A 57,671-nucleotide genomic window follows, 5' to 3' on the forward strand; every position below is an offset into this window, starting at 1 on the left:
AAGAGAAACTATTGACGGCAAAGAATTTCGCGAGTTGTTAGCTAAGTTTTCTCCCGTATATGGCTCTGGTCAGAAAGCGGATCAGATGCGCAGCCTTTTGAGTAAAAGCTAATACTAAATCCTGTTGGTATACAACATTTAAAAGTTAAGTAGAGGTAATGGGTAATAGGTAATGGGAAATAGAGTTTCAGCGGAATTAAACTGCTTACCATAACGTTATTTTTGAGAATCGGATTTAGTATAATACGAAAAAAAGCCTTAAAGGACGAGCGATCGTTTGTCCTTTAAAGCTTGATAATTAATACTTAATCTTTGATTGAAGATTAAAAACCAGTACCATTAGCATCAACACCAATCAACTGATCGAGTTGAGACTCAGAAAGAGGATCGCCACCAAGATTCTCATACTGCTGAATTGCCGCGCCAGCAAACGGCGCATTGTAGCTAGTACCCACCTCATTAGTGACCCAATCATCACGACGGTCATTGTGGGAAAAATCATCCGCAGCACCAGGCCCACCGACCACAGCACCATAGAGCAGATGATCGTTAGGGCGATCGCTACCATCTAAAGGCGCAGTATCCGCCGAACCCCTGTGGTGAGTCCGTTGAGCATAATTATCGCCAAATCCCACCACGTAGCTAAACTTAGCTGGATTATCCCCCAGAACATAGTCCACCTGGTTATTAGCAAAATCACTGTACTTAGAATTAGCTTCCACATTGTCGTTATACCATTCAGCAGCGAAGGCAGCAGACATATTCAGTGGCACAGAAGCCCAGTTAGCACGGTGAGCAAAACCACCACTGGTATACTTAACGCTACCTCGTCCTTCAACCCAAGTATCGAGCCAATTTTTGGTCTGTTCCTTAAAGAAGGGGTCACTACTTTCTTGAGCGAGTAATGTTGCTGCACCATAGGAATGGTCATCGGTGGCGTAAGACCAGTCTCCTAAGCCACCCACTTCATTTTTAAAGTAGTTCTCCGCTTTACTTAAATATTTACTGTCACCCGTAGCACGATATAGCCATGCACCACCTAGGGCTAGTTCATCACCATCGCCACTCCAACTAGTATAGAAAGGCGAAGCTTGAGGCACGGAATCGGAATACTTGCCTCGATGGGTTTCCGCAAACTCATAGAGAGCTACGGCATTTTTGACCAACTCATCAGCATAGGCATCATCTGTGCCACGGAACAAGACGGCAGCCGAAGCGAGGGCTGAAGCAGTTCCCGCCGCTGCATCTGAACCAGGACGGTCATTATCAATGGAAAAGGAAGGACGAGCTGCTTTACTTTCAATCTCTTCAGGGGATACCCAGTGATCGTGATCGGCTTTATCACCTACCTGAACCCACAGACGCTCAGTTTTGCCCGAACTATCCATTTCGTGTGCTTTTAAGAACCAGTCGGTTCCCCACTTAACAGCTTCCATTAGCTCATCAAGTTGTCCTGATTGGGCGTAGGCTTCTTTGTAGTCTGCTCCACCCCATGCCAGCATGGTGTTGCTAAATGCCATTGGTTGGATGAATTTGATATGATCTCCAGCGTCGAAGTAGCCCCCTGCTAAATCTCGTCCGACATCTTTACCGTCGTTAGTCGTGGAGTCAAAGCGCCATTCTAAACGATTGTCCGCAGGTAAAGCGCCTGAACGGTTTGCTTCGAGAAACAGGAAGTTTTTCTGTAAGACTTCGCCATAGTTAAATTGTCCTTTTTGGCCGACTGATTCTCCAGAATCGCTGGGAATGTTTACAGGAGAGCTTGGAGGAGTAACAGGAGAACTAACAGGAGAACTAATGGGTTCAAGTTCAAGTTCAGCTTCAGGTTCAGGTTTAGGTGTGACGACATCTACTGAATCGCTAAATTCTGGTTTTAAAGCTTGCTGTCCGCCGTCTTCAATAATAAAAATGGGCTTGATTGATTGTCCTGATGTCAGATTGACCTGATCGTTTTGTCCTGTGATGCTGTAGTTGCCGTTGCCATTGTCGATCAGGTCTACACCGTATGTTGCTTGAATGCTATAGGGTAAATTAAAGTCTAGTTGCCAGTTGTCAGCTTGGGATTCGGCAGAGAGGTCTAGTTCTAGTTTGTATCCTCCTTGCCAATCTTCAGTAATAGTAGAGTTAGTGTTAAAAATATTGTTTGAATTAGCCATAGTAAGTAACTTGTTAAATGTAATTGTGAGCGCAATCAGCCAATGACTGAGTTTTTACTTGCGTTTCATGTAACTTGATTACATTTATAAAAGCTTTACAATAGCTTTACAGTGACTTCATACTGTTTGAGCGTGAGATCGCGATCACCAAAAGTTGCGATCGGGGAATAACCTAGTTCTTACCTAGTTGCCAATTATTGATAATAGACCTCTTGCATGAATAGCAGACTAATCTATTTTCCCTTCTTACGAAGTTTGCTCAACGGGGGGAACCCCCGCAACGCAACTTCGCGCTTTTCCACCAAACTATGCGGTGCGACACGAAGTTAGTGCTAAAGCATACCGCTACGCATATCCTTTAGGGCAAGCCCTTACCCTTTTCCCTCTTGGTAAACTATTAAGCAATAGGCTTGATAATACTTCGTCGAGCGATCGCCCTAGTTGCTAAGCGATGATATTGTTCTGCTTGCGTCATCTTGAACTGAAGTAATTCTGTTTGAACCAAACTAAACTGCTGTTGGGGTTTAATTGGCACTAGTTCTAAAGCTTTAATTATCTCTTGCGCGATCGCCTGAGCTAATAGGGGAGGGACAGAATTACCGATCTGCCGAAAGCCATGCCATTTAGTAGCATGAAACATAAACCAGTCAGGATAGGAATGAAGTCTTGCTGCCTCTCTGACGGTAATACAGCGAGGAGTTATGGGATGAATTGGACGAGGAGAAGTAAAAGCGCCACGATTGCTGGCTGTCCCCGCTCTCAGGGTGGTACAGATACCCGTAAGATCCAGGCGGTGAAAATGACTAATGCGATCGCTTTTTCCTGGAATTGTCTGGGCAAATCTCGTAATAGTTTGCGATGTATGATTGGTACGTCGGCTACAGGTTAGAAGTTCTGATGGGTATTCCCGCTGATAAGCATAATTATCTGTGACCAGAATAGGAGTACGCAGTTTGCTAGCATAGGCGCTGGGTTGTCCATAACTAGCAGCTACCCAGTCTCGTAACTTTAATTCAGGATAGTGGTTGACCTCTGGGAGATCGCCAATCGCTTCACCAACCGTCGGTGTATTGGGTAAAGAGCGACGCTGAATACTAGCTGGGTAATTGCTTTTTAGCTTAGTCTGATGATTTTGGTCAAAACAGGTTTTGGCATCAGGATACTGAGGTAAAGTCAAACCCTGACGGCAGCCTAAGAGAAATAATCGCTGGCGATTTTGGGGGACTCCATAATTGGCAGCATTTAAAATTTGCGGATTCTGCCTAACTTGATAGCCATGCTGCGTAAACTCTGTCATGATTGTTTCCAAAACTTGTCTTTGCTTGCCAATAGTAATGCCTCGTACATTTTCCAGGACAAAATATTTAGGTTGTAAATCTAAAACCAGACGCAAAAAATCAAAGACCAAAGAATTGCGTTCATCACTTAAATCCCGTTTTCCCATGAGGGAGAAACCTTGACAGGGAGGCCCACCAAAGACAACATCAATATCGCGATCGCCAATTGCCGATTGTTCTCTAATTTCTTGAGCGCTCGTTTGACTGACGCTGCGACAAATAGTTGTCCAGAAAGGAAAATTATATTCATGGACGCTAGCGTGAATCGGATCTAGCTCCACCGCTGCTAAAACATCAAATCCTGCTTGCTCAAAACCAAGAGTCATTCCTCCTGCACCAGCAAAAAGATCGACGGCGATCGGTCTGCGGTGCTTAACCTGGTCATTTTTTAAGCAGATCGCAGCCTCACTATTTAGGTAACTAGTCGCCATCACTAACCTCAACTGGAATTCTACAAAATTTTCTGACGGTCGGCTTTTGGGTAAAAATGAACCATTTTATTTGCATTCAATGTAAGATTCTAATCTGATTGGTTAACAATTGCCTAACTCAGAGTAAAGAAGTTATTGAGAAATTGCTAATAAATAGAGCAAGGAGTAAAATAACCTCCCGATCCTGTTGACAATTACGACTGGTATTAAACATTAGAAATTAGATCAGCTCAAAAATCTCGATCACAATTGTCTAAGCTCTTTATGCTGGTTCATAATCTATGAGATGATTAAGAGTTATTAATAGATTATGAATTTAAATTAGGAGTTAAAGAAGATGGCAGAAATTCAATTTGCTAGAGGTTTAGTGGAAGACACAATTCCTGATGTAAAAGTTACTCGCTCTAAGACAGGTAACAGCGGGACAGCTACTTTTTATTTTGCCGATCCTCAAATTTTAAGCAAAGAAAGCAGTGAGGAAATCACGGGGATGTATTTAATAGACGATGAAGGTGAAATTGTAAGTCGGGAAGTAAAGGGCAAGTTTATTAACGGTGAGGCTAGAGCGATTGAAGCGGTTTTAATAATGAAATCGGTTGAGGAATTTGATCGTTTTGTCCGCTTTATGAATAAATATGCTGACGAACACGGCTTAGGTAAATCCTAATAAATTAAAAATATTTCGCCAAAAAGCCAAAAGAATTAATAAAATCAGGGAAATCTTAGACTTGGTAGCTGTATGCCTTCAGATTTCCCGCTCATTATGGATTTTATCTCATGATTCCTCATCCAGACAGCCAAGATTTTGCGGTAAATTGCGCTGTGATTACCGTAAGTGACACTCGTACACCAGAAAGCGATCGCAGTGGTCAAATAATTCAGCAGTTACTGCAAAATGCAGGACATCAAATATCAATCTACACTATTGTCAAAGATGAACCTGTGGCGATTCAAGAATTGTTGGAGTATCTAGAGCATCAGTTTGAATTAGAAGCAATTATTTTTACTGGTGGCACAGGGATTGCGCCGAGAGATACTACCTACGACATAGTTAGTGATTGGCTAACCAAAACTATCCCTGGTTTTGGCGAAATATTTCGCTATTTGAGCTATCAAGAAATTGGCTCTAGAGCGATCGCTTCCCGCGCTGTAGCAGGAGTTAAAAATCAAAAGCTAGTTTTTTCTCTACCTGGCTCTAGCAATGCCGTAGAATTGGCGATTAGCAAACTTATTTTGCCAGAATTAAATCACTTAATTAAGCAAGTTCAGGGCAGAAAATGAACAATGAACAATGAGCAATGAGTCCTAAAGGATTCCCTAAAGGGCGACACGGAGTTAGTACCGTTGCGGTATACACCTTCGGACGATGCGAAGCGAGTCCTAAAGGATAAGCTTCGCAAATGCTTTAGTATAAGCTCGCAAGCTCGCGTCACAATGAGCAATGAGCATTGTAAGATTAAGCAACCGTAAATGGCAGCACAATTAATTAACTGGATACAAATATCTAGCGATTTATTTAATCAAAGTACGCCTCGGATTATTTGGAACTTATTTTTAGCTTTTATTCCTCTATTACTTAGCTTTTATTTATTTCGTCCTCCAGCGATGCGGAATATATTGTGGTGGACATTATTACTCATTTTTATTGCTTTTTTGCCCAACGCACCTTATATCTTGACTGACTCAATTCATATTATTGAACTAAGCCAAGAAAACTATCCCAACTGGGCAATTATTTTAATTTTAATTCCGCAATATATCCTCTTTATTTGCTTAGGATTTGAAGCGTATGTCATCTCGCTGGTCAAATTAGAACTATATTTAACAAATTTTATCGCTCAAAAATATTTAATTCTAGTAAATGCGATCGCCCATAGTCTGTGTATAGTTGGTGTTTATATTGGTCGGTTTGAAAGATTCAATAGCTGGGATTTTGTGACTAAACCAGGAATAGTACTTGTAACTACGTTCCAAGATCTGTTTGACGGTTGGAAAATATTAAGTATGGCGATCGCTTTTTTAACTATTTGGCTGCTTTCAGAGTTGATTAAGCTGGTTAACCAAAAAGCTGGATTGACTTAGGTAATAAACGTTAGACATCTCCAGAAGCTGAAAAATCATTTGATTGGATCATACTTAAGGTATTTTTAACTATCTGCCTCAAAACTTCGAGCAAAGCTTAATTTTTAGTTAAAACTTGAGATTTAATCCCCCCCCCCAGGATGTTTTTGACCGTAAAACTACTTAAGATTGTTGAGATGACAATAATTAAAAATTAAAAGTATTGTCAAAATTTATGCAAGGAAAAGCTCAATTATTGTGATATTTGTGATATCTATTATGTCTTCTAGCAATTGGTTATTCTGGAATACACAGCCATCGTTGGCAATGCACATTCCAGATGGGTTTTTAAGCCTACCCATTAGTTTAATTACTTGGGTAATTGCGATCGCTCTAATTATAGTAGCTTTAAATCAAGTACAAGCTAAATATCAAGAGCGGACAGTACCGATTATGGGAGTTTGTGCTGCTTTTATCTTTGCTGCCCAAATGATTAATTTTCCCATACCTGGTGGAACTTCTGGTCACTTGCTAGGAGGTACGTTAGCGGGAATTTTACTCGGCCCTTGGGCTGGTGCTTTAGTAGTCAGTGTTGTGTTTATCGTGCAAGCCGTGATCTTTCAGGATGGTGGCATTACTGTTTTGGGCGCAAATATTGCCAATATGGGGCTGATCGGCACTTTTGGCGGTTATTACCTTTATCGGGCAATTCGCTCGGCAATCGGTCGTGATAGCTGGCGGGGAATGGCGATCGCTACAGCTATTAGTGCTTGGTCAAGTGTATTTATTGCTTCGATTTTAGTTGCCATACAATTAGCTTTATCAGGAACTGTACCTTTGAATGTCGGTATCTCAGCCATGGCATTTTGGCATGTGCTAATTGGCATTGGTGAAGCATTAATTACTTTGGCGGTGGTGAGTTTTGTTTGGCGGACTCGACCAGACTTGCTTTACAACCCTTCTCAAAACAGTAAAATATCTAATTCTCGCCCTTTAGTACACCGTTAACTAGTTAGAGCATAATTAAACAGATTTTAGGTTTTATGAGTAATAAAGTTCCAAGTCGTAATCTCACTTTTGTCCTCTCAGGCTTAGGTGTTGCCTTGTTAATTGCCATTTTTGTTTCTCCTTTCGCTAGTTCAGATCCCGATGGTCTCGATCGCGTTTCCCAAGATTTAAAATTTGAACAGAAGGCTAGTGAAGATGCACCAGCCAACAAATTACCTTTTGCTCGTATATTTGATGAATATGCCCTTAAAGGAGTCCCCGAAGCCGTAGCAACACCAATGGCAGGCTTAGTTGGCACATTGGCTACGTTTGGATTGGCGTGGGGAATTGGCAAACTCGTGGTTAAAAATTCTTCTGCCGTCGATAACAATACTGCTTCTCAGTCAGAAGAATAACAATCGAGTAAGTAAATATCAATTAATTAGGAAGTAAGTAGGTAGGTGCTATTGCTACATTTAGGGGCGTTTCATTTAGACATCGATAGCAAACAAGCTACTTTTTGGCATTCTCTTGCTCCCCGTACTCGTTTATTATGTGCATTACTGATGGTATTTGCGATCGCTCTTACCCCGAACGGACGCTGGTGGTCTTGGGCGATTTATGGTTTAGGAGTATTAGGAGTAGTTTTTTTTAGTCGCGTTACTAAAAAAGTACTATTTACAAGGATTGCTGTTGAGTTTGCATTCATTGGTGCTGTATTACTAGGAACTTTATTTCGAGATGGTGGTGAAGTTTTATGGTCTTGGGGAATCTTACGCATCACCACAGAAGGTTTGACTGTTTTGGGTAGTGTCACGATCAAGGCTTTGCTATCGCTGCTAACGCTTAATATACTCACCTTGACAACTTCAGTTCCAGCCCTGCTCAATGCTTTAACCGCTTTACGAGTTCCTCCTTTATTAGTTGCTATCTTAGCCTCAATGTATCGCTATATAAGCGTTTTAATTAGAGAGTTTCAGGCAATGCGTCGAGCTGCTACTTCGCGCAATCTTCCTAAAAACGGTGTTTGGCAACGCTTTGTGATTGGTAATATGATCGGGACTTTATTTATTCGCACCTTTGAGAGAGGAGAACGAGTGTATCAAGCAATGCTAGCCCGTGGTTATCAGGGAGTGCCTGTAGTTGAAAAAGTACCCGCTGGTGGACGACGTGATGTTCTAGTCCTCACCTTAACTCTGGTTTTGGCGCTGTTGGGACAATCTATTTATTTACCCCAGTGGTAGTAGGTAATAGGTAATAGGTAATAGGTAGGGGCGAACGCCCTAAAGGATTAGCTCCGCGTCGCCGTTCGCCCGTACAGGTAGTAGGTAGTATGAGCCATAATTTGGAGTACATTAAATTGTTGCTTATTCAACTTTTACCGATCTAATAAATTTAATTTTGCGATCGCGATACACAATATTTCCTTTAGGCGATCGTTCATACCACAAGGCTACAATGTCCTTTAAAGCTTTTTTTCTGGTTTAAAATTTATCGATAATCTTAATGCATCATAATCCAATCATAATTGAAAACCTTACTTATGCTTACCCCGATGGCACTAAAGCTTTAAACAACATTAATTTAGCGATCGAGGCAGGGGAACGAGTAGCCTTAATTGGTGCTAACGGTTCGGGTAAGTCAACTCTACAATTACACCTCAATGGCATTATTTTGCCTCAATCAGGCAGGATTAAAGTAGGAAAATGGTGGATGGATGCCGATAATTTGCGCGATATTCGTAACTTTGTCGGTTTAGTCTTTCAAAATCCTGATAATCAGCTATTTATGCCAACAGTTTGGGATGATGTTGCTTTTGGCCCTAAAAATTGTGGCTGTCAAGATGAAGAATTAGTCCAGCGAGTCAAACAAGCCATGATGATGGTTGATATCGATCCAGAACGTTATGGAGCCAGAAATACCGAGAATTTATCGGGAGGCGAAAAAAAACGAATTGCGATCGCTGGAGTGTTGGCGATGAAACCCCAGGTATTAGTTTTAGATGAACCTTCGGCACAGTTAGATCCCCGTTCTCGTCGTCAATTGATCGAGCTATTAACAAACCTGCCTCTGACTCAACTAGTGGCTACTCACGATCTAGACATGGCTTTAGAACTTTGCGATCGCACTGTCGTTTTAAGCCAAGGTCAAATTGTTTATGATGGAGTGACCGAGAAGATCATGAGCAATCCCGATTTTTTATTACAACACTCGCTAGAATCCCCTCTATCCTACAGTCGCCCTTATTGTTTAGTAAAAGACTTACCTGTCGGTTATTGCTAGGAAAAGTAAGCTGAAAGATTTAAATCATCTTGCTACTCCACCCCATCGAGAATGTGAGGGGCATAATAGTAAAAATTAGCGATCGCCTTTTCCTTGCCATATTCATGACTCGTATCCCAAGGTTAGCAAAACTACTTCTTCTAATTGAGCAATTATTTCGGGACTTAGTTGTCCTAGTGTACGAATCAAACGAGTTTTATCCAGCACTCTCATCTGAAAACATAGAGCAACAGAATCTTGGTTAAGTCCACCATTACCTTGTTCAATCAGTAAGCATATAGGTAAGGCAGCGCGACGTTGGTTGGTGGTGAGGGGAATGGCAATAATCGTAGTTGAAAACTGGGAAACAACATCATTTTGAAAAATAATAACGGGGCGAATACCTGCTTGCTCAGAACCTTGAGTTGGATTGAGGTCAGCTAGGCAAACTTCACCCCGTTTCAAGGGATTGGTCATGGTTGGTCTTCCTGATGGAGCATGACTGCATAGTCGTCCATGCCCGCTTCGGCAAAGGCGCGATCTTCATCAGCAAACTCCGTAAACATGCTAGCCAATTGTATTGGATCGAGGACAACCCGATGACGACGTCGATCGCGAAACTTTAAAAAGGCAATAAAATCAGCTACTTGCTGGAGTTGATTGTGATTCAGTCGATCTAAGTCTTGCTTAATAATTTCGGTGCTTACTGGCATAGGTAGAAAACAGTCAGAGGTTTCTTCTATTATATGAACTCAGTCACACCCTTCCCATCGATAATGTGAAGGGCATAATAGTAAAAATTAGCGATCGCTTTAGCAAACTATCTCATGTCAAATATTGAATGTCTGAGCGATCGCCCGAAAATAACTTGCCTTCATAAATATCTTATAATCTTTCTTGTAAGGCGTTAAGTTACGCTTTGCTCTACCCAACCTAGGAGATCAGCGATCGCGCTGTACAATAGCGCTCAGATCGGCTGCTCGTCGCCAATGTTGACCTAGTGGGAGTCAAAAATGTCACCATCAGGAAGCTGTCAGACCCCAGTTTTAGTACAATATTTTGTTCGCCTAAGCTTCTAAATTACATCTCAGATTTCCAATTCGATCAGCATACCTCAAATCCATTGCAGTTCTCAATCGCTTCGATGAATTGTATCAAAACCGCTTTGTTGATGCTATAGTTTTTGATCCTATCTTCATCGCTTTTGTAGAAAGTACCATCGTCAGATGTTTTCGTTTTCGTCCCATCTAGCAACAATCGCTCATCATCCTCAAGACATGGCAAAACTTGAGATCGCAATTCGGTAGTAACCAAGCTAATCTCATCTTTCGTCAAGCCAGCTCCAGTAAAAGGTTCCTGCAATCGATCAACGCGTTCGTCAGAAAGCAAACGCAATGATCGGATGACCTCGACAATCGTTCGATAATTCCAGAAGTTCACATTAAAGAAGAACTCGTTGGTTTCTGTATCCATCAATTCGACTGACAATCTAACCTCCATGGACGAACTATTTAATACAAGGAAATTTTCCGTATATTAACCCTATCCATTTGGTATCTTTATTTTTGCTGGAGATAAAAATTATAGCGATCGCACGATTGGAAATACTCTTCGTAATATCTAAACTTAGGTTGCTTTAATTAAAGAACAGGAGAAAACAGAGAATTGGTATTACAAATTATTGTGAAAAAGTTCTAATACCTGTTGCCAAGCATGAGGTGCAGCTTCAGGATTGTAGCTGGGATGCTCTTTTAAAAAAGGATACTTGTCTGCAAAAAATCCCCCAAAAAACCCGTGTCCTGCATCATAGCGAAATATACGATAATCGATCTGCTGTTTGTGTAATTCCGCTTCAATTTGTTGGGTTTCTGCTTGAGACACTAAATGATCTTTTGTGCCGAAAAACAGATAAATAGTACCCTGAATTTGGGCAGTGCGATCGAGAGTGGGAATATCTTCACCATAGCTAGAAGTGGTAATGCCTCCACCGTAAAAAGAAGCTGTAGCTTTAAGATCGGGTAAGGTAGCAGCCATATAGCTAATATGACCGCCAAAACAGAAACCAATACAGCCGATCGCATCTGCTTTGATATTGGGCAATGTTTTAAGATAGGCGATTGTCGCTTGAATATCGCTGAATATTTCTTGATACTGAACCTGTTGATAATATTGCAAACCAAGTTGATAGGCTTCGGGACTATAAGCGAGATCTTTAAAACTGAAATCACGGGTAAAGCCAGGTGCAATCCTTTGGTACATCGCTGGAGCGATCGCTATATAACCTTGTTGGGCAATTAATTCGGTAATCTCTCGAATATTTGCATTAACGCCAAAAATTTCTTGAAAAACCATCACAGCAGCAAATTTACCTTCTGTGGCTGGTTGCGCTAGATAAGCATCAATTTGTAAGTCTTGGTTTGGTACTTGGACATAGGTGGTTTTAATTTCGATGTTACTCATTTTGATTTATTTCAGCTTTTCTTTACTACTGATAGTCTAAAAGTCTGGCTTCTGCAAACTCTAGAAAAAAGTTGCTTTCTTTAAGTAAATTATTGCGATTTGGCTTGAAGTTGTTTTGGTGTCAATCCAGTCAAACGCTTGAGATATTTGGCAAAGTGACTGCGATCTCTAAAGCCGACCATCGCAGCAATTTCCTCAGTACTCAATTGAGTATGCTGCAATAAATATTTTCCTTTCTCAATTCGGCGCTGCAAAATATACTGGTGGGGTGTTCTATCCGTAGCCTGTTTAAACAAACGGATAAAATGATAGGGACTTATTTGGGCGATCGCTGCAAGTTCAATCACTTTCAAATTACAATCTAGATGTTCGTTAATATATTCGGTTATTTGTTGAAGCTTAAGTTTAGACAAGCCAGATCCATAACTAGAAAGCTTTGGCTTGGTAACACAATATTCTCGTAATAAATGAATTGCCAATGTAGTTTTAAGGCTATCCACCAATAGACTACCTGCAATTTTATGGGACTGTAATTCATTGCTTAAAGTAGCAAAAATTCCCTGGATCAATTGATCTTGCTGATTCATAAACTGGGGAATCAGTTCAATGCGATCGCTATCTACTAAACCTTGACCGACTTGTTGTAATAGTGTGGGTTCAACTGCCAGAATACCAAACATGGCTGAAACTTTCCAGTTACAACGATGAGCAATACCAGCAGGGATGATGGCAATATCACCTTGCTCTCGTCTTTCCGCGCAAACCTTCCCATCAAGAAATCGCTCTCCTGGTGCTGATGTATCGGCGACACCACAAGCAATTACATGCATGGTATGTTGGTGTTCGTTAGTTTCAAATTTAGGTTGTTGATGCACTTCGAGATGAATACCATTCCATCCCCTGCTGGAGAGAACGGCAGGATTTGGGACAAAATCATTTGATGCCTTGTCTTGTTTAAAATCGAGCAGTTTAACTTGAGAATTTTGCTCCATCACTTTGGCAACGAAGTGGATAGATTTATTTTAGCTGGAGATAAAATTTATAGCGATCGCCCGAAAATAACTTGCCTTGATAAGTATCATATAATCGCTCTTGTAAGGTGTTGAGTTACGCTTCGCTGTACCTAACCTAAGAGATCAGCGATCGCACTCTTTTCATCTTTCCATTCATAATAACAATTAGCGGTCTTGTCCCACCCTATCTCTTTAAATAGTTCAATGGTACGCAGTTCTAAGGCATCTTCAGAATTAGGATGAGGCTATTCCATCGGTTAAGAATTTCGTTTGATTGGTAGTATCCTGGCTTTAGCTTGAGCTTCATTCACTGTAATTAAAGCACCCGTCTCTAGTTCAGACTGAAACTGTTTTAAAGCATCTAATACTATCTTGCTCAATTTATCAGGGAAAACATCCTGAGTCCTAACCTGAATTACACTTGGTGTATTAGCTTCTGATATTGCCAACAGCGTACCAAAATCTAAGTCATGGGTAAAAACCATGTAACCATTACTCACCGCCCAAGCCATGATAGTTGTATCTTTAGCTGTGATATCACCTACAGTTGACCAGTGGACGGCTTGATAACCAGCAGCTTCAAATACAGATACCCACGAAGGGGGTATGTTCATGTCGATAACTATTTTCATGCAGAAGTCAGGGGTACTTCAATTTCTTCTGTACGCCACGCAGCATAAGCTAATGACTGATAGATGTCATCATTTTCTAAATAGGGATAGGCTTTAAGGATTTCCTCTGGGGTATGACCTGAAGCCATCAAACCTACAACCGTTCCTACCGTAACCCGCATTCCTCGAATACAAGGTTTACCACCCATTACTTCGGGATTGAAGGTAATTCTATCTAAGTTCATGCTGCTAGTTTTCCTGTATTAATATCTAGGTTTTCTACCTTGTACACTGGAGATAAAAATTATAGCGATCGCCTAATTGCTCTGAATTAAGATTTTTTTGGGTACAAAATGTAGTATCATCTGAAAACCTTTTTTTATCGCTAAAGTTATGCCATCCACCTTCGGCGGTTTGAACTCAACTCACAGCCATCAGTTCATTAAGTTTATTTTTCAAGTCTGGAGATGCCATCAGCGGATTGTAGACTTCTCCTGCGTAGGGTTGCCAAACATAACCAGTACTAAAGGAGCGAAAAGCTGATAATTTTCCCTTTAACTCTGGTTCAAGTGTTTTTGTCACAACTAATCCTGGGATAGATAAATTAGACAAGTCTTCAATTAGCTCGCTGTAAGTTCTAAATTCATCTACTTCAACACCAACTAGCCCATAACGAAAGGTCGGGGCAAATCGTAGCGACTGATAGAATAGAATGCCCAACTCTGTCATTAAATAAGCACTTTCAGGGCTATCTATTCCCACTTCACTAAGATTACTTGGCGATACTCGACACCACCAGTTTTCTTCTATGTCTTGGAAAGTGTCTGTGCGACATTGGCATTTGCGTCCATTGGATAATATCCATGATATTCCCTCGAAATACTCAGCAAATTTATTTGTGTTACTCTCATCGGAACCACATTCTGCTGACAAACTAAATATCCACGCCATTTTTGTAGATTCCTATTGTTTGTGTATCTTATTCATGAACTCTTTCCCAATGTTTTTGGGTGTTTGCTAATGCTACCTCGTACCTTTCTAAAGACATTGTAACTCTTGGCAAGATGCTAACGTGGGTTGGGCTATCTTGGACAGCCTGTAAATCTCCAGTGATAATGTTGTCATCAATTTGCCATAAAGGGTCTTTCCCAGTTCCTCCAAATCTGGCAGGCTTACGAAATGCGGGTAAACCTTCGATTGAGATGGAAACAGACATTCCCTTAGTGTCCTTAATGGCAACAGTTGCAAGCTCTCCTGAAATTTTACGCTGTGACTCTGGCAACAAATATCCTTGCTCATCCAGATAACCCATTGGCATTTGCTCAATATTGATATCGATGCCAGGTCTAATCCCTAAGAGTCTCGCACTTCGACCTATTTTAGGTCTATTGTTTTGCTCTGCCATGCCACGATAGTAGAGTTTTACCATTACCTAGCTACTTGTACTTTATTTTGTAGTGATGTTAGCTAGATAATTAAAAGATTTATTTTTGCTGGAGATAAAAATTATAGCGATCGCGTAATTGCTCTGAAGTAAGATTTTTTGTCCAATATTCAACTAAAGCATGACCAAATGCCCAGGCGTTATTGTTCCCCACGCTATTATTTTCTAAGAGTAATGACCAGATTGAGCGCAAATCGAAATTGCTGATACTAGAGTTTGGGTTAAGTAAGGTGTAAAGATCGTAAGCCATCTGGAGTTTACCCATGACTACGGGGGCTTGCTCGACGGGGATTTGTTCGGCTAAAACATAAGCGAGGGTAGGATTTCCTGTGGTCATAGTGGAAATGAATTTGAGGATCGGGCTTTTGAGCAATGAGGTTAAACCTTGAGTGGTTGCCATTTGACGAGTATAGCGATCGATAATTTTGGCTGCTGCGCTGCTGCGAGCGTCGAGATTTCGCAAGAAACGGGCTAAACGTAACTGTTTGCTAGGGGCGATCGCCTGAACTAACTCTAAAGATAATGCTTCTATGTTCCAAGCAGGGCGATTACTGCTAAGGTCTTCGGTCACGATTGGCAGGATCAGTTCGCAGATATCTCCCAGTTGTTCGACGCGATAGTTAGTGGCTTCGCGGATAGACTTTTCTTTAGGCTGTGTACCTTCTTGCCAATTATAGGGGGGATTCCATTCACGGATTGGACGGAGGCGATCTACTTGAGTCACAATGCCAATTGCACTTAAGTCGGGTAGATCTTGTTTTAATGTCTGCAAGAAATCTAAATCCATCTGGAGGGCAGGATCTAGGGCTGGCGTGACTAATAATAATAAGTCTGCGGTGGCTGCATAATCTAATACTTGCGATCGCAATTCTGGGCGGTTTACCTGTTCGTAACCAGGAGTATCTAATAGGTTTAGAACTTCGTTAGTTGGCGTTTTCCAGGTGTAAGTTTTGATCTGTTCGGTACTGGGTAAGATATCTACTTCCGCTAGACTGGCTTGGAAGAGGGTATTAATCAGACTGCTTTTGCCCGCCCCTGTACGCCCCACCAGGATTATCTTCACAGGCTTTTGAGCAACTTCTGTCTCAGGCTCAACCGATTCTAAAATAGCTCTGAGGGTTTGAGTTTGGGCTTTTGGTAAGGCAGGATCGGCAGTAACTTCAGGCAGAGGAATCGCGATAGTTTCATCCCCATAGAGGGCGATCGCCTGGCGAGCTAGATTTCTTAAAGCCACTTCTCGCATTAATTGACCAAAATTAACTAATAACTCTTGATTTGCTTGATTATTAAATTTTTTGGTGGCCTGCTTGGCTACTGCTGCGGTGGGATTAATTAACCATTGTGACCAATTGAATACTTTACCTAGCTTGCGCGCTGATGGCTCTAACTTACGATAAACTTCAAATGCTTCTACTGCTTGTCCAATCGAAACTCGATTTAAAACAGGAGCCAATTTCTGCATGGCACGATCTGTATCGTCTACTGTACCCCGAATTAAACCGTAAGCTTGGGGCAGATAAATATTGAGTAGAGGGCGTTTTACTTCAGGATTATAAGTATGGGCGATTGCACTAACTAATTCTAAACATCGTTGCCAAAAAGTCTGCCAATCTGACCATATCGGCTCATCCAGCTTGGTTTTAGCGATTACCTGTTGGAGAGCAGCATTTATCTGCCGTTCTTTGTCTGCTGCTACATTTAGCTCCGAATCCTGTGCCGAAAACTCTTCTTTGATTTCGGCGATCGCTTCTTCCATCTCCGCTAGGGGTGATTTTGTCCACTTCACCAATAACCAGCGCCACAGGGTAAAAACTACTACCACTACTCCCCAAATCCAGTTAAGACCCCAATCGTGAATTTGTGAACCTGCTGCTACTAAAAGAAAAATTATAATTGCCGCGATCGGTATTACTAATACTACTATCTGCCAGGGTTTGATACTTACCATGATTAATCTGCCTTTGCGCCATTTTTATCCTAGCGAGATTTGAGGATTAAAGAAAATATGATCGATCGAGACAACAGATTAGTCTATTGAGTAGGTTTTGGGTGTAATCTGAGTACGTTTGGGGGCGATCGCAATTCTTAAATTTATATCCAAGAGTAAGCTCTGGTTTATAAGCTTTTGTTGAAGAAATCTAAACTTATTCACACGAGAGTGTTTCTAATTGGAATCAGCAGTTAAAGTAATCAATATCAATACTGATAGTGTTATTGCTAGCGCTCCTAACAAAGCTCAAGAAGCTTTAGGTAAAATATCCGAATGGACTCCAAAAAACAAACATTTGTTGAGTACCAAGGCAAAAAGAGCTGCTAAATTCAACACAAACGATCCAGAAACGATAAGACAGATTATAGATGAAGCATTAACATCTCCTAGTGCTGTTTTTGAGTCAAATAATGATGGATACTCTTTTCGTGTCATAACTGATTTAGGTCGTGAAATTGGTACAAAAGGACAAACAAAAATACGTGTTATTGTTGGGCCAGATAGTAAAGAAGGATATTGAAAAATATGGAACGCATTTCCTCAAAACTAAAAATATCATTTAGTAATGTTGAAGCTCTTTCAAAAGACTGGGGCTGGAAAATGCTTGCTGATGTTGAAGGAAGCTTAAAAATAACCATAGAAGACAAATTATTTTTTGATGAGGAATCTATTTTGCTTCTTGAGCTAGCATTAGCATTAATGAAATGGGTAGAGATGATTGAATCTGGAAAAATAATTGATTTTTACTATGAATCTATGGATTATGAAGACAAACCTATTCTTGCAGTTATGTTAAATGACAATAATAGTTGGCGACTTTATTCGATTTGGGAAATTTTTGCCGATACAAATAACTTGTCTCTAAAAGAAATTACTCATAGTGTAAATATATATATAAATGAATTACTATTGCATCTAAAAAATAATTTTGAATTTGATTTTATATCATTTTTGCAATCAGAAAAAGCCTCAAAATCGTCAGACGAATGGAGAAAAAAAGAGTATCAAAATAAAATAGAAGAAAAGAAACAAGAATTAGCCTCAGTTGAGAAAAAAAATAGCTAACTATCAAGATAGAGTTAAGAACTTGTCTAGAGGTAAACTAACGTCTAAAATGATAATTATCATTGATGGTTTTAAAAATCTCAAAAATATATTTCCAGGCTTTTTAGATGATTTAGAAAGATAGGATGATAAAAAATGATTAGCGTCAAATATCTAGTTGATGGCGAAAATAATAATTTGTTGTATGGTCAGTAGTTCTTCCAGTTTTGCGATCGCTTCATCATCAAAATAGTAATTAAAACGAAAGTCCTAGTCTATATTTTACTTACGTTTAAGGTGAATTAAATCAAGTGCTGTTTTAATAATTTCCCCAAAACCTTAATACCACGATCGATAGTTTCGGGAGAATGGGAAAAGTTTAGGCGCAAGGCATTATATCCTTTTTTTCCTGGGAAAAAGGGCATCCCTGGGTAAACAAAAACATTCTCTGACCATGCTTGATGCGCTAGGGATAAGAGAGAAATTTCAGGTGGTAGCTGTACCCAAAGAAATAAACCACCATTGGGGATTGTCCAGGTTGCCTCATCGGGGAAATAGTTGGCTAACCCTTGTAGCATCGCATTACGACTAGATAGATTACTAGATCGCAAATGGTTGAGATGATGACGATGTTGTCCTGAAGCTAAATATTCACTTACAATTGCCTGGGAAACCGTGGAAACGTGAAGATCGTGAAACAGTTTCTGCTGTAGTAAAGGATGATAGTGTTTTCCCGTAGCTAATAAATAGCCTACTCTTAAACCTGGCATGAGGGTTTTGGAGAAAGTGCCTGTATAAATTACGGTATCGCTACAATCTAATGATTTTATTGGTGGGGGTACTGGTGCAAAGTTTAAACCTTCATAGGCATTATCTTCTAATATCAAACATCCGTACTGTTCGGCTAGAACTAATAGTTGCTGACGATGCTGGAGTGTAGTTGTGATACCTGTCGGGTTGTGCAGAGTAGATACTGTATAGATTAATTTAGGACGATGGCTTTTCAGATACTGCTCTAAAAGTTCTAGATTCATACCAGAACTTTGCATGGGAATACCAATAATTTTTGCCCCGATATTTTCGATAATATCTAATGTGCCATAGTAAGTTGGACTTTCAGTTACAATCCAGTCTCCAGGCTGAAGATAATAATTCATTACTAAAGATAATCCTTGTTTTGAACCGTTAGTAATGATTAGATCTTGAGCAGAAACTTCTAATCCTAATTGAATTAGCATTTTAGCCGTCTGCTGTCTGAGAATTTCTTGTCCTTGAGGAAAATCATAATTAAATAAGGTTTCGGTAACCTGTTTCATCGCTCGCCTGGCGTGACGTTGTAAATCTTTTAAACCTGATGAAATAGGAAATCCACTACTAAAATCGATCGCCCCTGGTTTACTTTTTACCTGAACTGAAAGTTGATAAATTTCCATAAAGGAAATACTCTTATTCTCAGGAATAATTACTTCTTGAATCGGCGCGAAGTTAGATTTAGTCTGTTGACAAATAGTAGCTGGCGGATTGATAAAATATCCCGCTCCAGGACGAGCATGAATTAAACCATCTGCTTCTAAGATGCTATAAGCCTCAATTACAGTAAGCTTATTGACTTGAAGAGTTCTAGCTAAAGTACGAATTGAAGGTAAGCGATCGCCTGCTTTGAAAGTTTCTAATTTGATTAAACGATTCAAGCGATCGCGAATTTGTAGATAAATTGGTTTGGCTGCCTGACGGTCAATAGGAATCTTCATTTTTTGTCCTCACGTCTTTAGCAATCTTAGGCGATCTAACGAAGATTATACTGGTACAGTTTTGAGTTATTTTAACTAGAACAGTTATTAGTTGCCAAAATTGTACTAGCAAAAGTCAGACTTTTCTGTACCTTACCATCGAGTTTCTAATCATTAATACTGTTAATTAATTACCCTCTTCGCCTAATTAATTAATGACTATAAGTAAGGAATTATGGGGTTGGTTATACGGTTTTTTAGGAGTACTAATTTTTAGTCTTACTTTACCCGTTACTCGTATTGCCGTGGCAGAATTAGACCCAGTTTTTGTTGGTTTAGGTCGAGCTGTTATTGCTGGAGGTTTAGCAATAATTTTGCTAACTCTAACTCGGCAATCCATACCACCTAAGAGGTTTTGGCTTAGATTTGTAGTGGTTGCCGTCGGGGTTGTAGTTGGGTTTCCTCTGCTGACGGCGATCGCGATGAAGAATGCTCCCGCATCCTATGGGGCAGTAATTACAGGACTTATGCCCCTTGCTACTGCCTTCTATGGTGTGTGGCGGGGTAAGGAACAGGTTACTAAATCCTTCTGGCTTTTCGCTCTCATGGGTAGTGGATTAGTCATTATCTTTGCGATGCAGTCGGGGACTAAATCCCTTAGCGCGACAGATTTGGCTCTATTTGGCGCAGTAGTTTCTGCTGGCGTAGGTTATGGGGAAGGTGCAATTTTAGCTCGTACATTTGGTGCCTGGCAGGTTATTTGTTGGTCACTAGTGCTTTCTCTACCTGCTCTTTTACCAATTGTATTTAATGCTTTCCCTACTTCGTTTAATTCTATTTCGACTAATGCTTGGCTGGGGTTTTTTTACGTCAGCGTTTTTAGTATGTTTTTAGGATTTTTTGCCTGGTATCAAGGACTTGTTTGGGGAGGGATTGCTAATGTCGGTCAAATACAGTTGCTTCAACCCTTTCTCACTATTTTAGCATCAGCAATTTTACTCCATGAAGCCTTAACTAGTCGCACTCTTGGTTTTGCGCTGGGGGTAATTATTTGTGTGGCATTCAGTAAACGTTTTGGTAACTATTTAAACTCGTGAAAAACTATATTATTAGGATCATCGAAAGAATTGGCAGGTATTTAGCTAAAAACAGAATAGAGCCTCATATTATCCAAAAAGGCGATCCCGAAGGGTAGGCGGAGCCTAATCGCTCTGGCAATATTTACTGGCGAGTATATGACCCCAGTTCAAATTCTCATTGTTCTTTTAATTCGGAACAAGAAGTAAAATCGTGGCTGGATACTCGCTACTATGACATGAGATGAGCCGAAACTCTATTACCCATTACCCATTACCCATTACCCATTACCTTCACTTTTAATGCAGTATTTCCCCTTGTTCACCCAGTTGAGGATATGGTTTCCCCTGACGATGATACATAGCTGCAATATCGGGATAGCCCCATTCAAAAGCAGTTTGCTGGTAAACTTCTGGAGTTAAACGAACTCGATCATAAAAGCCAGCCTGTAAACGTTGCCGTTGGGCTTCAAATAAGACTACCGCATTAGCCACAGACACATTAAGGGACTGTACCATACCCTGCATGGGAATAATAATATGTCCATCCACCAGTTCGGCAGCTTCAGCGGTGACACCCCATCTTTCTGTACCTAAAAGAATCGCTGTTGGCTTAGTATAGTCAACTTCACGATAGTCTACAGCGATCGCACTTAGATGAGCCGCGTAAACCTGATGCTGCTGCTGTTGGAGATGTTTAATGGCAGTTTTGATATCAGGATGAGAATGTAACTTGACCCATTTTTCGCTTCCTTGAGCAACCTGAGAATAAGTTGGCGTATCAGTATGACGATTTACGGCGTGTACGGCAAAAATACCCACCGCGTCACAGGTACGAATAATTGCCGAAAGGTTATGAGGTTTATGGACATCCTCCATTAATACCGTCAGATCGGGCTGTCGTTGAGCCAGAACTTGCTTGATTCGTTCATATCTTCTGGGAATCATGTATAGCCGTACAAAGTTAGATTAGGACAATTAGGGCGATCGGCTCGTAAGTAGGAAATAGGAAATAAAAAATAGTATTTCAAAGATGTCCTAACGTTTTTACGTAGAGCTATAGTTTGAATAGTTTTAGATCGATAGCGTCTTGCACTGAGCTTGATTGTATAGCAGGCGATCGCATAATACCAAAGCTACCATAGCCTCGACCATTGGCACGGCTCTTGGTAATACGCAGGGATCGTGTCTACCTTTGGCAGCTAAAACAGTTTCTTCTCCACCTTGAGTTACGGTTTTTTGTGATTTACCAATAGTTGCCGTGGGTTTAAACGCCACCCGAATGACAATATTTTCGCCATTGGAAATGCCTCCTTGTACCCCACCAGAGCGATTGGAAACCGTGCGTGTTGCCCCATGTTCGTCGATGTAAAATTCATCGTTGTGTTCACTTCCTGTCATGGTAGTACCAGCAAAACCCGAACCGATCTCAAACCCTTTGGTAGCTGGCAGAGACATCACCGCTTTAGCCAGATCTGCTTCTAACTTATCAAAGACAGGATCGCCTAAACCTTTGGGTACATGTCGCGCCACACATTCAACTACTCCACCTAAAGAATCTTGCTCTTTTCTAGCTTGCTCGATCCGCTCGATCATCACCTGCGCAGATTCGGCATTGGGACAACGGACAATATTACTTTCCACTTGTTCTAGGGTGACGGTATCAGAATCAACTTCGGCTTCCAAGTCTTTAATTCGCTTAACATAGCCGACGATTTCCACCCCAGCGACTAAGTATAAAATCTTTTTGGCGATCGCACCTGCTGCCACTCGACCAATAGTTTCCCTTGCCGAAGAACGTCCACCACCTTGATAATTACGAAAACCATACTTAGCATCATAGGTAGCATCAGCATGGGAAGGACGATACTTGAGCGCCATCTCATCATAATCTTGCGATCGCGCATCTTTATTACGCACTAAGATCGAAATTGGTGTCCCAGTAGTCTTACCCTGAAAAACCCCAGACATAATTTCACAGGTATCACTTTCCTTTCTAGGTGTTGTAATCTTACTTTGTCCTGGTCTTCGACGATCTAAATCTACCTGTATTTCCTCTGCACTAATTTCTAACTGTGGAGGACAACCATCAATGACTACCCCAACACCTCCACCGTGAGATTCACCATAAGTTGTGATGCGAAATATCTGCCCAAAAGTGTTCCCCATGATGCCTATTGCGTCGTATTAAAGCGATTTGTATTGTATCGCAACTTCAGAGTTATTGTTACTTGGAAATGTGAATAACCAAGTTTTAGCAACAGTATCCAAATTCGCAAACACAAATTGCTTCTAATTTAGATGCGTTTGCCCTAGTATTTTATTTCTTTGCAAGTCCCTAACTTCATTAGTTATTCAGATTTATTGTTTAGGATACAAAGAAAAGCTTCAAATACACTTTTCTGAAGCTAGCTCTTCCCTGTATATTCGCTACTTCAAGTCCTTATTCATGTTATCAACAAGAGAGTTACAGTCGATGTGTATTAAAACTCGACGTATTTTACTAATTCATACTGACGATGCGATCGCCGAAATGATGTTACTTTGTCTAGAGACTATTGCTGACTGTGAAGTAACGACCGTAAATTCTGGTATTCAAGCAATTGAAAGGGCTTCAGAAGCAGACGCTATATTACTCGATCTGGATGAAAAAATGCCCGACTTATGTTGGAGAGAAATAGTCCAGAATTTAAAACAAGATTCCTTAACTAATGCGATTCCTCTAATTCTCTTGACAGCTACGCCCCAATCTCAAGAGCTACTTGAGTTTCAGAAAAATGAAGAACTAAAAGCGATCGCCAAATCCTTCGATCTGTTAAATTTAGCCAATCAGATTTCTCTCCTACTCAACTGGAACTAATGAAGATGAATTTTAATTTACGGAAACATTCACCTTCTTCATAAGTTTTTCAGATTGTTTAGATAATATTTGCGCAACGGATGTAGATTAGTTGCCATCCAGTTGGAATTTTCCCAATGATAACCCCATCGTTTCTGGCCTCGGAAACCGCAACGATGGGGCTTTTGTCCCTACCCTTTTAGCAAGGAATTATTAATTATCATACCGCATTTATTAATAACGTTACTTGTTTTAAGGCAAAAGGATAGCTAACAAATTTCTGTTTCAAACTTTTTTAAGGTTCGTAGTTAACGAACAAAACTTAGTTAATAAATTTTTAGTTGAGAGACAGCAAAAAGCTATGACTACAACAATTCAACAACAAGAACAGTTAAGTTTATGGGAGCGTTTTTGTCGGTGGGTTACTAGCACCGAAAATCGACTATATATAGGTTGGTTTGGGGTTTTGATGCTCCCGTTACTAGGGGTTTCTATTTGCGTTTTTACGATCGCCTTTATTGCTGCCCCTCCAGTTGATATTGATGGTATTCGTGAGCCTGTATCTGGCTCTTTACTCTACGGCAATAATATTATTACCGCAGCCGTAGTCCCTACTTCTAATGCTGTAGGATTGCACTTTTATCCAATTTGGGAAGCGGCCTCGATGGACGAATGGCTATATAATGGTGGCCCGTATCAAATGATTGCTTTTCACTATATTCCTGCTCTTTGCTGCTATTTGGGTCGAGAATGGGAATTAAGCTACCGTTTAGGAATGCGTCCTTGGATTTGCGTGGCTTTTAGTGCGCCTTTAGCTGCGACTGTCTCTGTCTTTTTAATCTATCCCATTGGACAGGGAAGTTTTTCTGACGGTTTACCGATGGGCATTAGCGGTACATTTAATTTTATGTTTGTCTTCCAAGCCGAGCATAATATCTTAATGCACCCATTCCATATGTTAGGTGTGGCTGGGGTGTTTGGTGGTTCTTTCTTTGCAGCCATGCACGGTTCATTAGTTACATCTTCTTTGATTAAAGAAACCAGTGATAGCGAGTCCCAAAACTATGGTTACAAATTTGGTCAAGAAGAAGAAACTTACAACATAGTTGCTGCCCATGGTTATTTCGGTCGCTTGATTTTTCAATACGCTAGCTTCCAAAACAGTCGTAACTTGCACTTCTTCTTAGCAGCTTGGCCCGTAGTGTGTATTTGGTTTACTGCTCTAGGTATCTGCATTATGGCATTTAACCTCAATGGTTTTAACTTTAACCAGTCAATTTTAGACTCTCAGGGAAGAGTGCTTCCTAGTTGGGCAGATGTAATTAATCGCGCCAATTTAGGATTTGAGGTAATGCACGAACGGAATGCTCATAACTTTCCCTTAGATTTAGCTTGTGGTGAAGCAACACCTATCGCCTTGAAAGCACCAGTAATTAATAGTTAGGGCTTGCTTGGGTCAATGAATGGGTAATGGGTAATGGGTAATAGGTAATGGGTAATGGGTAATGGGTAATGGGTAATAGTTTTTATGTGTTATTTGCTACTTGGTACTTGCTACTTGGTACTTATTAGTCACTGCTAACTAGTCACTGTTCACTGTTTTATAAGGAGCTATCAGTAGATGATACAGCGAGATCGCATACTTAACTCTTCAGCGGAATTAGATTCTCATCTCAAAACTACTCTCAAAAAGATAGACAACATCAGCTTATGGGAAAGGTTTTGTCGCTGGATTACAAGTACCAATAACCGTATCTATATTGGCTGGTTTGGAGTGTTAATGATTCCGACAATGCTAACTGCCAGTATTGTTTTTATCATAGCGATCGTCGCTGCACCACCTGTGAATTTAGATCCTTTGGGTTCACCTATTTCTGGTTCATTATTAGATGGGAATAATCCGATCACAGCAGCAGTTGTGCCAACCTCAGCAGCTATTGGATTGCATTTTTATCCGATTTGGGAGGCTGCTTCCATTGATGAGTGGCTCTATAACGGTGGCCCTTATCAATTAATTATTCTGCATTTTATTATTGGCATTATTGCCTATCAAGATCGAGAGTGGGAATTAAGCTACCGCTTAGGAATGCGTCCCTGGATTTCTCTGGCTTTTACCGCTCCTGTCGCTGCTGCTGTATCGGTATTGATTATCTATCCTCTGGGACAAGGAGGATTTTCCGAAGGGATGCCGTTAGGAATTTCAGGTACTTTTTACTTCATGTTTCGATTCCAAGCCGATCACAATATTTTAATGAATCCGTTTCATCAGTTGGGGGTAATTGGAGTCTTAGGTGGAGCATTACTTTGTGCCGTGCATGGTTCAATTGTCACTTCTACCTTAATTCGCAATACAACTGAACAGGAATCGATTAATGCAGGCTATAAGCTTGGTCAGAGAAAACCAACCTATAACTTTGGTAAAGCTCAAAATTATCAGCGCAGTATTTGGGGATTGAGTTTTCCTAGTTCGCGATCGCTCCACTTTTTCTTAGCTGCCTTTCCCGTAGCAGGTATTTGGTCAGCAGCGATCGGGATTGACATTGCTGCTTTTGACTTTGAAGGATTTAATTTTCAACAGCCGACGATTGTTCATCAAGGCAAAATTATTCCCACCTGGATGGATGTTGTTCTCGATGCCAATTTGGGTTTGTCAGAAACCACCAAAAAATCAACCAGTTTACCGATTTTTCCCGACTGGCAAATCAATTCAGAACAAGAAGCCACTAGTTTTCCTAGCGATATAAGGTCGGAGTAAGTGGGAAAAGTAATGAGTAATGAGTAATGGGTAGCAATCAACAATCAACAATCAATAAATAACAATCAAGCATTAACAAAAGAATATGGAAACACCTTTTACTGATTTAACTGTAAATATTACTGCCACGGCTGGAGATGATATAAATCCAGTACGAGAAGGAAGAGATCAAGCTTCCACAGGATACGCTTGGTGGGCAGGTAATGCTCGTTTTATTAACCTTTCGGGGAAATTTCTAGGAGCGCACGTTGCCCACGCTGGGTTAATTGCCTTTTGGGCAGGGGCAATGCTGCTTTATGAAGTTGCGCACTATGACCCCGATCTGCCGATGTTTAGACAAGGCTGCCTGTTGATGCCTCACATTGCTACTCTGGGTTTTGGAGTTGGTGCTGGGGGAGAAGTTATCAGTCTGTTTCCCTTTATGGCGATCGCCGTTTTGCATTTGATTGGCTCGGCGGTTTTGGGTATTGGCGGACTATATCATTCTCTGCGTGGCCCAAGTAAACTGGCTGGCTTTTTTGATTTCGATTGGTCAGATAAGGATAAAATCTCCTCGATTCTGGGCTACCATTTGATTGCTTTAGGGGTAGCTGCTCTACTTCTCGTCTGTAAAGCGATGTTTTGGGGCGGTATTTATGACACTTGGCTACCTGGTGGGGGCGATGTCCGTCTGGTAACGAATCCCACTCTCGATCCAAGAGTGATCTTTGGTTATTTTTTCCGTAGTCCTCTGGGGGGTGATGGTTGGCTGGTCAGTGTTAACAATCTCGAAGATATAGTCGGTGGTCATATTTGGATGGGCTGTATCTTAATTGCTGGCGGTATCTGGCACGTTCTGACTGTTCCGTTTAAATGGACTCATAAAGTTTTTGTTTGGTCGGGTGAAGCCTATCTTTCCCAAAGTTTAGGTAATGTGGCAGGACAGGCATTTATTGCAGCCATGTTTATCTGGTTTAACAATACCGCTTATCCCAGCGAATTCTATGGCCCGACAGTTGCAGAATCTTCTCAAGCCCAGTCCTTCGTCTTTCTCATGCGAGATCAAGATTTAGGAGCAAATATTGCTAACACTCAAGGCCCTACAGGTTTAGGTAAATACTTACAGCGATCGCCTACTGGAGAGATTATCTTTGGTGGTGAAACTATGCGCTTTTGGGATTTTCGTGGCCCCTGGCTCGAACCTTTACGGGGAGACCACGGTTTAGATATTGATAAACTACGCAACGATGTCCAACCCTGGCAAATACGACGGGCAGCAGACTATATGGTGCAAGCACCTATGGGTTCAATTAACTCCGTAGCTGGTTTAGCCACTGAAATCAACGGCTTTAACTTCTTATCACTTCGGACTTGGATGACTGGTTCTCATATTATTCTGGCTTTCTTCTTTCTAGTTGGTCATTGGTGGCACGCAGGTAGGGCGAGGGCGCAAGCTGCTGGCTTTGAAAGAGGCATCGATCGCAAGGATGAGCCTGTTTTATCGATGGGAGATATTGATTAGTGGGTAGTGGGTAGTAGGTAGTAGGTAGTAGGTAATGAGTAATGGGTAGTGGTTAGTAGGTAGTAGGTAATGAGTAATGGGTAATGGGTAATGGGTAATCCTTAATCCCTAGCCCCTTGAAAAGGTAAGTAGGTAGGTTGGGTTAGCGATACAACCACTAAAAGACCTAGAAAGGTCGATATAGAGAGCGTAACCCAACGCATTTAACAATCAACAATCAACAATCAACAATCAACAACAGAATTTTAGGAGCAAGAAAATGCAGAATTTTCAGAGAGTTTTTAATAGTGTACAAATCATGTCCATCGTAACTTTAACTATGGCGATGGCAACCTTAATGTTTATCAGTTTTTTCCTGACAAGTATTCCTAACCAAATATAAATCTAAAATTCAATGACTATTGCAATCGATCTTCCACAATCAAATATCGGCTGGTTTAGGCAAATTGATGACTGGCTGAAACGCGATCGCTTTGTGTTTATTGGCTGGTCAGGGTTATTACTCTTTCCCTGTTCCTATTTAGCGATTGGTGCCTGGTTTACTGGCACTACTTTTGTCAGTGCTTGGTACACCCACGGGTTAGTTAGTTCGTATCTTGAAGGATGCAATGTTTTAACGGCTGCGGTATCTACTCCAGCAGATAGTATGGGTCATTCTCTCTTATTTCTCTGGGGGCCAGAAGCGAATTGGAATTTTACGCGCTGGTGTCAAATTGGCGGTTTATGGACGTTTACAGCCTTTCATGGAGTCTTGGGGTTAATCGGCTTTATGCTGCGACAGATAGAAATTGCCCGTCTGATCTCACTACGACCTTATAATGCGATCGCTTTTTCTGCTCCCATTGCTATTTTTGTTTCTGTCTTTTTAGTCTATCCCTTGGGACAATCTAGCTGGTTTTTTGCTCCTAGCTTAGGGATAGCTGGTATCTTTCGCTTTGTGCTGTTTTTCCAGGGTTTCCATAACTATACTCTTAATCCCTTTCACATGATGGGAGTTGCAGGAGTTTTAGGAGGGGCTTTGCTCTGTGCCATTCATGGGGCAACGGTACAAAACACTTTATTCAAAGATGCCCAAGCTTTTAATACTTTTGGCGCATTTAGTCCCACTCAAGCAGAAGAAACCTATTCAATGGTTACTGCTAACCGCTTTTGGTCACAGATTTTTGGGATTGCTTTCTCTAACAAACGCTGGCTACATTTCTTTATGTTGTTTGTACCTGTAACTGGCTTGTGGATGAGTGCTATAGGCATGATTGGTTTAGCTTTTAACCTGCGAGCCTATGATTTTATCTCTCAAGAGTTACGAGCAGCCGAAGACCCTGGTTTTGAGACTTTCTACACCAAAAATATTTTACTCAATGAAGGTTTGCGAGCTTGGATGGCACCCCAAGATCAGCCCCATGAAAGCTTTCAGTTTCCAGACGAAGTATTACCACGGGGTAATGCGCAGTAACAAGTAACAAGTAACAAGTAACGAGTAACGAGTAATGGGTAATGAGTAATGAGTAATGAGTAATGAGTAACAAGTAACGAGTAACGAGTAATGGGTAATGGGTTCTTGATCAATACATTTAGGGAGATATAAGAGATGGTTTTTAGATATGCAATGATTTTGCCAATTGTCTTACCAATGTTGTTAATGGCTGCTGTAGCTATTTTTTCAGCCATAACAGTTATTACGGATATCGCTTCTAGCGATCGCACACTTTAGATAATTAATCACATTAGTAATTACCTTTTGACTTTTGACTTTTGACTTTTAAAAAGTAATTGGAGGTTCGAGAATGCTGAAAGTTGTTAGATATGCGATCGCTTTTCCCGTAGTTTATGCAATCATAGCTGCGTCTTTCTCAGTCATGGTAATCGTTTTAGACTATTGCTTTCCTGGCTCGTTAGATGGTACGTATCTCAAGCTTTTTTTCTAACATTTTTGGACATTGGTGAATGCGTAATGTTTTGCTTTTCTACCTGTGAATAACAGTTATTAAAAAGCTAAAAGCTAAGAGCTAACGGCTAATAGCTACGAACAGTAACATTTTGTACGTCATTACTTAAATAAGCAACGTCAATTTTTGTTTTGTATTTAATATAAGGAGATCACCAATGGGTTTACCTTGGTATCGCGTCCATACGGTGGTGTTAAACGACCCAGGGCGATTAATATCCGTTCATTTAATGCACAATGCTCTTTGTGCTGGCTTTGCTGGTTCAATGCTGTTGTTTGAACTGGCTTTATATGACCCTAGTGACCCCGTACTTAACCCGATGTGGCGACAAGGTTGTTTCTTAATGCCGTTTGTGGCGCGATTAGGAGTAACCAATTCTTGGCAGGGTTGGAGTATCACGGGGGAAAGCTTTAGTGATCCTGGGTTTTGGACTTTTGAAACTGTAGCGATCGCTCATATTATTTTTTCGGGACTACAGTTTTTAGCTGCTTGTTGGCATTGGGTTAACTGGGATTTAGTTACTTTCTTTGATGAAGAAACTGGCGAATCAACCTTAGATTTACCCAGAATATTTGGCATTCATCTTTTATTAGCGGGTTTACTTTGCTTTGGTTTTGGTGCTTTTCATCTAACTGGTATTTTTGGGCCAGGAATGTGGGTATCAGACCCCTATGGACTAACGGGACATATGCAGGGAGTTGCGCCTGTTTGGGACGCATCGGGATTTGACCCCTATAATCCTGGTGGGGTAGTTGCCCATCATATTGCAGCAGGCATTGTGGGCATTATTGGCGGACTATTTCACATTGTGGTGCGTCCTTCCGAAGAACTGTATAAGTTATTGAGGATGGGTAATATCGAAGGTGCATTAGCTAGCGGTCTGGCAGTCTTCTTTTTTGCTGGTTTTGTCGCTAGTGCTTCGATGTGGTACGGTACAGCAACCACTCCCGTCGAACTCTGGGGGCCAACTCGTTTTCAGTGGGATAAAGGCTACTATCAACAGGAAATAGAACATCGAGTCGAAAATAATCTAGCTGCGGGGGATAGTCTATCGCAAGCTTGGTCAAAAATTCCTGAAAAGTTACTGTTTTACGATTACATTGGCAATAATCCTGCTAAGGGTGGTCTATTCCGCTATGGTCGGATGGTTGATGGGGATGGTTTACCTCTAGCTTGGCTGGGTCATCCAGTTTTTCAAGATGGTGAGGGAAGAGAGTTAACTGTCCGACGCATGAATAGCTTCTTTGAAACTTTCCCAACGGTTTTAACCGATCGAGATAACATCGTTCGTGCTGATATTCCTTTCCGTCGAACTGAAGCGGAAAATAGCTTTGAGCAAACAGGAGTCACAGTTAGTTTCTACGGCGGACTATTAAATGGTCAAACCTTTAACAACCCTGTCGAAGTCAAGAAATATGCTCGCCAAGCAGTCTTGGGAGAAGCTTTTGAATTCGATACCGAAACCTATGATTCCGATGGCGTATTCCGTACCAGTAATCGCGGTTTCTTTGCCTATTTCCACGCCTGTTTTGCTTTACTTTGGTTTTTTGGTCATATTTGGCACGGCACTCGCGCCATATTCAGCGATGTCTTTTCGGGTATCAATATCGAACTAGAAGAACAAGTCGAGTTTGGCGTTTGGACAAAAGTTGGCGATGTTACCAGTCGGAAGCAGCCAGAACTTGTACCGCTACCAGGAAGTAATGAGTAGTGGGTAATGGGTAATGGGTAATGGGTAATAGGTAATGGGTATTGATTTTCTGCCTATTTCTAACTAGAAACTTAACTTATGCCGAAGTCTACTAACCACTAACTACTAACAGCCATAACAGATCAACCTAGGTCAAATAATTGGAATGACTAAAAATGACACAATCCAAATTTGCCTCGAAAAAAACTGCCCCCCTACAGTATTTCTTTAAACCAATTAACTCCGAAGCAGGAAAAGTTACTCGTGGTTGGGGGACAACACCACTGATGGCAGGAATCATCTTGTTGTTTGTTTTATTTCTGCTGATCATTGTCCAGATTGTTAATTCTTCGATTCTACTGGAGGGGATGAACGTAGATTGGACGAGTTTGAAGTACTAACCATTAACCATTAACAAAACTATGCCACCAATATTTTTTGCCTATGGTGAAGGACAATTTGCCACTACTGCTACAGGAATCGCCTCTGGATTGCTAATGCTAGCCATACTTCTGATCCTTTTAGGAGTTTATGCCAGTCAAACCTATCCAAGCGATCCGTAGGGTACGCGCAGCGTAATCGCCAATAAATAAATTAGCCAATAAATTACATTTACAGGAGAAGAATCATGAGTATGATTGCTGAATTAATTCTAAATGCCGATAGTGAAGCTCGTTATCTTGGCCCCAAAGAAATTCATATTTTCCAAGATTTTCTGAAAACTGGGGAACAACGGCTAAAAATCGCCAATTTCTTGGCTGCAAATGAACAAAAGATTGTTCGCAATGGCACTAATAAATTTTGGGAACGTTGTCCTGTCACTCCTAGTAATAGTGGTGTCGAAAGGAAGACTAATTCCTGTATGCGAGATCAAGGGTGGTACGTTCGCCTCATTGCCTATTCTGTCTTGGCAGGTAGCGAAAAACCCCTCGAAGAAATTGGCACGATTGGTATTAAAGAAATGTACAACTCTCTAGAAATACCAATTCGTAATATTGCTGAGTGTATGCAATGCCTCAAGGAAGAAACTGTAGCAATGATGGATGAAGAAGATGCTATGGAAGTCGCACCTTATTTTGACTTCATTATTCAATCGCTTTCATAAAGGAGCTTCGCTCCCAGCTATAAGCTCTAAGCCATAAGCTATAAGCTTCTTAAATTACCAAGAATTTAGCTCATACATAAAACAATCAGGAGATAAAATCATGCAAGACCTTATTACTTCTACAATCAATACTTTTGATGTTCGCGCTCAATATCCAGATAGTGATGCGATGAATCGATTAGAAAACTATTTTAAAAGTGGCGATTTACGTGCCAAAGCCTCTCTGGCTATTAGTGCTAATGCTAAATCGATCATTACGAAAGCGGTAGCTAAGTCGTTGATGTATACCGATATTACTGCTCCTGGAGGCAATATGTATACTTGCCGTCGTTATGCAGCCTGTATTCGGGACTTGGAATACTATCTTCGTTATGCTACCTATGCGATGCTAGCTGGTGATCCTTCGATTCTCGATGAACGCATCCTCAATGGTTTACGAGAAACTTATAACTCTCTGGGAGTTCCCATTGGCGGTACAGTGCGCTCAATTCAAGCAATGAAAGAAGTTACTGCGGATTTGGTAGGTACGGAAGCTGGTAAAGAAATGGGTGTCTATTTTGACTATATTTGTTCTGGCTTAAGTTGAACGTCTGCAATACTTTTTGGATCAGTAAGGTGGGGTGTGCCTCGCCCTACTACTCCCTACTTACAACCAACAATTAATACCAATTTTCAATAGTAAGTGGAGAGATAAAATCAAATTGTAGGTTGGGTTGAGGCACGAAACCCAACGATTAAAAGATTTTGTTGGGTTTCACGCTTGGTTCTACCCAACCTACTAGCGCGTCCACTCTAACTTGTTGGGTTGAAATAATTAAAATCGGTAGTGCGAGGCACACCCCACACTACTTAAATGAACCCAATATTTTAGTCTAGACACGCTACTACCAAGTCTCTTATTACTTTTGAGAAATGGTATAACAATCAACAATTAATAGTTAACAATGAGCATTATTACCCGTTCTATTGCTAGTGCGGATCGTGAAGCACGCTATCTGAGTCTGGGAGAGTTAAGAGCGATCGCAGATTTTTATCAAGGTGGACAGGATCGGCTGCGTCTAGCTCAAATTTTAGTCGCTAATGAAGAGGCGATCATAGAAAAAGGTAGTCAGAGATTTTGGTCGCGATATCCTAATACTCCCAGTAATACTGGCAATCCGACTTTTAGAGCTTCTTGTCTACGAGATCAAGGCTGGTATCTGCGTCTAATTACTTATGCGCTCGTCTTGGGTGATACAGAACCAATCGAGAAAATAGGGATTAAAGGTGTAAAAGAGATGTATGAGTCGCTGGAAATTCCCCTGAAAAACTTGGCTGAATGTATGCGTTGTCTCAAAGAAGTAACTACCGAAATGCTCGGTATTCAAGATGCGAATGCGATCGCTCCTTATTTTGATTACGTTATTCAAGGATTTCAGTGAAAATAAAGGGCTTTGCCCTAGCTATTAGCTCTTAGCCGTTAGCTTTTAGCTCGATCAAACATAGTCTTGAACTATGCCTGATCGTAGACACCGTAAAGACAGTGGGGTCTTAAACCCAATCGCGCTTTTAGAAGTTAAACCAAGGCTAAAAGCGCAGCGCTTCGCGCAGATCGTCGTCTTACGACGACTGGGACGCGGTAGCGTCCGCAGCTGACAGCTAAAAGCTTTTTTGATAAATAATATTAGGTAAAACAAATGAATGTTAATACAGGCGGTGGTAGTCCCGTTGTTCATCCTCAAAGATATCAAACCACACCCCTTGCCGTAATTTCTCAGGCAGAGCAACAGGATCGTAATTTAAAAGTAAGTGAACTTAATCGACTCGCTGATTATTTTAATTCTGGTACTAAGTTATTAGAAATTGTTAATAGGATTAGTCAAAACGCCGATGCTATTGTAGCTGCTGGAGGCGATCGCATTTTCTATGGTGGTAATGCGATGGATTATCTGGAAAAGCCTCAACAATTGGTCGATCTACCAGGCTACACTAAACCGATAACTGTTACTCAGGCTGCCGTTGCTAAAGCCAAGGTTACTCAGAACAAAAGTAAAAGCCAAAATTTCCAGAATTTCCCGAATTTGCAGCCTCGTTCGTTAATTAGTGGTCGTACCTTTAACTTTGTCGAACTGTTACTAGAAGCAGTTTACAGGATGCAGGCGACGGGTAGAGAACCATTACCAGGGGGTTTTAAGCCGATTAATATCTCTCGTTATGGTACGAAAAGAATGAAGCGATCGATGCGAGATTTGGGTTGGTTTTTGCGCTACATTACTTATGCGATCGTCGCTGGCAATGAGAGTATTTTAACTGTTAATACCAAGGGGTTACGGGGGGTAATTCCTGAAGATGTGACGGTAGCTACTATTGTTGCTCTCCAAGAGATGTGTTGGAAGTCTTTGACTTATTTTCCTGAAGATCGGGAGGCGAAAGAGATCGTTAGATATTATTTTGATGTCTTAATCAAAGCCTATGAAGTCGAAAAGCCTGCGGTGAGACTGAGAGAAGGAGTATCTAATGACCAGCAAGGCTTACAACTACCCCAAAGTTATTTTTTGGCTGCGGAATCACGACCTAAATTTGCGCTGAAATCTAATACGTCGGTGACAGAAAAACAAGCTGTAATTAAAGCAGCTTACCGACAGATATTTGAATGCGACATCAATCGCACCTATGGCATGGCTTTCAAAGAATTAGAATCTCAGGTTACAGGTGGCAACATTTCGATGAAAGAGTTTATCCGTAGCCTGGGTAAAACTCGTCTCTATCGCCGATTATTCTATGAACCGTACACTATTTCTAGAGTTATCGAACTAGCATTTCCTCACTTTTTAGGTCGAGGTTTGAGTTCAATGGAAGAGTTTCAAGATTACTTTGAAATTATCTCCCGTGGTGGTTTGTCAGCTTTAATTGATGCTTTAATCAACTCGGCTGAATATGCCGATTATTTCGGTGAAGAAACCGTCCCCTATGTAAGAGGTTTAGGTCAAGAAGCTCAGGAATGTCGTAACTGGGGAGCGCAATTAGACCAATTTAAATATAGTGCTGTCGTTCGTAAAATACCTCAATTTGTGACTCTGTTTGGTAACTATCAACAGCCTTTACCAAACCAGCATCCTTACGGTGTTGGCAACGATCCTCTAGAAACTCAGTTTGGGGCAGTTTTTCCCAGCGAAACACGCGATCGCTACGCTCAACCGACACTTTTTGGTAAAGATAATCAGCGTCTATTGATTAACTCTAATTTAAGTAATCAAAATGTAACTAACAGTTTAGTTCCAGAAACAATTTTGAAGCTGAACAATAGTGATCGTGAACATCGACAACGAAATGTTAATCTCTCACATCATTCTGTTACAGCTATCATCAAAGGATCTTATCGACAGGTTTTGGGACGAGAACCTTATTCTGGTCAACATTTAACCGTAGCGGAAACTAAACTTAAAAACGGTGAAATTACAGTCCGCGAATTTGTACGTCAATTAGCTAAATCTACTTGGTTTCGTAGTTTATATTGGGACAAACTTTATATTACAAAAGCGATCGAGTACATTCATCGGCGTTTATTAGGTCGCCCTACTTATGGACGCTTGGAAATGAATCAGTATTACGATCTCTGTTCTAAACAAGGTTTTTATGCTCTAATTGATGAAATTTTAGACAGCGATGAATATCTAGCAACTTTTGGTGAAGATACAGTCCCCTATGAACGCTATCTTACCCCTAAAGGCTGGGCAAAGCGATCGCTCCCAGAACCAATTAATTGGTCACAAGCACAATTATCACGTCAAACTACCGCAGGAGAAGTTGTAGCTCAAAAAATTAGAGAAGATCGAGCGCGACTGACTAAATTGGCTGCCGAAAATAATGGCAGTAGCGTAACCAAAACAACTCCTGTAAAACAAACTATTTTGGCAACAGCTAACGAAGATAGTCAATCTCAGACAGTTACAAACTCTAATTCAATTCCAGTTGAACCCGAACCAGAAAAGCTAAAAGCTGATAGCTAAAAGCTAATAGCTTAAAACTAATAAACAAACAACGTAAAATCGTAACTCTTCGCCAATATGAGTATAGTTAAACAAGTGATTCTTAATGCCGATGAAGAACTTCGCTATCCCAGCCTCAGCGAGATTCATCTCTTACAAAACTTTTGTCATACGGGAGCAAATAGAATTCGGATTGCCAGGATTCTTGCCGACAATGAAACTAGACTGGTGCAACGGGGTTCTCGTAAATTCTGGAAAAAATGCCCAGTTACTCCTAGTAATAGCGGAAATCTGCGCAAGACTAACTCTTGTCAGCGCGATCAAGGCTGGTATATCCGTTTAATTGCCTATTGCGTTTTAGCTGGTAACAATCAGCCATTGGATGATATTGGTATCCTGGGGATGAGAGAAATGTATCAGTCCCTTGGTATTCCTTTAGGTAATTGGGTCGAAGCCTTGCGTTGTTTAAAAGAAGAAGCGATCGCTTTACTTGACGCTCAAGATGCGATCGAGGTTATTCCCTATTTTGACCATCTTATTCAAGCTCTCGCTAATCCTGGGCCTCCCTATCGGATTAATGACGGTTCGGTGGAATATTAATAAGGAATAACTTGAACAACAGGCTTTCTTCCCCCTATTGAAAGTCTTTTCAGCCACTATCGAACATATCAACTTTTCTTGGTGCAAGAGGTGCAAAATGTTAGTTAAAATCAAATTTTAACCAGAAGTTAGCAATGGATGCTCAGAAAAGCGATCGCCTGACATTGCCAAAAATTGACAGCAATTCGCTATCAGCAGATTCAATGCGATCTATCGGCGATCAACCCATCCTAACTTGGGAAGAACCCGATTTTGAAAAGTTCGATCTGTGTATGGAAGTCACCGCCTACGTTTACCATTGGCAATGAGAAAAACAAGAACCAATCGCCTAATTCAAGGGCTAGGAAGCGCGATCGTCCTATTAATTTTTGCCAGTTGTTCTCAGTTACAAAACTTGCCCAACGCCTCCACTAATGCCGAAAATACAAGTTCCCCAGTAGCTACAAATACACCATCGAACGCCCCCGTTGTTCCTACTGGCGATGTTGCTGCTGCTAGCAGCTTCTCAAAAACAACTTTAGTAGAAGGCTTAGAACACCCTTGGAGCATTGCTTGGCTAACCGATGGCGCAATGTTGATTACCGAACGACCAGGGCGACTACGCATCGTTCGCAACGGAACCCTCGATCCAACCCCAATTACTGGAGTACCAAAAGTTTTAGCCGTCGGTCAAGGCGGTTTGATGGATGTCTCGTTGCATCCTAACTTTGCCCAAAATCGCTTTATCTATCTCACCTATTCTCATGGAAGCGAAGATGCAAACCGCACGCGCGTCGCACGAGCAAGGTTTGACGGCAAAGCTTTAAACGACCTAAAAGTCATATTTGAGGCTACTCAGCCTAAATCAGGCGACCAGCATTTTGGTTCGCGTATTACTTGGCTACCTGACGGGACAATGTTGATAGCTATTGGTGATGGTGGTAACCCACCCATCTCTCTCAACGACAATTTGATTCGCAAACAAGCACAAAACCTCAATAGTCGTCTCGGTAAGATCGTGCGAATTAATGATGATGGTTCTATCCCCAAAGACAATCCCTTTGCCACAAATGCTAATGCCGATCGAGCGATTTGGAGTTACGGACATCGTAATATTCAAGGACTAGCCTTAGATCCGACTTCCCAGCGAGTATGGGCAACCGAACATGGTTCGCGCGGTGGGGACGAACTCAACCAGCCCCAAGCAGGGAAAAATTACGGTTGGCCTGTCGTTACCTACAGCGAAGAATACACTGGTGGGGAAATCTCCAACGAGCGATCGCGTCCTGGGATGGAAGACCCAAAAGTTGTCTGGACACCAGCAACCGCCCCTTCAGGACTGGCATTTTATACGGGCGATCGCTTTGGACAATGGAAAGGCGATCTCTTCGCAGGTGGACTAATTTCGCAGGATGTTCGCCGTATCGATTTAGACGAATCGGGTAATGTGGTAGGTCAAGATGCGATCGATATCGGTCAGCGTGTGCGCGATGTGCGCCAAGGGCCAGACGGATTGTTGTACGTTCTCACAGACGAACAAAATGGGCAGTTAATTAGTCTCGAACCTACTGGAGGTTAAATTTAATTTTATTTGACTGAAAAAAGTATTAAGTCAAAAGAGTTAATACTCCGCCACTCCAAATACCACAGTACTTCTAACTAAGAACTTGAGCGATGCGATTTGAGAGTTCAAAAGGATCGTAGGGTTTGGTAATTACTCCTGACACTTGTAACCGAGTAAATTGACGTTGTTCGGCTGGATGGGCTTTGGCGGTGAGAAACATGACTGGAATGTCTCTAGTTACGGTATTAGCTTGTAATTCTTTTAAAGTTTCTAAACCATCCATATCTGGCATCATAACATCCAGTAAGATTAGATCGGGTTGTTCGGCGATCGCTTCGACTAATCCCGTTCTGCCTGAATTGGCGGTTACAATTTGCCAATTACCAACAATTTCTAAGCAAAGTTGGGTGGCTTCTCTGATATCGTCATCATCATCGATAATTAAAATTTTTTTAGTCATTCTAAATCTAAAATGTCGTCAAGAAGACTGTATTTCCATTGCCGTTAAATATTCAGCATGACAAGGAGCGACAGTGCGAAATTGAATATATTCACCATCATGATCTTTAACTAAGGCATTTATGCCACCAAGCTGGTGAGTAATTGACCACGATTGAGGTGATTAAATATTTTAGGAACTAATTGTGAGGAAGTTTGGGTTTTACTAATACAATCATTACCACCTGCTCTTAAAATTTCCTGAACAGTACTAAGGTCGTTGTGAATTGTCAAAAACAAAATTGGTAACTCTCGCCAACGACAGTCATTTCGCAGTAGTTGACATAGCTCAATCCCATTCAAGTAAGGCATTGCCACATCTAAGATGAGTAGATCTGGCTTCAATTTAGGGATTATCTGCCACAGATCTAGGGAATTGTCTAAGACAGTTAAGTCGATCTTGAGGGGGTTTAATAAATTTTTGATCACCGCCAGGATCTGTGGGTCATCATCTACTACTAAAATTTTGGCAACTTTCTGCTGAGATTGTTGTAAAGCTTTAACAATTGATTTGGTGGCTTGGATATCCAAACTAGCTCGCTGGAGCAAGATGTGATGATTGAGACGGGCGATTTTTAGCCGTAAAGAAGTTATGCCTTTAAGCTTTGCTGCCTCTTCTTCACAGTCGGTAAACAGAATTGTTGGTAAAGGTAATCTCTCCTCAAAGATTTGAGCAAATTCATCTATGGTTTTAACCGTAGAGTTAGCCAGAAAAAATTCCCAGATCAGAGCATCGAGATTAGTCATCGCTAAAGCCTTTTTTAGAGATGTCGGCTCTTTTACCAGTTTGAAACTCATGTCGAGCGCAGTCATTTCGGCAACCAGTTGCTGTACTAGTTTGGGATGATTATCTACCGCCAATATTACAGGTCGATTTTGATGTACTGGGTTTAATTGTGGCTCAACATCAGGTTTTAAGGATGTTTTAAAAGCTGCCAATAGCTCTGAAAATTCCCTTGCTCGATCTACCTTTGAGCCGATTTTTAATAATTGTTCCATCTCCAATGCCAGACGAGAACCTTGAGCAAAGCCAAAAACCCCCAATCCTCCTGCTAGCTTATGAGCAGCCCTTTGTGCCTGTTCTAAAAGCTGACTTTCTAAATTACCTGCTAGCCAAGCATGATTAGCTTGTTCGAGAATTGCCAAGCGATCGCTATTTACATGCTCAAACTTTTGCCAGACTGCTGTTAATTCTTGCGTAATTTGTTGACACAATAATTGTTCTGTTTGCTGTTCTATTTTCTCAGAATCAGCTTCTTTATTTAATGGCTTCAGACGATAACCAATACCATAAACAGTTTCGATAAAATCAGCCTTAGCACCTACTTGTTTTAGCTTGCGCCGTAAATCTTTAATATGAGCAGCGATCGCATTTTCGCTTGGAGCTTCTTCTATATCCCATAAACGCTCTAGGATCGTTTCTCTTGTCAAGACGCGATCGTCACTACGTAAAAAAAGCTCTAATAAACGATATTCTTTGGGAGTTAAAGTTAATTTTTTTCGATCATATGTTACTTCATGATTACTAGAATTTAAACTTAGTTTTCTCCATTGTAAAATTTGTGGTGTAAGAGAACTTTTACGCCGTAGTAAAACGCGAATACGAGCTAATAATTCAGTAACTTCAAAAGGTTTAACTACATAATCATCTGCTCCTGCATCTAAGCCAATGACTTTTTTACTATTAGAATTTTGAGCAGTTAATAATAATACAGGAGTTTGATTACCCGCAGAACGCAATCTTTTACATAATTCAATTCCATTTAGTTTGGGTAAAATAATATCGAGCAAAATCAAGTCATAATCATAAGCTTCGATAAACTCCCAAGCTAATTCACCTTCATCAGCATGATCGACAATATAATGGCGATCGCGCAGGATATTTTCTAAAGCTTGAGCAATAATTTGATCATCTTCAACTAATAAAATTTTCATTTATCTACAAATTTAAATTTTTTTGTCAGGATCTAGTTTTTATAATAAATTCACTAACAATTATCTAATTTTATTTATTATTCTTAATTAAGATTACTTTTATTTCTACCTAAATATTTTTAGATTTTTTAAGCATTTTACAAATATTTACTATTTAAAGATATTTACCTACTATTTTAGTTGATTGTTCATTTTATTTTTTCTATAAAGAGCATATACACATATCAATAGTATTAATAATCATTAATCAGGATCGATAAAGTAAGCTAGTTAGTATTTTTTCAATTGAATTATAAAGTTTTGTAAAAACAATAGGCTTATTTTATAATTTTTTATTTTCTGTTGCTATAAGTTTAAGTAGAGTAATTTGTATATTGCTACCAACAATATTTTGTAGTATTTGGTATATTTCCCAAATCATAAACATTAAGTAATCAAACAAGTAATCAAACGAGCTTTGTTTGGTTAATGCCAAAATTATTAAAATCGACTTATTGCCTCTGGCCTCGGAAACCGCAGCAATAATCGATATTTACCCTTTTAGTAAGGAGTTATCGTTATGAGATTCCACAACGCAGATTTAGTACGTTCTAGTCGAATTAATTCAGTTTTAGCCAGAAATAAGCTGAAGAAAAAGCGTAATTACGGCTCTGCCTCCCTACAACGCAAACGGTTTCAATAATTAAATAATCAATATCCAAAATACATTCAATTGTCCTTGGTCATTTGTAATTGCTATTAAACAACGAATGACTAATGATTAATTACCATTGGCGACAAGTTCAGCTTAATTATTTTTAGCCTACAGATTAAGTCTAATTTGATTGCAATCACTTTTTAAAGAGTCTTAGTCTATCAAAAATATTTCCCCAGCTAATGGCTAATAACTAATAGCTGATAGCTATAAACCGAACTTGTCATGAATTACTAATGACTAATAAAGGAGAATATAAATGACAATTAGCCCTTCCGAATCGGAGCAAAAGGCGAAAGTTGTCGTAGATACTAATCCCGTACCTACTTCTTTGGAAAAGTGGGCAAACCCAGGGCATTTTGACCGTACTTTGTCGAGAGGGCCTAAAACTACTACTTGGATTTGGAATCTACACGCTAACGCTCATGATTTTGACACTCACACTAGCGACTTAGAAGATATTTCGCGCAAAATATTTTCGGCACACTTTGGACATTTAGCGGTAGTTTTTGTTTGGCTGAGTGGGATGTACTTTCACGGTGCCAAGTTTTCTAACTATACCGCTTGGTTAGCAAACCCGACTAACATCAAACCCAGCGCGCAGGTAGTTTGGCCGATCTTTGGTCAAGATATTCTCAACGGCGATATGGGTGGTGGTTTTCATGGAATCCAGATCACTTCTGGTTTATTTCAACTCTGGCGTGCTGCTGGTTTTACCAATGAGTTCCAGCTTTATTGTACTGCGATCGGCGGTTTGGTAATGGCTGCTCTGATGATCTTTGCTGGCTGGTTTCATTATCACGTCCGCGCCCCGAAACTAGAATGGTTTCAGAATGTTGAGTCGATGATGAATCATCACTTAGCTGGCTTGCTAGGTTTGGGTTCACTGGGCTGGGCGGGACACCAAATTCATGTGGCATTACCAATTAATAAACTCTTGGATGCAGGAATTGCGCCTGAAGATATCCCTCTACCTCATGAATTTATTGATGCTAGTAAGATGGCGGAACTTTATCCTAGTTTTGCCGAAGGATTACGACCTTTCTTTACCTTAAATTGGGGAGTCTATTCTGATTTTCTAACTTTTAAAGGCGGTTTGAATCCTGTTACGGGTGGCTTGTGGTTATCCGATACCGCCCATCACCATCTAGCACTAGCAGTAGTCTTAATCATTGCAGGGCATATGTACCGTACCAATTGGGGTATCGGTCATAGCATGAAGGAAATACTAGAAGCTCATAAAGGGCCATTTACAGGTCAAGGACATAAAGGTCTGTATGAAATTCTAACTACTTCCTGGCACGCTCAACTAGCGATCAATCTAGCAATGTTAGGCTCTCTGAGCATTATCGTGGCGCATCATATGTATGCAATGCCACCCTATCCCTATTTGGCGACGGACTATGCGACCAGCCTATCTTTATTTACCCATCATGTTTGGATTGGCGGATTTCTGATTGTCGGTGCTGCTGCTCATGCTGCGATCTTTATGGTGCGGGATTATGACCCAGCCGAAAACGTCAACAACTTATTAGATCGAGTGCTTCGTCACCGCGATACGATTATTTCTCATTTGGTTTGGGTATGTCAGTTTTTAGGCTTCCACAGCTTTGCTATCTATTGTCATAACGATACGATGCGGGCTTTTGGTCGTCCCCAAGATATGTTTTCCGATACGGGAATTCAGTTACAACCAGTCTTTGCTCAGTGGATTCAACACATCCATACTATGGCGGTTGGTAATTCCGCTTTGGAAGCTGCTCAACCGTTAGGGAATGTCTTTGGTGGTTTAAATAATATTGTCTTAGGAGGATTGGGAACTACTGCACCTGGTTTGAGTGAACCTGTCAGTTATGCCTTTGGTGGCGGAGTGTTAGCTGTAGGCGGTAAGGTAGCAATGATGCCGATTACCTTGGGTACGGCAGACTTTTTGATTCATCACATCCATGCTTTTACCATTCACGTTACGGTGTTGGTACTGCTCAAAGGCGTGTTGTATGCTCGCAGTTCTCGTTTAATTCCCGATAAAGCAAATTTGGGTTTCCGCTTTCCCTGTGATGGGCCAGGACGAGGAGGTACTTGTCAGGTATCAGCCTGGGATCATGTTTTTCTCGGTCTGTTTTGGATGTATAACTCCCTATCAATCGTTATTTTCCACTTCTTCTGGAAGATGCAGTCCGATGTTTGGGGGCTAGTAGACGCAGACGGAACGATCAATCACATTACCGCTGGAAATTTTGCCACCAGCTCGATTACCAATAACGGTTGGCTACGAGACTTTCTTTGGGCGCAAGCTTCCCAAGTAATTACTTCCTACAATAGTTCGCTTTCTGCTTACGGCATCATGTTTTTAGCAGGACACTTTGTCTTTGCTTTTAGCCTCATGTTCTTGTTTAGTGGTCGTGGCTATTGGCAAGAACTGATCGAATCAATTGTTTGGGCGCACAACAAGCTCAAAATTACTCCTGCTATTCAACCCCGCGCCCTTAGTATTACTCAAGGTCGGGCTGTTGGAGTGGCTCATTACCTACTAGGGGGAATTGTCACCACCTGGGCATTCTTCTTAGCAAGGATGACAGCACTCGGTTAGATATTTGTCCTTTGTTATCAGGTAGGGGCGATTCTCCTTCGGAGATGCTACGCAAACGCGAATCGCCCCTACTACGAAATTAATCATAATCTTCAAAAATTAAGCAACTATTATGGCTACTAAATTTCCTAAATTTAGCCAAGACCTTGCTCAAGATCCAACTACCCGACGTATTTGGTACGGAATTGCCACAGCGCATGATTTTGAACTACATGACGGTATGAATGAAGAGAATCTTTATCAAAAGATTTTTGCTTCTCACTTTGGTCATATTGCCATTATCTTTCTGTGGACATCGGGACTACTATTTCATGTGGCTTGGCAAGGCAACTTTGAACAATGGATTCAAGATCCCCTCAATATTTCGCCCATAGCTCACGCTATTTGGGATCCGCAATTTGGCCCTGGGGCGGTTGAAGCTTTTACCCAAGCTGGTGCTTCTAATCCTGTTAATATTTGCTATTCAGGTGTTTATCACTGGTGGTATACCATCGGGATGCGCTCTAATAATGAGCTATACATGGGATCGATATTTCTCATGTTCCTGGCAACAGTCATGTTATTTGCTGGGTGGCTACATCTACAGCCTAAATTCCGTCCCAGTTTAGCTTGGTTTAAAAATGCTGAGTCCCGACTCAATCACCATTTAGCTGGTCTATTTGGTGTTAGTTCCTTAGCTTGGGCTGGTCACTTAATCCACGTCGCAATTCCCGAATCTCGCGGACAACACGTAGGTTGGAATAACTTTTTAAGTACCCCACCTCATCCCGCAGGTCTAGGAGCATTCTTTAGTGGTAATTGGGGCGCATATGCCCAAAATCCCGATACTCCAGGACATATCTTTGGTACTTCGGAAGGTGCTGGAACAGCCATTTTGACCTTTTTAGGTGGTTTCCATCCCCAAACCGAGTCTTTGTGGCTGACAGATATGGCTCATCACCATCTGGCGATCGCCGTTATTTTTATTATTGCAGGACATATGTACCGTACTAATTTCGGTATTGGTCACAATATCAAAGAGATGACAGAAGCTTTAGCTGGCCCTGGTTGGGATGGTTTCTTTATTGCCCCCAGGACTGGTCGGGGACATAAAGGTATTTACGACACTTACAATAATTCACTGCATTTTCAATTGGGCTGGCATTTGGCTTGTCTAGGGGTAATTACCTCTTTAGTAGCACAGCATATGTATTCGATGCCTCCCTATGCTTTTATTGCCAAAGATTTTACTACCACTGCTGCCTTGTATACCCATCATCAGTATATTGCTGGCTTCCTAATGGTTGGTGCATTCGCTCATGGGGCAATATTTTTAATACGAGATTACGACCCAGAATTGAATCGGGATAATGTCTTAGCCAGAGTATTAGATCACAAAGAGGCAATTATCTCTCACCTCAGTTGGGTATCTTTGTTCCTCGGTTTTCATACTCTTGCCTTATATGTCCATAATGATGTGGAGGTAGCTTTTGGGGCAGCCGAAAAGCAAATTTTAATCGAGCCTGTATTTGCGCAATGGATTCAAGCAGTTCATGGTAAAGCACTATACGGTCTCAGCACCTTACTTTCTAATCCTGATAGTATTGCTTCTACTGCTTGGCCTAATCATGCTAATGTCTGGCTACCTGGTTGGTTAGAGGCGATTAACAACGGTACTAATTCGCTGTTTCTCACGATTGGCCCTGGAGATTTCTTAGTTCATCATGCGATCGCTTTAGGTCTTCATGTTACTACTTTAATCTTAGTTAAAGGTGCATTGGATGCCCGTGGCTCTAAATTAATGCCCGACAAAAAAGACTTTGGCTATGCTTTCCCCTGTGATGGCCCTGGACGAGGAGGTACTTGCGATATCTCAGCTTGGGATTCTTTCTATCTAGCTACCTTCTGGATGCTCAATACTTTGGGTTGGATTACCTTTTACTGGCACTGGAAACATCTGGCAGTTTGGCAGGGTAATGTCGCCCAGTTTAATGAAGGTTCTACCTATCTAATGGGATGGTTTAGAGACTATCTTTGGGGAAATTCTGCCCAGTTAATCAATGGTTACAATCCTTACGGAACAAATAATTTAGCCATCTGGGCTTGGATCTTCCTCTTCGGACACCTAGTCTGGGCGGTTAGCTTTATGTTCTTGATCACCTGGCGCGGTTATTGGCAAGAGCTAATCGAAACCCTAATGTGGGCGCATGAACACACTCCATTATCCTTTGGTTATCCCAAAGATAAGCCTGTCGCGCTGTCGATTGTACAAGCTCGCTTGGTAGGATTGACCCATTTTGCGGTTGGCTACATTGCCACCTATGGAGCATTTTTGATTGCTTCGACAGCGGGTAAATTTGGTTAGCACATATAACCCAAAGAGCTTAGAACTTATAGCTCTTTGATCGAGTTTGGGGGATTCTCCTCTCCCAAAATAGACCATACCCGATCGCAAACAGGGCATACGGTCGGGTTTCCTCACAATTTATTACTAAATAATTTAATTAAACAAAATGACTCAAACAAAAACCCCTGATTTTTCCCAAGCCTATGCTGAAGAAGAATTAATCAAACCCTATAAAGGCGATCCTTGCTGGGGTAATCTATCTACTCCAGTTAATGACTCAGATTTAGTCAAATTATTTATTCACAACTTACCCGCCTATCGTGAAGGCTTAAGTCCTTTTATGCGCGGATTAGAAATTGGTATGGCTCATGGTTACTTCTTAATTGGCCCTGAAATTGTGGTTGGGCCATTGCGCGAAACTAGTCACGGCGCAAATCTCAGTGGAGTCATTACCGCTATTTATATTACCGCTTCGGCAGTTTTAGGTATTTCTATTTTTGCCCTTGCCACTTTTCAAGGTGATCCTAGAGGTGCTTATAATTCTAATTCTCAAGACGCTCTTAGACCTCTGAGAAAAAAAGAAGACTGGTTTCAACTTGGTGGTGGAATATTTTTGGGTGCAATGGGAGGTGCGGTATTTGCCTACGCTTTGCTCGAAAACTTTGACGATTTAGATGCAATTTTACGGGGAGCAGTTAATGTTAGTCAACATCTAACTCCTTGGATTTGGGGATAGTAATTAGGTAGGAGGTAATAGGTAGTAGGTAATGGGTAATAGGTAATAGGTAATAGGTAATGGGTAATAGGTAATAGGTAATAGGTAATAGGTAATAGGTAATAGGTAATAGGTAATAGGTAATAGGTAATAGGTAATAGGTAATAGGTAATAGGTGACAACTAATAACTAACAACTAACAACTAAATAACAAAGAGGATTATTATGACAGACATGACACAAATGACAGGCTCTTATGCGGTTTCTTGGTTGCCTTGGATTTTTATTCCCTTGATTACTTATATTCTTCCTTTTCCTGTATTCGCGCTCTTATTTCTTTGGATTGAAAAAGAAGGAGCAGAAAAAGAAGTTTAAAGTTCCAATTAAATTACTAATAGTAAAACAATGAAGATCAAAATCTTAGCTCTAATTTTAGCGATCGCCCTTTGGTTTGGTACTCCACAGACCGCGACCGCAAATGGCATTTTAGTCAAGTGTAAAGACTCCCCTGCTTATAGGGAGAAGGTTGCTAGTTATCCTAATAACTATTACTTTAACGAACCCGATCGCGCTTATTCTGAATATCTATCCTGTGGTGAAGATGGCTTACCTCATTTAGTTATTAGTTTCCGAAATGCTGTTGATATTGCGATCGCTTTTAGTATCTTTTTCTATATTGCAGGTTTCATTGGTTGGTCGGGACGTGCTTATTTACAAAAAATTTCTCAGCAAAAATCCCAAGAACAGTCAGAAATATTTATCGATTTATCTCTAGCAATTCCATCTTTAATCCAAGGTTTACTTTGGCCTGTCTTGGCAGTCAAAGAATTAACCAGTGGACAATTGACTGCTCAAGAGAATGAGATTTATGTTTCACCTCGATAGTTTAATTGACTTCAAAGCAACACACAAACCTAATTAAAAAGTCATGCAATATTTCATCAAATATTTAACCAGCGCACCCGTCGCAGCTACTCTTGTCTTAGTCATAGTCGCGATTATTTTTATCGAATTAAATTATTTTTTTCCTGGATTACAATATGGAACCTATTTTCATGCTTTGCCATAAGTGAAGTCCAATTAAATAGGAGAACGAAAAAAAGTAGGGGAGAACATACTCCCTAAAATTTTAGAGCAGTGCGATCTCGAAGAGATCCACTTCGCGGTGCGCATCTCACAATTAATCCATCTAAAACTCTTGGAGGTGAAATTAAAAGAAGTCATTACAAGCAAAGCAATATCGATCAATGATGCAAACTGCTGGTCGAGCATCTATGTTTAAATGTTTGAGAATCTGTAACTCTACATCCATTGCCCTCTCTACCTTACAACCAACAACAACTTTTTTGATTGTAGTTTAATTCTCGGAAAGTGACAAAAAAGGGTTGCAGCTTATAGCTTATAGCTTTTAGCTTAAAATGTAGAGATTAGGAATATAAATAACTAACAGTAGTTTGATTATGCAATATCGTCGCTTTGGTCGCACAGAGTTACAGATGCCCGTTTTTTCCTGTGGAGGAATGAGATATCAATATAAGTGGCAAGATCTTCCTCAGTCTGACATCCCCGCAGCCAACCAGCGTAATTTAGAAGCCACTATTCGTCGTTCATGGGAACTGGGAATTAATCATATTGAAACTGCTAGGGGTTATGGTACTTCGGAGATGCAGCTAGGACAGATTTTACCTCAGCTACCAAGAGAACAACTAATCTTCCAAACCAAAGTCTCTCCCCAAAGCGATCCTGTAGATTTTCGTCGCCAATTTAAACAGTCTCTCAACTTCTGCCAGCTAGATTATGTCGATCTGTTAGGCATCCACGGCATCAATAATGAAGAAACTTTCCACGATAGTATGCGCCCTGGTGGATGTCTCGATGAAGCTAAAAAACTGAAGGCATCAGGAAAAGTAAGACACATCGGTTTTTCAACCCACGGCTCAACGGAAATTATTACCAAAGCGATCGCCACAGGGGAGTTTGACTATGTAAATCTGCACTGGTACTACATCAATCAGTGGAACTGGTCAGCCATTGAAGCAGCCCAAGATCAGGATATGGGTGTATTTATTATCTCTCCCGCTGATAAAGGAGGACATCTTTATAATCCGCCACCAAAACTAGTGGAATTATGCCAGCCTCTTAGTCCAATGGTGTTCAATAACTTATTTTGCTTATCTCATCCTCAAGTTCATACCCTTAGCTTAGGTGCAGCTAAACCTTCAGATTTTGATGAACACCTCAAAGTCTTACCTCTGCTAGACAAAGCAGACGAGATCTTACCCCCAATTTTAGAGCGTTTGGAACAAGAAGCGATCGCCGTACTGGGTAAAGACTGGTTTAGTAATTGGAAAGTCGGGCTACCTAACTACGAGCAAACTCCTGGCAATGTTAATCTACCCGTAATTCTTTGGCTGCGTAATTTAGCTTTGGCTTACGACATGATTGAATATGGTCAGGCTCGTTATAACCTTTTAACTAATGGTGGTCATTGGTTTCCTGGCGCAAAAGCCGATCAAGTAGCTCAGCTAAATCTCCAAGCCTGTTTAACGAATAGTCCTTATGCCGAAAAGATTCCCGATTTATTAATGGAAACCGACAGGCTACTTGGTGGCGCACCTGTTCAACGTCTTTCTCAAAGTTGAATGTTGAATAATAGGCGATTAACTATCGGCACACAGAATAGCGATCGCACATTCTTAATAGTGATGCTACTTGAGAAGAAGATCAAAATTTATTAATGTAACGTTATACAGCGTTTTACAGTTTAGGACGAACTTCAAAAGCAAGTTGTGAACGGTAAAAACAAACATCGAATTCCCAAAAAAAATTCATCCGACCCAGTAGTAAGGGAGCATCATCAGACAAGCTCCATGCAAAAACTAATTGCACTGGATCAAAATTGCTAATCTGTGCAGAAACGAGTAAACCTCTCGCCTCAACCGCAGCTAAATTGCCAGCGAGAGTCACAGAAACTGTTTGTTCTTCCCATACCGCACCAAGCTGAAGTCCGACGCTGAAAGGTAGGACGTTAACACTTGCGCCTGTATCCAAAAGGGCTGAAACCTCCACCGCTGAACCCCGGTATGTCAGGGAAAGCGGTAGTTGAGGCAAGGCATCGGAAACACCGAAAGTATCAAACCCTTCCACAAAGTTGAATCGCTGGGCATTATGCATTGTGTGCCCTTTGATCCGATTTGAGAAGTTGGCTGAGTTTGTGAGCCGCTTCGTGAGAATTGAGAGGCGACCAAAGGGAATATGTTGCTCCAGCTTGAAGCGTCGGCTCTTCTTCTTGCGCTAGCTCTGCAATCAGAAATTGCATGACTTTCAATTTTTCCGCACGCGGTAGCCCTCTTAGCGTTGGGAATAGGTCTGCTGTAGTCATAGGACAAAAAAAATAAGTAACTTCTCTATTTTCTCATAACCACCCCAACATCATAATTTTCTAATTTTCCTGCCAGAAGAGTTAATTATTTGCGTTTCTCCATGAACACGAACGACAATGTTCCGTAGATCCTCGTGGTGGAATTATTCGCCGCCATTATCTCCAGATGTCTTTGATTAGCTACGCGATCGCCCTAAACTAAAAACTAGCTTAAAGACAATGCGATACTTGCTATTGTTACTTCAGGATATTTAACGACTGCCCATATACAATAGAAAGGCTTCTTTCGCTATAGATATAATAAATGAGTAAAAAAATACTTTCTTGGTTAGGGCTGGCATTATTTACAGTTTTATTATCATTCACTGTGCGGTCAAATGCGATCGCCGATACTCCCAAACATTATACAGATTTAGAATTTGAGCCTCTACCAGAAATTGAGCTACCTGACTATCAAAGATACGAACTAGATAACGGGATGGTGGTCTATCTGGTGGAAGATCGAGATTTACCTTTGGTTAGCGGTACGGCAATTATTCGGACTGGTTCGCGCTTTGAACCTGATAATAAAGTCGGTCTAGCTAAGTTGACGGGAACAGTAATGCGCAGTGGCGGTACAGAAAACCATCCCGCAGCCGAGTTAAATACAATCTTGGAGCAAAAAGCTGCTAGCATCGAAACTAGTATCGAAGATAGTTTTGGTAGTGCTAATTTTAGTACCCTCACCGAAGATTTAGAGACGGTATTTCCTTTATTTACCGAAGTGTTGCGTCAACCAGCCTTTACTCCTCAGCAATTGGCGATCGCTAAAAATCAACAGCAGGGTTCAATTGCCCGCCGTAACGACGATCCTGCTGCAATTGCCGAGCGTGAATTTAATAAAGTTCTTTATGGTAAAACTAGTCCCTATGCTCGCACGATTGAGTATGACACCCTCAATAATATCTCTCGCCAAGATGCGATCGATTTTTATCAAACTTATGTTCGTCCTGAAAATATAATTTTGGGTATTGTCGGCGATTTTACGAGCGATCAGATGATCGAACGAGTAGAGAATGCTTTTGGTGATTGGCAGGTAGATACTCCCACAGTAGCTTTAGAAGCACCAGCAGCAACTCAACAATATAAGCAAGGAATCTTTGCGATAGAGCGTCCTCAACAGACTCAAAGCAACATTCTCTTGGGTCATATTGGCGGTCGGTTTGATAGTCCTGACTATCCAACTCTCAGTGTTTTAAATGGTGTTCTCAACGGGTTTGGTGGACGGTTATTTAACCAAGTGCGATCGCGTCAGGGTCTGGCATATAGTGTTTATGGTGCTTGGAGTCCTAACTACGACTATGACGGGATGTTTATTGCGGGAGGGCAAACTCAAACCAATAGTACCGTTCCTTTTATTCAATCAGTAATCAACGAGATTAAAAAGTTGCGTAACGAGCTAGTTACAGAGCAAGAGCTGGCAAATGCTAAGGAGTCAATACTTAATTCTTTTGTGTTTAACTTCCAAAATCCCAGCCAAACTATATCTCGACTAATGCGTTACGAATATTTTGATTACCCTGAAGATTTTATTTTTAAATATCAGGATGAAGTTCAAAATACAACCAGAGAAGATATCTTAGAAGTTGCTCAGGAATACCTACAGCCCGATCGGCTAGTGACTCTAGTTGTGGGTAATGTTAAAGCGATGAATCCTCCTCTAAGTAATTTAGAGCAAGAAGTTAGCCTGGTTGATGTTTCTATTCCCCAACCAGCCAAAAGTTAATCTAAATTGCTTTGGTATGGGCGAACATTAAGGGCGAACAGCCGTTCGCCCCTACTACATCATATTAACCATCTGTATTCATGTTATGCAGACACTGATACTGGCTCTGGTTTTGACTCAGGCGCAGATTTTTTGTCCTCTTGGGGACTCTCAATTTCTAACTGTAAAGAAGGATTGATGGTAATTAAACGCGCTCCTCTTCCTTGAGTAAAATAATTCCAAGCCCACTGAATCATCACGATCAGCTTGTTATCAAACTCGATCAGGTAGTAGATATGAGCAAACACCCAAATAATCCAGGCGATAAAGCCAGAGAATCGAGCAAAATTGAGATCGACCACGGCTTTGTTTTGACCAATTACCGCCATGCTACCTAGATCTTGATAGCTAAAGGGTTTAACCTTAACGCCAATTACTCTTTTAGCAATTAAATCCGCTACATATTCTCCTTCCTTCATCGCCACAGGGGCAACTCCAGGCAAAGGACGTCCTTGATGGGGGAAGTTAGCTAGATCGCCAATAACAAACACATCAGGATAGGCTTTGATGCTCAAGTCAGACTCAACCACAACTCTACCAGCACGGTCTAATTCTGCTCCTGTGCGATCTGCCAACACTTTACCCATAAACGATGCTCTTACTCCCGCAGCCCAAAGAATTGTATGGGCATTGACGGTTTGGGTTGTTTCACCTTGACGATAGGTTACAGAATTATCAGCAATGTTGGTAACTAAAGTCTTGGTTTGAACATCTACACCTAATTTTTCCAAGGATTTCTGGGCTTGGACGGAACACTCTTCAGGATAGGGTGGCAAAATCCGTTCCATACCTTCAAACAACAACACTTTTGCTTGAGTAGTATCAATGTCGCGAAAGTCATCTTTGACTGATTGATGAGCAATTTCGGCGATCGCTCCAGCTAATTCTACTCCAGTCGGCCCACCACCAACAACTACAAAGGTTAATAACGCTTGACGCTTTTCTGGATCAGGTTCTTTCTCGGCTGCTTCAAACGCTGTAAAGATGCGACGACGCATTTCTAAGGCATCTTCTACGGTTTTTAAGCCTGGAGCGTCATCCTGCCACTGATCGTTGCCGAAGTAGTGATGACTGACACCTGTTGCTACTACCAAAGCATCATAATTTAATGCCTCTCGATTTTCTAAATAAACTTTCTTGGCATCAGGATCGATATCTACAACCTGATCTAATAAAACCTGAGTATTCTTATGCTTGCTCAAGATCACCCGTAAAGGAGAAGCAATATCAGCAGGAGACAAAGTACCTGTCGCCACTTGATACAGCAAAGGTTGAAATAAATGAAAATTACGCTTGTCAATTAAGGTCACTTTAACGGGGGCATCCTTTAAAGATTTAGCTGCATAAAGTCCGCCAAAACCACCGCCGACTATTACTACATGAGGAAGGGCTGTCTGCTCGGTTTGAGTGTTTTTCATAGAAAAAAGAAGGAATTTAGGATTAGTATTAATGCTCTTAATAAACTTGCTTATAGATGAACAACTAGATGAATTGAAAATTCTTTTCTTGCAATTATATACTAATATTAATTTTTGTAAATTAGCATCAAGGATCTATTTTTTTATTTTTGAGATGCATGATTTTTTTTAGGTGTCAATCCTATATTTAGCTTTTTAAAATTGACAATGATGTAGCCAGAACAACAAAATCTCGACATATGTTACGAATCAAACAAATAAAAGTAAGTAATCACTGCAAATAATTATTAGGGACAAGGGAAAATCTCAGCTAGTTGCTAGTTACCAGTTACTCAATGCTAGAAATGATTGTCACTTTTGTTATCAAAATGCAATCTTCCTGCCCCTAAATACATGCCACGAGCTTTTTCTCCTGTAGGGTAAGCTGTGACACCGAATAAATATACTCCACCATAGTCAGGATTACTTTCAGGCTTCAAGCCAATCGTCACGCTGTTACCTGGAGGGATTGGCTGCTCAAGCTCAACTGTAATCTTTTCTGTCGCTTCATCTATTGTAGCGATCGCCTGTACAGGCTCTGCTTTATCGTGATGATTGCCTAAATACACCTCAGTTTCTTCGGGTTCAAATTTAACCTCATCTCCCCCACTGCGTTGCTGGATTACTACCTTTTGTAATGATTCACCAATATCATTTGGTAATTCTAGATCGAAATAATATCTTGCCTGTCTAACTCTAACTCCGTTAAAAGTAGTGTGAGCATCTTTCAACAATAATCCTGCTTCAAAAGAAACCGTGCCGTCAGGAGCTTGAACTCCTTGAGCGGGAAGCTTAATTGTACTACCTAAAGCGATCGCCACTAACCAGTATGTCCACCGATAAAATCTCATAATCCTAGATAATAATAACTAGCAAAAAAATAGGTTTCCCTAGTCATCCTAGCTATTTCAAACTTTTTCAGTACTCCTGTAAAATTAATTTTTGCTTAAACCAAAGCTAATTTATATCAGGCTAATTATGTTTCTGTTTATATCTAAATTACTACCTTTATTTATCTATCCTTTGGGACTATCATGCCTGTTAATCCTGTATGCTTTATGGTTGTCTTACCGACGTTCCCGTAAAGCTTATTTACCGATTTTACTAGCATTAATTATTTTAGCGATCGCGGGTAATATCCAAGTAGGCAACCATCTGATTGCATCTTTAGAAAGAAAATATTTACCCTTAGCAACACCACCCCAAGTAGATGCGATCGTCATTTTAGGCGGTGGTACCAGAAATAATGAATCTCCCCGAATTATGCCCGATTTAAGCGATCGCGGCGATCGTCTATTATATGGAGCAAAACTATATCAGGATGGTGCTGCGCCTAAGATTGTGCTTTCAGGAGGAAGAATTCAATGGTACGGCGGAGAATCGAGCGAGGCAGAAAGTATGGCAACTATTTTAGAATTATTCGGCATTCCGCGTGCTGACATGATCCTAGAATCTCGCTCTTTAAACACTCATGACAATGCAATCTTCACTAAAAAAATTTTACAACGAGAGAAGCTAAAACGAATTTTACTTGTAACCTCGGCTGCACATATGCCCAGAGCGATCGCCATTTTTCATAAAGCAAAGATTGAGGCGATCCCCGCACCAGCGGATTTTATGGTCAGCGATCGCAATTTAATTGAAAGTAGATATAGTAAAGAGTCGCGAATTCTCAGTTTAATTCCCACTTCCGAAAGTCTAGACTTCACCACCCAAGCCTTAAGAGAATATATTGGCATTTTTATTTATCGTCTTAGGGGATGGTTGTAATGACTAATTATTGAATTAGTGATTGAGCAAACAATTTCGTACCATTTTTAAGTATTTTGCCACTTCTTTTTTTGTTCAGGTGTCGTATTGCTATTTTTTTTACTACCATGAATTACTTTTATATTTGATTTGGGTATTATTATTTTAAAGTTTAATAGCAATATAAATTGATCTGTATGTTGATAACAAAATTCAAAATAATTCATTATTTTTTAATTTTATCCATTGCGATATTAAGCACAAAAACAATTTTAGTCAATGCTCAAAATACCACAACAAATATTCAAGAAATAGAAGCCAAAAATTTAATTAATTTACTGGCAAAAACAGAAAAATCTTATTTTAATGAATTAAGACGATTTACTAATAGCTTTAAAGAACTAAATAATTATAATCTAGATGGCTATGATATTTTAAAATTAACACAGTCTAGTGAATCTTATAAATATAAACTTGAGATATTTAACAATGGCAATCTAGTTCAAACAATAGCCACTCCAATTAATAAAATAGGATTAAAAACTTATACAGGAGCATTATCATTTAATAACAATGTCTTGAATTCAATTGTTTGTGAAAGCAAAACTAATCTTCAGGTTATTGTAGGTAAAATTGAATTAGTTAAAGGTCAACTTAATTGCCCTAGAGGATTTAAGATTGTCTTGCAGGATGTAGAAGAAAAAGCAATTAACAACGTTATTCTATTCAATAGCTTACAGCAAGGTTATTTCTTTTTATTTACTAAATTTGCCGAAAATCAAAGCGATCTGGCAAAGCATCAGCCTATTTATCCTGACAATACTTATTATGAGTATGAGATCGATCTTCGAGAAAATGGTAAATTAGCGCAAGTAGTAGCCCAGTCAAAGCTCGACAATTTCAAAAGTTACATTGGTGGAATAGCCTATCTTGATGGTTTTTTTTAATCAGTCGTTTGCGCCAGTGAACAGCCAATTTCAGATATTCGAGAATTAATTACATTAGTAGACGGTGAATTTGCTTGTCCTCTTGGATTTAGAATTGTATTATCTGATGTACAACAACAAGCACGAAATATTGTTGATATTTCAAGAAATCTGCAAAAAATCTTTTTTCTAAAAAATTCAAGTTTTGCTAAAGATAAAAACGATCTGCAATTTTTTCCTTTTTCTATGCCCTTAACCAAATATTATGATTACTCAATCAATATTCTAGAAAATGGTAAATTAGCTGAAACAGTAACTACTCCCAAATCTGATAATTTAAAAAGTTATATCAGTGGCATATTTCATCTCAATGGTTTTTCTTTTCGCTCAATTCTTTGTGTCAGCAAACAATCAACAAAAAATATTTCACAATCTATTAAACTAGTTGACGGTAAATTTGCTTGTCCTACTGGATTTGAAGTTGCACCACATAGAGATGTAGAAAATGAAGCGCAAGAAACTATTAGTAGCATATTATGGCAAAATTATTTCAAGGTTACACAAAATTCTCTCAATAATCAAAATAATTTTGCAGAGCTGATACTCCTTTCAAATACCTATTACAATTACAAAAGCGATCTTCTAGAAGAAGATAAATTATTTCAGGTAATAGCGACTCCGAAGTTTGATACTCTAAAAAGCTATATTAGCGCCCAAAAAGTCAATCTCAATCTTAATGACGGTTTTCAATCAATCGTTTGCGCCAGCGAACAACCAACAAAAGATACTTCAAAATCAATTAAATTAGTTGATGGTAAACTTTATTGTCCTACTAGTTTTGAAATGGTGTTTTCTGAAAATGAATGAAACATCTTAAGTGCTGTGCAGGCAACAAAGTTATTTACTTGAAACCAAAAATTTCGCCAAGTTTATCTAGCAATTCAAGATGAAAATAATAAGTTGTTTATTTGGCTCCAACTCCACCAAAAGTAGTGCCAGTATCTAGCAGTAATAATCCTAATTTAAAATCTACTGTGGCATAAATT

At 40.5% G+C, this 57,671-nt stretch carries 59 protein-coding genes (1 of these 59 only partly in view); 38 read left to right on the forward strand and 21 right to left on the reverse strand.

The genetic code is table 11. The features are described 5' to 3' along the window. A protein-coding gene (gene ftsH, locus KME09_24990; protein ID MBW4537195.1) for an ATP-dependent zinc metalloprotease FtsH crosses the window boundary here: on the forward strand, window positions 1-112 show its end. The gene continues 1,718 nt to the left of window position 1, outside the view; only the last 112 of its 1,830 coding nucleotides appear in the window; its start codon lies beyond the left edge, outside the window; it ends in the stop codon at window positions 110-112. A 211-nt stretch (window positions 113-323) separates the two neighbouring features. On the opposite strand, the gene KME09_24995 is transcribed toward ftsH, so the two are convergent. After that, window positions 324-2,156, reverse strand: coding sequence for a glycoside hydrolase family 9 protein (locus KME09_24995; GenBank protein ID MBW4537196.1), 1,833 nt, complete (start codon window positions 2,154-2,156; stop codon window positions 324-326). Window positions 2,157-2,553: 397 nt separating this feature from the next. Next, window positions 2,554-3,924 (reverse strand): DNA cytosine methyltransferase, encoded by a 1,371-nt coding sequence (locus KME09_25000; protein ID MBW4537197.1) that lies wholly within the window; start codon window positions 3,922-3,924, stop codon window positions 2,554-2,556. Between the two features lie 337 nt (window positions 3,925-4,261). Here KME09_25000 and psb28 point away from each other — a divergent pair, with 337 nt between their 5' ends. The 7 genes from psb28 (at window position 4,262) to KME09_25035 (ending at window position 9,255) form a co-directional block, all read left to right on the forward strand. Then, window positions 4,262-4,591: a photosystem II reaction center protein Psb28 gene (psb28, locus tag KME09_25005; protein MBW4537198.1), complete on the forward strand. Its 330-nt coding sequence runs from the start codon at window positions 4,262-4,264 to the stop codon at window positions 4,589-4,591. A 110-nt stretch (window positions 4,592-4,701) separates the two neighbouring features. Then, the gene (locus KME09_25010; GenBank protein MBW4537199.1) at window positions 4,702-5,205 is read left to right on the forward strand and encodes a MogA/MoaB family molybdenum cofactor biosynthesis protein; all 504 of its coding nucleotides are present in this window, start codon (window positions 4,702-4,704) and stop codon (window positions 5,203-5,205) included. Window positions 5,206-5,394: 189 nt separating this feature from the next. Further along, on the forward strand, window positions 5,395-6,006 hold the full coding sequence (locus KME09_25015; GenBank protein ID MBW4537200.1) for a DUF1361 domain-containing protein: 612 nt from the start codon (window positions 5,395-5,397) through the stop codon (window positions 6,004-6,006). A gap of 231 nt (window positions 6,007-6,237) precedes the next feature. After that, a complete protein-coding gene (cbiM, locus tag KME09_25020; GenBank protein ID MBW4537201.1) occupies window positions 6,238-6,993 on the forward strand; it encodes a cobalt transporter CbiM in 756 nt (251 codons plus the stop codon). A gap of 35 nt (window positions 6,994-7,028) precedes the next feature. Beyond that, a complete protein-coding gene (locus KME09_25025; protein MBW4537202.1) occupies window positions 7,029-7,388 on the forward strand; it encodes a PDGLE domain-containing protein in 360 nt (119 codons plus the stop codon). A 45-nt stretch (window positions 7,389-7,433) separates the two neighbouring features. Then, window positions 7,434-8,216: a cobalt ECF transporter T component CbiQ gene (gene cbiQ, locus KME09_25030; protein ID MBW4537203.1), complete on the forward strand. Its 783-nt coding sequence runs from the start codon at window positions 7,434-7,436 to the stop codon at window positions 8,214-8,216. A 262-nt stretch (window positions 8,217-8,478) separates the two neighbouring features. After that, window positions 8,479-9,255 (forward strand): ATP-binding cassette domain-containing protein, encoded by a 777-nt coding sequence (locus tag KME09_25035; GenBank protein MBW4537204.1) that lies wholly within the window; start codon window positions 8,479-8,481, stop codon window positions 9,253-9,255. Between the two features lie 102 nt (window positions 9,256-9,357). Here the strand turns inward: KME09_25035 and KME09_25040 are convergent, their stop codons facing one another. The 10 genes from KME09_25040 to KME09_25085 all read right to left on the reverse strand — a co-directional run bounded on the left by KME09_25040 (window position 9,358) and on the right by KME09_25085 (window position 16,710). Beyond that, complete coding sequence (locus tag KME09_25040; protein MBW4537205.1) at window positions 9,358-9,711, reverse strand: type II toxin-antitoxin system PemK/MazF family toxin; 354 nt, start codon at window positions 9,709-9,711, stop codon at window positions 9,358-9,360. Further along, window positions 9,708-9,947: a hypothetical protein gene (locus KME09_25045; GenBank protein ID MBW4537206.1), complete on the reverse strand. Its 240-nt coding sequence runs from the start codon at window positions 9,945-9,947 to the stop codon at window positions 9,708-9,710. Before KME09_25045 ends, KME09_25040 begins: the two co-directional genes overlap by 4 nt. Before the next feature lie 391 nt (window positions 9,948-10,338). Further along, complete coding sequence (locus KME09_25050) at window positions 10,339-10,707, reverse strand: hypothetical protein (GenBank protein ID MBW4537207.1); 369 nt, start codon at window positions 10,705-10,707, stop codon at window positions 10,339-10,341. A gap of 198 nt (window positions 10,708-10,905) precedes the next feature. Then, complete coding sequence (locus KME09_25055) at window positions 10,906-11,694, reverse strand: dienelactone hydrolase family protein (GenBank protein MBW4537208.1); 789 nt, start codon at window positions 11,692-11,694, stop codon at window positions 10,906-10,908. Window positions 11,695-11,783: 89 nt separating this feature from the next. Next, entirely contained in the window at window positions 11,784-12,686 is a 903-nt protein-coding gene (locus KME09_25060) for an AraC family transcriptional regulator (GenBank protein MBW4537209.1), read from the reverse strand. A 278-nt stretch (window positions 12,687-12,964) separates the two neighbouring features. After that, window positions 12,965-13,339, reverse strand: a complete 375-nt coding sequence (locus tag KME09_25065) for a DUF5615 family PIN-like protein (GenBank protein ID MBW4537210.1) — start codon at window positions 13,337-13,339, stop codon at window positions 12,965-12,967. After that, on the reverse strand, window positions 13,336-13,563 hold the full coding sequence (locus KME09_25070; GenBank protein ID MBW4537211.1) for a DUF433 domain-containing protein: 228 nt from the start codon (window positions 13,561-13,563) through the stop codon (window positions 13,336-13,338). Before KME09_25070 ends, KME09_25065 begins: the two co-directional genes overlap by 4 nt. A 175-nt stretch (window positions 13,564-13,738) precedes the next feature. Continuing rightward, complete coding sequence (locus tag KME09_25075) at window positions 13,739-14,269, reverse strand: hypothetical protein (GenBank protein ID MBW4537212.1); 531 nt, start codon at window positions 14,267-14,269, stop codon at window positions 13,739-13,741. A 28-nt stretch (window positions 14,270-14,297) separates the two neighbouring features. Beyond that, window positions 14,298-14,747, reverse strand: coding sequence for a hypothetical protein (locus tag KME09_25080; GenBank protein ID MBW4537213.1), 450 nt, complete (start codon window positions 14,745-14,747; stop codon window positions 14,298-14,300). A 55-nt stretch (window positions 14,748-14,802) separates the two neighbouring features. After that, complete coding sequence (locus tag KME09_25085; protein ID MBW4537214.1) at window positions 14,803-16,710, reverse strand: 50S ribosome-binding GTPase; 1,908 nt, start codon at window positions 16,708-16,710, stop codon at window positions 14,803-14,805. 220 nt (window positions 16,711-16,930) lie between these two features. On the opposite strand from KME09_25085, the gene KME09_25090 reads away from it, so the two are divergent. Both KME09_25090 and KME09_25095 read left to right on the forward strand, forming a co-directional pair. Next, window positions 16,931-17,272 carry a hypothetical protein gene (locus tag KME09_25090; protein ID MBW4537215.1) on the forward strand — a complete coding sequence of 114 codons (342 nt, stop codon included), beginning with the start codon at window positions 16,931-16,933 and terminating at the stop codon, window positions 17,270-17,272. Window positions 17,273-17,277: 5 nt separating this feature from the next. After that, window positions 17,278-17,817, forward strand: coding sequence for a hypothetical protein (locus KME09_25095; protein ID MBW4537216.1), 540 nt, complete (start codon window positions 17,278-17,280; stop codon window positions 17,815-17,817). Window positions 17,818-18,098: 281 nt separating this feature from the next. On the opposite strand, the gene KME09_25100 is transcribed toward KME09_25095, so the two are convergent. Continuing rightward, window positions 18,099-19,547, reverse strand: coding sequence for a PLP-dependent aminotransferase family protein (locus KME09_25100; GenBank protein ID MBW4537217.1), 1,449 nt, complete (start codon window positions 19,545-19,547; stop codon window positions 18,099-18,101). A 194-nt stretch (window positions 19,548-19,741) separates the two neighbouring features. On the opposite strand from KME09_25100, the gene KME09_25105 reads away from it, so the two are divergent. Next, the gene (locus tag KME09_25105; GenBank protein ID MBW4537218.1) at window positions 19,742-20,623 is read left to right on the forward strand and encodes a DMT family transporter; all 882 of its coding nucleotides are present in this window, start codon (window positions 19,742-19,744) and stop codon (window positions 20,621-20,623) included. A gap of 279 nt (window positions 20,624-20,902) precedes the next feature. On the opposite strand, the gene trmH is transcribed toward KME09_25105, so the two are convergent. Further along, window positions 20,903-21,550 carry a tRNA (guanosine(18)-2'-O)-methyltransferase TrmH gene (gene trmH, locus KME09_25110; GenBank protein MBW4537219.1) on the reverse strand — a complete coding sequence of 216 codons (648 nt, stop codon included), beginning with the start codon at window positions 21,548-21,550 and terminating at the stop codon, window positions 20,903-20,905. Between the two features lie 126 nt (window positions 21,551-21,676). Continuing rightward, window positions 21,677-22,771, reverse strand: coding sequence for a chorismate synthase (gene aroC / locus KME09_25115; protein MBW4537220.1), 1,095 nt, complete (start codon window positions 22,769-22,771; stop codon window positions 21,677-21,679). A gap of 307 nt (window positions 22,772-23,078) precedes the next feature. Between aroC and KME09_25120 the strand changes: the two genes are divergently transcribed. The 16 genes from KME09_25120 (at window position 23,079) to KME09_25195 (ending at window position 38,564) form a co-directional block, all read left to right on the forward strand. Further along, the gene (locus KME09_25120; protein ID MBW4537221.1) at window positions 23,079-23,462 is read left to right on the forward strand and encodes a response regulator; all 384 of its coding nucleotides are present in this window, start codon (window positions 23,079-23,081) and stop codon (window positions 23,460-23,462) included. Between the two features lie 340 nt (window positions 23,463-23,802). Further along, the gene (psbA, locus tag KME09_25125) at window positions 23,803-24,885 is read left to right on the forward strand and encodes a photosystem II q(b) protein (protein ID MBW4537222.1); all 1,083 of its coding nucleotides are present in this window, start codon (window positions 23,803-23,805) and stop codon (window positions 24,883-24,885) included. 177 nt (window positions 24,886-25,062) lie between these two features. Continuing rightward, entirely contained in the window at window positions 25,063-26,196 is a 1,134-nt protein-coding gene (locus KME09_25130; GenBank protein ID MBW4537223.1) for a photosystem II q(b) protein, read from the forward strand. A gap of 85 nt (window positions 26,197-26,281) precedes the next feature. Further along, on the forward strand, window positions 26,282-27,697 hold the full coding sequence (gene psbC / locus KME09_25135) for a photosystem II reaction center protein CP43 (protein MBW4537224.1): 1,416 nt from the start codon (window positions 26,282-26,284) through the stop codon (window positions 27,695-27,697). 394 nt (window positions 27,698-28,091) lie between these two features. Further along, a complete protein-coding gene (psbD, locus tag KME09_25140) occupies window positions 28,092-29,150 on the forward strand; it encodes a photosystem II D2 protein (photosystem q(a) protein) (GenBank protein ID MBW4537225.1) in 1,059 nt (352 codons plus the stop codon). Window positions 29,151-29,481: 331 nt separating this feature from the next. Then, window positions 29,482-29,622, forward strand: a complete 141-nt coding sequence (locus KME09_25145; GenBank protein ID MBW4537226.1) for a hypothetical protein — start codon at window positions 29,482-29,484, stop codon at window positions 29,620-29,622. A gap of 178 nt (window positions 29,623-29,800) precedes the next feature. Further along, window positions 29,801-31,354, forward strand: a complete 1,554-nt coding sequence (gene psbB / locus KME09_25150) for a photosystem II chlorophyll-binding protein CP47 (GenBank protein MBW4537227.1) — start codon at window positions 29,801-29,803, stop codon at window positions 31,352-31,354. A 155-nt stretch (window positions 31,355-31,509) separates the two neighbouring features. Then, window positions 31,510-31,734 carry a photosystem II reaction center protein PsbH gene (psbH, locus tag KME09_25155; protein MBW4537228.1) on the forward strand — a complete coding sequence of 75 codons (225 nt, stop codon included), beginning with the start codon at window positions 31,510-31,512 and terminating at the stop codon, window positions 31,732-31,734. Window positions 31,735-31,755: 21 nt separating this feature from the next. Beyond that, window positions 31,756-31,896 carry a hypothetical protein gene (locus KME09_25160; GenBank protein MBW4537229.1) on the forward strand — a complete coding sequence of 47 codons (141 nt, stop codon included), beginning with the start codon at window positions 31,756-31,758 and terminating at the stop codon, window positions 31,894-31,896. 65 nt (window positions 31,897-31,961) lie between these two features. Then, window positions 31,962-32,438, forward strand: coding sequence for an allophycocyanin (locus KME09_25165; protein ID MBW4537230.1), 477 nt, complete (start codon window positions 31,962-31,964; stop codon window positions 32,436-32,438). Between the two features lie 100 nt (window positions 32,439-32,538). Then, window positions 32,539-33,024, forward strand: coding sequence for an allophycocyanin subunit beta (locus KME09_25170; protein ID MBW4537231.1), 486 nt, complete (start codon window positions 32,539-32,541; stop codon window positions 33,022-33,024). Between the two features lie 358 nt (window positions 33,025-33,382). Further along, the gene (locus KME09_25175) at window positions 33,383-33,859 is read left to right on the forward strand and encodes an allophycocyanin (GenBank protein ID MBW4537232.1); all 477 of its coding nucleotides are present in this window, start codon (window positions 33,383-33,385) and stop codon (window positions 33,857-33,859) included. 255 nt (window positions 33,860-34,114) lie between these two features. Beyond that, complete coding sequence (locus KME09_25180) at window positions 34,115-36,427, forward strand: phycobilisome rod-core linker polypeptide (protein ID MBW4537233.1); 2,313 nt, start codon at window positions 34,115-34,117, stop codon at window positions 36,425-36,427. 57 nt (window positions 36,428-36,484) lie between these two features. Next, window positions 36,485-37,006: an allophycocyanin gene (locus tag KME09_25185; GenBank protein MBW4537234.1), complete on the forward strand. Its 522-nt coding sequence runs from the start codon at window positions 36,485-36,487 to the stop codon at window positions 37,004-37,006. 134 nt (window positions 37,007-37,140) lie between these two features. Further along, the gene (gene pqqA, locus KME09_25190) at window positions 37,141-37,314 is read left to right on the forward strand and encodes a pyrroloquinoline quinone precursor peptide PqqA (GenBank protein ID MBW4537235.1); all 174 of its coding nucleotides are present in this window, start codon (window positions 37,141-37,143) and stop codon (window positions 37,312-37,314) included. Next, window positions 37,311-38,564 carry a PQQ-dependent sugar dehydrogenase gene (locus tag KME09_25195; GenBank protein MBW4537236.1) on the forward strand — a complete coding sequence of 418 codons (1,254 nt, stop codon included), beginning with the start codon at window positions 37,311-37,313 and terminating at the stop codon, window positions 38,562-38,564. The genes pqqA and KME09_25195 overlap by 4 nt, the downstream gene beginning before the upstream one ends. A 76-nt stretch (window positions 38,565-38,640) precedes the next feature. On the opposite strand, the gene KME09_25200 is transcribed toward KME09_25195, so the two are convergent. Further along, entirely contained in the window at window positions 38,641-39,009 is a 369-nt protein-coding gene (locus KME09_25200) for a response regulator (protein ID MBW4537237.1), read from the reverse strand. Between the two features lie 119 nt (window positions 39,010-39,128). Next, window positions 39,129-40,982 carry a response regulator gene (locus KME09_25205; protein MBW4537238.1) on the reverse strand — a complete coding sequence of 618 codons (1,854 nt, stop codon included), beginning with the start codon at window positions 40,980-40,982 and terminating at the stop codon, window positions 39,129-39,131. A gap of 953 nt (window positions 40,983-41,935) precedes the next feature. Here KME09_25205 and psaA point away from each other — a divergent pair. The 7 genes from psaA (at window position 41,936) to KME09_25240 (ending at window position 49,949) form a co-directional block, all read left to right on the forward strand. Next, window positions 41,936-44,266 (forward strand): photosystem I core protein PsaA, encoded by a 2,331-nt coding sequence (gene psaA, locus KME09_25210; protein ID MBW4537239.1) that lies wholly within the window; start codon window positions 41,936-41,938, stop codon window positions 44,264-44,266. Window positions 44,267-44,378: 112 nt separating this feature from the next. Continuing rightward, window positions 44,379-46,610 (forward strand): photosystem I core protein PsaB, encoded by a 2,232-nt coding sequence (gene psaB / locus KME09_25215; protein MBW4537240.1) that lies wholly within the window; start codon window positions 44,379-44,381, stop codon window positions 46,608-46,610. Between the two features lie 148 nt (window positions 46,611-46,758). Beyond that, the gene (locus KME09_25220; GenBank protein ID MBW4537241.1) at window positions 46,759-47,328 is read left to right on the forward strand and encodes a photosystem I reaction center subunit XI; all 570 of its coding nucleotides are present in this window, start codon (window positions 46,759-46,761) and stop codon (window positions 47,326-47,328) included. Window positions 47,329-47,550: 222 nt separating this feature from the next. Further along, entirely contained in the window at window positions 47,551-47,682 is a 132-nt protein-coding gene (locus KME09_25225; protein MBW4537242.1) for a photosystem I reaction center subunit VIII, read from the forward strand. A 30-nt stretch (window positions 47,683-47,712) separates the two neighbouring features. Next, a complete protein-coding gene (locus KME09_25230) occupies window positions 47,713-48,192 on the forward strand; it encodes a Photosystem I reaction center subunit III (protein MBW4537243.1) in 480 nt (159 codons plus the stop codon). 43 nt (window positions 48,193-48,235) lie between these two features. Next, window positions 48,236-48,376, forward strand: a complete 141-nt coding sequence (locus tag KME09_25235) for a photosystem I reaction center subunit IX (protein MBW4537244.1) — start codon at window positions 48,236-48,238, stop codon at window positions 48,374-48,376. Window positions 48,377-48,767: 391 nt separating this feature from the next. Next, a complete protein-coding gene (locus tag KME09_25240; protein MBW4537245.1) occupies window positions 48,768-49,949 on the forward strand; it encodes an aldo/keto reductase in 1,182 nt (393 codons plus the stop codon). Window positions 49,950-50,064: 115 nt separating this feature from the next. Here the strand turns inward: KME09_25240 and KME09_25245 are convergent, their stop codons facing one another. After that, window positions 50,065-50,358, reverse strand: coding sequence for a hypothetical protein (locus KME09_25245; GenBank protein ID MBW4537246.1), 294 nt, complete (start codon window positions 50,356-50,358; stop codon window positions 50,065-50,067). Between the two features lie 115 nt (window positions 50,359-50,473). After that, a complete protein-coding gene (locus tag KME09_25250) occupies window positions 50,474-50,689 on the reverse strand; it encodes a hypothetical protein (GenBank protein MBW4537247.1) in 216 nt (71 codons plus the stop codon). A 304-nt stretch (window positions 50,690-50,993) separates the two neighbouring features. On the opposite strand from KME09_25250, the gene KME09_25255 reads away from it, so the two are divergent. Further along, window positions 50,994-52,454 carry an insulinase family protein gene (locus KME09_25255; GenBank protein ID MBW4537248.1) on the forward strand — a complete coding sequence of 487 codons (1,461 nt, stop codon included), beginning with the start codon at window positions 50,994-50,996 and terminating at the stop codon, window positions 52,452-52,454. 83 nt (window positions 52,455-52,537) lie between these two features. On the opposite strand, the gene KME09_25260 is transcribed toward KME09_25255, so the two are convergent. Then, window positions 52,538-53,911, reverse strand: coding sequence for an NAD(P)/FAD-dependent oxidoreductase (locus tag KME09_25260; GenBank protein ID MBW4537249.1), 1,374 nt, complete (start codon window positions 53,909-53,911; stop codon window positions 52,538-52,540). A gap of 338 nt (window positions 53,912-54,249) precedes the next feature. Further along, window positions 54,250-54,801: a DUF2808 domain-containing protein gene (locus KME09_25265; protein MBW4537250.1), complete on the reverse strand. Its 552-nt coding sequence runs from the start codon at window positions 54,799-54,801 to the stop codon at window positions 54,250-54,252. 124 nt (window positions 54,802-54,925) lie between these two features. Here KME09_25265 and KME09_25270 point away from each other — a divergent pair, with 124 nt between their 5' ends. The 3 genes from KME09_25270 (at window position 54,926) to KME09_25280 (ending at window position 57,492) form a co-directional block, all read left to right on the forward strand. Next, window positions 54,926-55,720: a YdcF family protein gene (locus tag KME09_25270; protein ID MBW4537251.1), complete on the forward strand. Its 795-nt coding sequence runs from the start codon at window positions 54,926-54,928 to the stop codon at window positions 55,718-55,720. 176 nt (window positions 55,721-55,896) lie between these two features. After that, window positions 55,897-56,646 carry a type IV pilin-like G/H family protein gene (locus KME09_25275; GenBank protein MBW4537252.1) on the forward strand — a complete coding sequence of 250 codons (750 nt, stop codon included), beginning with the start codon at window positions 55,897-55,899 and terminating at the stop codon, window positions 56,644-56,646. 27 nt (window positions 56,647-56,673) lie between these two features. Then, entirely contained in the window at window positions 56,674-57,492 is an 819-nt protein-coding gene (locus tag KME09_25280; GenBank protein MBW4537253.1) for a type IV pilin-like G/H family protein, read from the forward strand. The last annotated feature ends 179 nt before the right edge of the window (window positions 57,493-57,671 follow it).

Source organism: Pleurocapsa minor HA4230-MV1 (assembly GCA_019359095.1).
GTDB classification, from domain to species: Bacteria; Cyanobacteriota; Cyanobacteriia; order Cyanobacteriales; family Xenococcaceae; genus Waterburya; species Waterburya minor.

What these genes read in the sequence shown, in the direction of transcription:
- trmH (MBW4537219.1), bottom strand. Translation starts at nt 21,550, where the DNA reads ATGATTCCCAGAAGATATGAACGAATCAAGCAAGTTCTGGCTCAACGA.
- KME09_25070 (MBW4537211.1), bottom strand. Translation starts at nt 13,563, where the DNA reads ATGAACTTAGATAGAATTACCTTCAATCCCGAAGTAATGGGTGGTAAA.
- KME09_25000 (MBW4537197.1), bottom strand. Translation starts at nt 3,924, where the DNA reads ATGGCGACTAGTTACCTAAATAGTGAGGCTGCGATCTGCTTAAAAAAT.
- KME09_25200 (MBW4537237.1), bottom strand. Translation starts at nt 39,009, where the DNA reads ATGACTAAAAAAATTTTAATTATCGATGATGATGACGATATCAGAGAA.
- psb28 (MBW4537198.1), top strand. Translation starts at nt 4,262, where the DNA reads ATGGCAGAAATTCAATTTGCTAGAGGTTTAGTGGAAGACACAATTCCT.
- KME09_25185 (MBW4537234.1), top strand. Translation starts at nt 36,485, where the DNA reads ATGAGTATAGTTAAACAAGTGATTCTTAATGCCGATGAAGAACTTCGC.
- psaA (MBW4537239.1), top strand. Translation starts at nt 41,936, where the DNA reads ATGACAATTAGCCCTTCCGAATCGGAGCAAAAGGCGAAAGTTGTCGTA.
- KME09_25235 (MBW4537244.1), top strand. Translation starts at nt 48,236, where the DNA reads ATGCAATATTTCATCAAATATTTAACCAGCGCACCCGTCGCAGCTACT.
- KME09_25220 (MBW4537241.1), top strand. Translation starts at nt 46,759, where the DNA reads ATGACTCAAACAAAAACCCCTGATTTTTCCCAAGCCTATGCTGAAGAA.
- KME09_25060 (MBW4537209.1), bottom strand. Translation starts at nt 12,686, where the DNA reads ATGGAGCAAAATTCTCAAGTTAAACTGCTCGATTTTAAACAAGACAAG.
- KME09_25105 (MBW4537218.1), top strand. Translation starts at nt 19,742, where the DNA reads ATGACTATAAGTAAGGAATTATGGGGTTGGTTATACGGTTTTTTAGGA.
- KME09_25175 (MBW4537232.1), top strand. Translation starts at nt 33,383, where the DNA reads ATGAGCATTATTACCCGTTCTATTGCTAGTGCGGATCGTGAAGCACGC.
- KME09_25160 (MBW4537229.1), top strand. Translation starts at nt 31,756, where the DNA reads ATGCCACCAATATTTTTTGCCTATGGTGAAGGACAATTTGCCACTACT.
- KME09_25025 (MBW4537202.1), top strand. Translation starts at nt 7,029, where the DNA reads ATGAGTAATAAAGTTCCAAGTCGTAATCTCACTTTTGTCCTCTCAGGC.
- psbC (MBW4537224.1), top strand. Translation starts at nt 26,282, where the DNA reads ATGGAAACACCTTTTACTGATTTAACTGTAAATATTACTGCCACGGCT.
- KME09_25195 (MBW4537236.1), top strand. Translation starts at nt 37,311, where the DNA reads ATGAGAAAAACAAGAACCAATCGCCTAATTCAAGGGCTAGGAAGCGCG.
- KME09_25050 (MBW4537207.1), bottom strand. Translation starts at nt 10,707, where the DNA reads ATGGATACAGAAACCAACGAGTTCTTCTTTAATGTGAACTTCTGGAAT.
- KME09_25010 (MBW4537199.1), top strand. Translation starts at nt 4,702, where the DNA reads ATGATTCCTCATCCAGACAGCCAAGATTTTGCGGTAAATTGCGCTGTG.
- KME09_25145 (MBW4537226.1), top strand. Translation starts at nt 29,482, where the DNA reads ATGCTGAAAGTTGTTAGATATGCGATCGCTTTTCCCGTAGTTTATGCA.
- psbB (MBW4537227.1), top strand. Translation starts at nt 29,801, where the DNA reads ATGGGTTTACCTTGGTATCGCGTCCATACGGTGGTGTTAAACGACCCA.
- KME09_25130 (MBW4537223.1), top strand. Translation starts at nt 25,063, where the DNA reads ATGATACAGCGAGATCGCATACTTAACTCTTCAGCGGAATTAGATTCT.
- KME09_25225 (MBW4537242.1), top strand. Translation starts at nt 47,551, where the DNA reads ATGACAGGCTCTTATGCGGTTTCTTGGTTGCCTTGGATTTTTATTCCC.
- KME09_25255 (MBW4537248.1), top strand. Translation starts at nt 50,994, where the DNA reads ATGAGTAAAAAAATACTTTCTTGGTTAGGGCTGGCATTATTTACAGTT.
- psaB (MBW4537240.1), top strand. Translation starts at nt 44,379, where the DNA reads ATGGCTACTAAATTTCCTAAATTTAGCCAAGACCTTGCTCAAGATCCA.
- KME09_25275 (MBW4537252.1), top strand. Translation starts at nt 55,897, where the DNA reads ATGTTGATAACAAAATTCAAAATAATTCATTATTTTTTAATTTTATCC.
- KME09_25165 (MBW4537230.1), top strand. Translation starts at nt 31,962, where the DNA reads ATGAGTATGATTGCTGAATTAATTCTAAATGCCGATAGTGAAGCTCGT.
- KME09_25250 (MBW4537247.1), bottom strand. Translation starts at nt 50,689, where the DNA reads ATGACTACAGCAGACCTATTCCCAACGCTAAGAGGGCTACCGCGTGCG.
- KME09_25180 (MBW4537233.1), top strand. Translation starts at nt 34,115, where the DNA reads ATGAATGTTAATACAGGCGGTGGTAGTCCCGTTGTTCATCCTCAAAGA.
- KME09_25080 (MBW4537213.1), bottom strand. Translation starts at nt 14,747, where the DNA reads ATGGTAAAACTCTACTATCGTGGCATGGCAGAGCAAAACAATAGACCT.
- KME09_25230 (MBW4537243.1), top strand. Translation starts at nt 47,713, where the DNA reads ATGAAGATCAAAATCTTAGCTCTAATTTTAGCGATCGCCCTTTGGTTT.
- KME09_25075 (MBW4537212.1), bottom strand. Translation starts at nt 14,269, where the DNA reads ATGGCGTGGATATTTAGTTTGTCAGCAGAATGTGGTTCCGATGAGAGT.
- KME09_25240 (MBW4537245.1), top strand. Translation starts at nt 48,768, where the DNA reads ATGCAATATCGTCGCTTTGGTCGCACAGAGTTACAGATGCCCGTTTTT.
- psbD (MBW4537225.1), top strand. Translation starts at nt 28,092, where the DNA reads ATGACTATTGCAATCGATCTTCCACAATCAAATATCGGCTGGTTTAGG.
- psbH (MBW4537228.1), top strand. Translation starts at nt 31,510, where the DNA reads ATGACACAATCCAAATTTGCCTCGAAAAAAACTGCCCCCCTACAGTAT.
- KME09_25055 (MBW4537208.1), bottom strand. Translation starts at nt 11,694, where the DNA reads ATGAGTAACATCGAAATTAAAACCACCTATGTCCAAGTACCAAACCAA.
- KME09_25040 (MBW4537205.1), bottom strand. Translation starts at nt 9,711, where the DNA reads ATGACCAATCCCTTGAAACGGGGTGAAGTTTGCCTAGCTGACCTCAAT.
- KME09_25265 (MBW4537250.1), bottom strand. Translation starts at nt 54,801, where the DNA reads ATGAGATTTTATCGGTGGACATACTGGTTAGTGGCGATCGCTTTAGGT.
- KME09_25260 (MBW4537249.1), bottom strand. Translation starts at nt 53,911, where the DNA reads ATGAAAAACACTCAAACCGAGCAGACAGCCCTTCCTCATGTAGTAATA.
- KME09_25085 (MBW4537214.1), bottom strand. Translation starts at nt 16,710, where the DNA reads ATGGTAAGTATCAAACCCTGGCAGATAGTAGTATTAGTAATACCGATC.
- psbA (MBW4537222.1), top strand. Translation starts at nt 23,803, where the DNA reads ATGACTACAACAATTCAACAACAAGAACAGTTAAGTTTATGGGAGCGT.
- KME09_25045 (MBW4537206.1), bottom strand. Translation starts at nt 9,947, where the DNA reads ATGCCAGTAAGCACCGAAATTATTAAGCAAGACTTAGATCGACTGAAT.
- aroC (MBW4537220.1), bottom strand. Translation starts at nt 22,771, where the DNA reads ATGGGGAACACTTTTGGGCAGATATTTCGCATCACAACTTATGGTGAA.
- KME09_25095 (MBW4537216.1), top strand. Translation starts at nt 17,278, where the DNA reads ATGGAACGCATTTCCTCAAAACTAAAAATATCATTTAGTAATGTTGAA.
- KME09_25035 (MBW4537204.1), top strand. Translation starts at nt 8,479, where the DNA reads ATGCATCATAATCCAATCATAATTGAAAACCTTACTTATGCTTACCCC.
- KME09_25015 (MBW4537200.1), top strand. Translation starts at nt 5,395, where the DNA reads ATGGCAGCACAATTAATTAACTGGATACAAATATCTAGCGATTTATTT.
- KME09_25170 (MBW4537231.1), top strand. Translation starts at nt 32,539, where the DNA reads ATGCAAGACCTTATTACTTCTACAATCAATACTTTTGATGTTCGCGCT.
- KME09_25100 (MBW4537217.1), bottom strand. Translation starts at nt 19,547, where the DNA reads ATGAAGATTCCTATTGACCGTCAGGCAGCCAAACCAATTTATCTACAA.
- KME09_25120 (MBW4537221.1), top strand. Translation starts at nt 23,079, where the DNA reads ATGTGTATTAAAACTCGACGTATTTTACTAATTCATACTGACGATGCG.
- pqqA (MBW4537235.1), top strand. Translation starts at nt 37,141, where the DNA reads ATGGATGCTCAGAAAAGCGATCGCCTGACATTGCCAAAAATTGACAGC.
- KME09_25205 (MBW4537238.1), bottom strand. Translation starts at nt 40,982, where the DNA reads ATGAAAATTTTATTAGTTGAAGATGATCAAATTATTGCTCAAGCTTTA.
- KME09_24995 (MBW4537196.1), bottom strand. Translation starts at nt 2,156, where the DNA reads ATGGCTAATTCAAACAATATTTTTAACACTAACTCTACTATTACTGAA.
- KME09_25065 (MBW4537210.1), bottom strand. Translation starts at nt 13,339, where the DNA reads ATGAAAATAGTTATCGACATGAACATACCCCCTTCGTGGGTATCTGTA.